The sequence below is a fragment of the Euzebyella saccharophila genome (assembly GCF_014855495.1).
Classification (GTDB): domain Bacteria; phylum Bacteroidota; class Bacteroidia; order Flavobacteriales; family Flavobacteriaceae; genus Euzebyella; species Euzebyella saccharophila.
Map to the genome: position 1 here is coordinate 346,029 of NZ_JACYFJ010000001.1, position 57,671 is coordinate 403,699.

A 57,671-nucleotide genomic window follows, 5' to 3' on the forward strand; every position below is an offset into this window, starting at 1 on the left:
TGATTGGGATCCTTTTGAATATCCAGGAAGAAGGAAAATCCTTTGGGACGGTGAAAACATGAAGGTTACCAACTGGGATTTGGCCAATGAATGGGTCAAAGGCAGCTACCGCAAGGGGTGGGAGCTTTCATAAAACAATATACTTCTAAAATTAACCAAGGCGGTACGAAAACAGATCAAGTTTTCTACCGCCTTTAGTTTTCACCAACACTAACTAACTTTTAAAATGAATAGCCCGCAGATATCTGTACCACATTATTGTTGCTACTTCCGGAAAAATCCTCTCCATTGATATTTGCTATTCCTTTGTTGTATCGTAAACTGAAGAAGATATTATTTGCCAGTTGATAGGAAGCTCCTATGCCAAAACCAATATCCAGACTTTTAAACTGATCATCATCGGCATTGGTAGACACCAAAAACCCTACTACTGGGCCTGCTTCTGCACTCAGGCCCTGTAAAATATGATACTTACCTAAAATAGGTAGGTTTACATAGTCCAGCTTTAGATTTTCGCCGTTACTTCCATAGTCCCAATTGCTCCCTTGGGATGAATACAACAATTCCGGTTGTACAGAAATTTTATCTGTGATGGGTACTTCTGCAACACCTCCCAAATGAAAAGCTACCCTAGAACCCAAACTTCCAAGCCCCACATAGTAGTCGCCTCCAAGATTAGAAATATTGACCCCGGCCTTGACCCCAAAACCAAAGTCCTGGGCGCTTAAATGAATAGATCCAAGGATTAAAAAGCAAACGAATAATAGATTTTTCATGTGTAAATTAAATTTGATTGTTTCCTATTGGTGCCAAAAGCAACAAAGAGGTTAACACCCACATGAAAAATATTCTTAAAACAATTTTAATTGTCCCTCTTTAAAGGTTTCGTGCATACTTGTGTTCAACTTGGGAAAGGCTTTCCCTTGAAAGTAGGTCTGTTTGGCCAATTTGACCAAATCATGGATTTGAGTAGCAATTTTTCCTTCCCCCCTACTTCGTATTCCAAATCTGCTATCATTAAGGGTACCACCATGGCATTCCTGAATTTGATGTAGTACTTTGTCCGCACGGTCTGGCAACGTTTTTCGTATCCAATCTTCAAAAATTTGCCCAATGGCACCATTCAATCTAACTACGGTAAAACCAAAAGACAGTGCGCCATTCTCGGCAAATGCTTTCGCCAGCGCCAAAATTTCGTGACTATTTATTCCCGGAATTATGGGGGCCAACATAGCGTTTACAGGAATTTGGTTCTTAGATAGAATATTGATGGTCTCTAACCGCTTTTTGATAGTTGCGGTCCTCGGTTCCAAAATTCTACGGGTATCTTCGGAAAGGGAAGTAACCGAAACATTTACACCAACCAAACGATGTTGGGCCAATTCTTTTAGAAGGTCAAGGTCTCTTACTACCAAAGCATTTTTGGTGATGATACCTACCGGATGCCGATACTTTAAAAAGACCTCTAAACATTTACGGGTGATTTCATATTTCTTTTCGGCAGGTTGGTAACAGTCCGTATTGCCCGAAAGTACAATGGTTTGGGCCTTCCATGATTTACTCTTCAACTTAGCTTCCAGCAGTTGGGGAGCGTCCTTTTTTACGAGAATAGTTCGTTCAAAATCCAATCCTGGCCCATACCCCCAAAATTCATGGGTATTACGGGCATAACAATAAATACAGCCATGTTCACAACCTTGATAGGGGTTCATGGAATATTCCATACCCACATCTGGGCTAGTAACTTTATTGATTATAGTTTTGGGAAAAATGGGAATAAATTGGGTTTTGGATTTTTGTGCTTCCTCGCCTTCAATTCTACAGAATTCCAAAAAATCATCCCTGGTTTCATAAATATTTTCCAAGAACCTATTGGGCACATTTTTTTGCGCACCACGCCCTTTGATCAAATGTTCATTTTTCAATTAAATGGATTTATTCCAAATTTATGGAATTTATCCGTTTAACAATGTAGCTTTTTACTAATTAACAGTTACCTGTATCATTTGTTTTTTAGTACCTCTCTTGGCATAGAACAACAAGGTGTCCTTATTTATTTGAATAAGTGGTCTTGATACCATGATGGGAAGCCGTACCTCTTTATCATCCACTAATTTTTTATAGCTCAAATCTCCCTCCCCGTCCACTTTAATCACAAACATGTTAGGGTTTCTGCTAAAACCTTGTTTAAAAAGAATTCTTTCCTTACTTATCTTTTGTGGGTTCTCCCCAGAATTAATAAAGAAATACATATGTTCTCCATGCCCGTAAGCCGTGTAGGAAGCATAAGACGCATCGCCTTGGGTTACCTCTGTTTTATTAATATTTCGGGCCCATTTCATATTTCCCGTGGCGTCCAGTTTTGCCAGCACTATATCATTGTAGTGATAACGATCTGTAATCTGTGTCGCGCCAGAGCTAATGTCTTCCCCCTTGGTCACAAAATATTCCTCAGCACTAAAAAGGATATTCTTTTCCGGAGTAATGTGAACACTTTTAAAAATTAAGTTTTTAATTTCAGTATCTACCTCCCGTCCAAATTTATCGATCATAAATTGCTCTGAAAACGGATTATACTTTTTGGACTGAAGTGCCAATGTTTCGCCATTCAGATTAAAATGGACCAACCCATTGTATCTATTATCCTTTCTATCTGCATAAAAACCAACTACTTTTAAATCTCCATCTACCAAAATGGGTTTTAAGGATTCCGGAAATCTTCCTGGATCGGCAAATTCTTGAATGGTGTGACCACCGGCACCTATACGAACCAATTCATATTGATATCTCCGCTCCTTTAAATCATTTCTTCTCTTTTTAAAGAAAGCCTTTCCCATTAAGTAAACTGAGCTTAAATCTTTGGACACTTCCACATTCTCAAAGGCGTAGTTCTTTTCTTCAATGGCCGCTGTAAAGTCATACTCCAGCCTTTTCTTTAAGTCCGTACCATAAAGTAGTACCTTATATTTTTCATCCCTTCCTTCACGGTAGTGCACGGTTATGGCAAAGGCATTTCTGGAATCGTTAAAATGGGTTGCTGTAGAAAATCCGTTTCCAAACTTTCTATTGTATTTGTTAACTGCCAAAGGGTTGGCAACTTCCTTTGAAGGAATGGAAAGCAGTGGACGTTCCGTAAAACGAAAATCATCTAACGGGGTTTGATGGACCACATAGCTATAGGCCTCGGCATCAAAATCATAGGCAAGTTCCAGTAGATAAAGTTGGCCATTTTTAACAAAGCCGTCTACCATATGTTCACCCGCATGCTTGTAATTGAAGTCTGAAACCAAATTGAGATCCACATCGTAAATTTCAATAAAATGGCCTTTTGGCCTCAACGGGAAACCCCCATAATAAGTGCGCACAAGTACGGTTTCTCCCTTTACGGAACTTTCGATTGAAAGAACGGTAGAGTATTTATACCTATCAGAATAATTTTCTCCCAATTGATAGTCCACCGGAATGTCTTGGGCAGACACCGTAGAAGAGGCCACCATTAAAGAAAAGGCAGCCAAACATATAATTCTTCGCATAAGTAGGTTGTTTGAAGATATACTACCTACCTGGGAAATCTGCTTTACGTTTTTCTAAAAATGCCGTAGTTCCCTCAGTAAAATCCTCAGTACCAAAACAGGCACCAAAACCTTTAATTTCGGCAGTATATCCGTTACTATTCTTAAAACCAGCATTTACCGCTTTTATTGCATGGCTAACAGCAACGGGCGAATTATTAGAAATTTTTCCTGCCAGCTTTTCACAATGTCCCAATAATTCCTCCTGGGAAACTACATCGTTCACAAGACCGTAGCTCAATGCTTTTTCTACATCTATCATTCCCGCTGTCATAATCATTTCCATAGCACGGCCTTTTCCAACAAGTTGGGGCAGCCTTTGGGTACCACCATAACCGGGAATTACGCCTAAAGAAACTTCGGGCAAACCCATTCTTGCATTATGGCTGGCAATTCTAAAATGGCATGCCATAGCCAGCTCAAGTCCGCCCCCAAGGGCAAAACCGTTGACAGCCGCTATGACCGGTTTGGATAGATTTTCAATAAAATCGAAGACCATTTCTTGACCTTGAGCGGCCAGGTCTTCGCCCTCTGATTCTGAAAAATTGGCAAATTCAGAGATATCGGCACCGGCTACAAAGGCCTTTGGACCACTTCCGGTTAGTATTATCACCTTCACCTCTTCATCTGCTTCCAAGGTTTTAAAAGCCTCATGAAGCTCTTGTAAGGTATCCCTGTTGAGGGCGTTTAATTTTTTTGGTCTGTTTATAGTAACCTTGGCAATTCCATTTTCTAAATCGACTAATAGATTATTAAAATTCATATAGTGTAATTAAGTGATGTTGTCCTGCTCCTTTTTTATTTTTTCTTTAGGTAGTTTTACGGTAAATACCGTGCCCTTACCCGGTTGTGATGTAAACGTGATATTGCCCTGATAGGTTTCCACAATGTTCTTTACCATTCCCAATCCAAGCCCCATACCACTGGACTTTGTGGTGAATTTGGGTTCAAAAATTTTCTCCTTGAACTCATCTTCAATACCAATACCGTTATCTGCCACACAAATTTTCACTTTGTTCTCCTCCTCTGCCACGGAAACCAGAATTCGGGGCGCCTCTACTTCGGGTACCGCTTGTATGGCATTTTTAACTAAGTTGGTAACCACCCTTATCAACTGGGTACGATCCATTTTTGCAATGATCTCCTCCCTATCGGATATAAAGTGAATATAATCTTCATTAAAGATATCCAGGGCCAGTTTAACAATTTTAACCACATTTAAGGTTTCGTTTTGTTGGGCAGGCATTTCGGCAAAATTGGAAAAAGCCGAAGCTATGCTGCTCATGGTATCTATCTGCTGAATAAGCGTCTTTGAAAATTCCTCTACCTTGTTTTCTATATCCGGATCTTCAGGGTCAAATTTTCGCTCAAAACTCTGAACTGTAAGCCTCATGGGCGTAAGCGGATTCTTAATTTCATGCGCTACTTGCTTGGCCATTTCCCTCCACGCCTGCTCCCTTTCACTACGAGCCAATTTTACGGCACTTTGCTCCAATTCATCGATCATAGCATTGTAGGAGGTTATGAGCTTCTTAATTTCAAGACTAGGGTTATCTATGAGAATTTTTTTGTTCCTACGGGTAAGATGTGTTCTTCCGAGCATGTCAGATACCGTCTGTAGCGACCGGGTGATATAGGTAGAAATAAAGTAGGATAGGGCAATGGCTATAAGCAACATGAGCAGGTAGACCCCGGCCAATCTGGTAAGAAACTCGCGCAACTCCATATTGTTAAAGGAATCATCCTCATAATAGGGCAAATTTAAAATACCAATTGGTTTAAGACTTTTATCGTTTATGTAGGTATAACTGGCCTTGTAGTTGTCGCCCGCCAAGGCTTTTTCCTCCACATATCGTTTGGTTGGACTATTCTCGAGATTTATGAGAATCTGGGTATCCAAGCAATTACTCACGGAGTCTATCACGAATTTTGGACGAGAACTTTTTAATAACTGTCCTTCTAGGTCATAAATGTTCAATCGCTGGTTTTGGGTATTGGCGATCCTATAGATTTCCATTTGGAAAATAAGGTGCAAATTTTCGGTAGTGACGGGATAGGTGGTTTCCCTAAGTACGTATTCTACACTTTGGCGTACTTGCTCCTCTTTTCTTTCCAATCGGCCTACGTGATAGTCCTTACTTTGTTCATTGTATTGAAATACGGTTACCCCGGCAATAAGTATAGACGCAATTACCACCAGAAGAATCATGGAGACAAATATGCGTGATCGAAGAGATAATTGTGTAAGCAAGGCCCTGCGTTTACCCTCAAAGGTAGCAAATATCGCACCAAATAAAGAAGTAGGGAGATACCTAAGCTTCTGGGTTTTTATCCCTTATTCTTTTATAAATCTTAATGCCAAGCATAAGCATGATTCCCAATAGTAGGATACCCACTACACCAAAAATCCAATTAATGGTGCTCTTAAGAATGACAAGAAAAACAATAGCAAAAAGTATAAGGGTGGCCCCTTCGTTCCAAATTCGCATAAAGTTGGAACTGTATTTAATTTGGTTGCGCTGCAACTGCTTAAAAAAAACATGGGTTCGTAAGTGATAGCAAATTAAAAGCACCACAAAAGCCAGTTTAATATGCATCCAACCTTGTTGTAAAAAACTAGGGTTGAGAACTAATAACCATGTGGCAAAAATAATCGCTAAAATGGCGGAGGGCCAAGTTATTATATACCATAGACGTTTGCTCATCAACTGTAACTGCTTGCTGAGAATTTCCCTTTCTGGAGATGGTTTTTGGGATGCTTCAATATGATAGATGAAAAGCCTTGGAATATAGAACAAGCCCGCAAACCAAGTGATTACGAAAATTAAATGCAGGGACTTTATGTAATTGTAATATTCCAATACCTACTAAAACTGGCCCAAAGGTAGCCAATAGCCTTGAATTATGGTCCTGTTCTTGTTGATGTCAAACCAAATTGACAAAAGAGATACCTATCTTAAGAGTCAAAAATATGACTATTGAAACTTTTAGGTAACAAATAGGCTTTCTATCTTACCCATAAATAAAACTTCCTATGACCGATATAGAAAAAATTAAAACCGAGGACCTAACCGCAGAGGACCGGATGACCCTTTTTCTTGCCAAACAAAATATGGAACAAATTGGTTGGGCAATGCAAGGACTAAATCAATTAGGCAATGTCATTGAAAAAAGGCTGGACTTGCTTCCTGCTAAACAACAGCAATGGTTGCAGAAAATATCTTATAAAGTGTTGTACAGTGTGGTTAAGTCCAATTTACTCTCCATGAAAAACAACAAGGAAAGGAAAGTGCCATTGAATACCTTATATAAAGCGATGGTCACCTCCTCTGGGGCTATTGGTGGAGCTTTTGGCGCTACGGCCTTTGCCGTAGACCTGGGCCTTACCACCAAATTAATGATGCGGTCCATTTTGGATATTGCGCGGAGTGAAGGCGAAAATATTGAGGAGTTGGATACCCAGTTAGCCTGTCTTCAAGTTTTTGCCTTGGGCGGAAAAACCAAGCATGACGATAATTTGGATACAGGGTATTTTGCTACGCGAATTGCCCTAAATGCAGCGGTAAAGGGGTCTTCATCAACATTGATAGAAGGATTTTTGGTGGGTGCCAGCAGCCCAATCTTAAAGCTAATTTCCATCATTGCTTCCCGGTTTAGCATTCAAGTTTCCGAAAAATTTGTGGCCCAGGCCATCCCAGTGGTGGGCGCTGTTGGAGGCGCAGGCATTAATTTGGCATTCATACAACACTTTCAGAATATGGCTCAAGCACATTTTAGTATTCGTAGGCTGGAAAGAAAGTATGGTGAAGCCTTGGTAAAGTTGCACTACGAAAGTCTGGTAGTAACCAAAAAGAACTAAACTCAAAATACTCCATCTGCAATCATCACTTTACATAATTCCGTACATTTGAGAACCAACTCAATGTAGTACTTATGAAAACTCTTTTCTTTTTGAAAGGCAAGTTTTGCCTTTTAACCATAATCATTTTATGCAATAGTTTTGAAAGCAATGCCCAAGAATTTCGCTACGGAGACCCTCTACCTGATGCTCCCGGGCTTGCGAAGCGGGGAAAATATGCCGTAGGGGTAAATACAATGGAGTTTACTCACAAAGACCAGGTAGACATTTTGAATTCCAAGAACGGGACAGACCCTTTGTACGACAGAAACCTCAAGGTGGAGGTATGGTATCCATCCCTACCAAAAGAGGAAAGTGAGACAGTGATTTACGAAGAAGTTATGGGAACTCGCGGTGATACCCTAAGACCATTGATTCCTTTTCAATTTAAAGGCCGGGCATATAGGGATGCTGCCCCGGTTAGTACTGGTAAGTTTCCGCTGGTAGTGGTTTCCCATGGCTATGTAGGCTCTAGATACTTGATGACGTATTTGACCGAGAACCTAACTTCCAAAGGATATGTGGTAGTCGCCATAGACCATACCGATTCCACCTTTAAAGACGCTAATGCCTTTTACAGTACGCTTTTGAATAGGGCCAAGGACATTCGTTTTATCATACAGTCCATGACCAACCTGAAAAACAATGAACTTTCAAACATTATTGATAGTGATAATATAGGAATCATAGGATATTCCATGGGGGGTTACGGTGTTCTCAATGTAGGCGGAGCGGGTTATTCCGACGGCCTTACGGCATTTTTTGGCCAAATGACCGGGGGAAGCAAAGCCATTGCCGATTTGACCGCTAGCAATACGGAATATCAAAAGATGAAAGACTCCCGAATTAAAGCGGTAGTGGCTTTTGCCCCGTGGGGAATGGAGCGTGGCGTTTGGGATTTGGAAGGATTAAAAGGGCTTACCGTACCTACCTTTTTTGTTGCTGGTGACCAAGATGATATCTCCGGTTATGAAAAGGGAATCAAAGCCATTTATGACGGAAGCATTAATACTGACCGGTATTTACTAACTTATAAAAATGCCCGTCATAACGTAGCTCCCAATCCGCCCCCAGCAGAAGCCTTACAAGCAGGCCACCACTTAGATGAGTATTATCGGTACGCAGAGCCCTCATGGGACCAGCGTAAGATCAATAATGTCAACCAACATTTTGTGACCGCATTCTTGGGCACCCATCTCAAAGGGGAAGATTTTTCTAAATACCTAGACATTCCGGATAATTCCAATGACCAAGACTGGCCTGGATTTGTACCTAGATCATCAACGGGAATGGAATTACAGCACAAAAAAAAGGCTTCTAACTAGATTGTGGTAATTGAAGGGTATTTTTAATCTCCTTACGCAAATACAAACCGGTGACGATAGTCGCCAATACATCAGCGGCAAAAAACGACAGCCACACTCCTAATTCATCCAAGAAAAAGGGAAGTGTCAATATTAGGGGAATAAAAAAGAAGCCCTGTCTTGTCAAGGTTAGCAAAAATGCAGGAACAGCTTTTCCAATAGCCTGAAAATAGGCCGCACCGATCAATTGAAGCGCAATGATGGGCGTGGCCCCAAAAACTAGTCTCATTGCTAAGGGAATATGGTCCAACACATAAGCGTTCACCGCTAAATTTTCTGCGTATTGGTCCGCACTGTCGCTTAGAAAGAGGGAGGCTATTTCCTGAGGAAAAACCATTAATCCTATAAATACCAAAGCGGCCAAAAGAGAGGCATACCGGATAGCGGTATTGATAGACTCACGTACCCTTTGGTATTTTTTGGCGCCGTAATTGAAGCCGGCAATGGGTAAAAAGCCTTGCGTGACCCCAAAAACGGGAAACAGGGCGAACATTTGCATCCTCCCTATAATTCCGTAAACGGCCACCAAAGATTCTCCTCCCAAACCGAAAAGAATATTGTTCATTATCAAATACACCACACTGGTAGTCGCCTGTCTCGCCAGCGTAACAACCCCTAAAGAACCTATTTCCCTTACGATTGGGATTTGCAGTGCCAAACTCTTCCAAGATAATTTCAATTCAGAATGTCCCGAAGCGAAAAAATAGCTGATGTACAAAAAGCAAAAAATATATCCTCCGGTGGTGGCCCATGCGGCACCTTTCATTCCCCAATCGAACCAATAGATAAAAACATAATCTAGCACCAGATTTGCAATGGACGGGATAATCATAGCAACCATGGCGAATTTTGGCTTTCCTTCCGCGCGAATAACCGTATTGCCCATCATACTAAAAGCCAAGAACGGTATTCCGTAAAGTACGATGATGTAGTACGCTTTGGCCGGTTCAAAGATGCCTCCTTTTCCACCAAAGGCAGGTATAAGCACATCCACATAATAAAGGCCCAACAGGGCCATGCTCACCGTAATAAAAAGAGTTAAGGTTATCTGGTTCCCGAAGACAAGGGTGGCTTTTTGGTAATTATTGGAACCCAAAGCCCGGGAAATAATGCTAGATCCGCCAATACCAATTGCCATACCCAAGGCACCAATAAAGAAGGAAACCGGAAGTACTACGTTAATGGCCGCAATGGCAATGGCACCAATCCAGTTTCCCACAAAAATGGAATCGACCAGCACATTTAACGACATTACCAAAATACCGATGGAAGCTGGCACGGCCTGTTTTACCAGAAGCTGACCTATGGGTTCCGAACCCAGTTGTTCCGCCGACACTTTCGCCATTTAAATGCTATTGAGAATATTAGAGGCTATCATTAATTAACATTATACCTTTTGGTATAAGCTGATTAGCCATTCAAGCTTCAAAATTATAACTTAAGAATGAGGCAGGGTGCCTGTTCGTTCCCAATTATTGACCCATTTGGCCATTAATTCTACCCACGAATCCCTATCGTTAAGACAAGGGATATGGATATAATCGGTTCCGCCTGCTTCCAGAAATTGCTCTTTTCCTTCCATGGCAATTTCCTCCAAGGTCTCAAGACAATCGGAAACAAAGGCCGGCGTAATGACCGCTAATTTCTTCTTTCCTTCCTTCGGAAACCTTTCAAATTCATAGTCCGTGTACGGCTTCAACCATGGGTCGCCAGCCAATCTGGACTGAAACGAAGAACTCACTTTTTCTTCTATTAATCCCAGTTCGGCTTTTACCAATTCCGTGGTATCGTACACCTGATGCCTATAACAGGTATGATGTGCTACAGAATTCGTAAAGCAGCAGCTACCGTCAATTTTACAATGGTATTTGGTAGGATCGGACTTCTTTATGTGCCTTTCAGGAATTCCGTGATAGGAAAATAAAATATGGTCATAATCAAAGCCTTCCAAGGCCTCCGAAATGGATTCGGAAAGTACTTTGATATAATCAGGATTCTTGTAAAACGCAGGGAGCGTGGTCAATTTCATATTCGGAAAGAACTCCTTCTGAACATCCATGGCCTTTACCACTACCGTTTCAAAGGAAGACATGGCATAATGGGGATAGAGGGGGACTATCATAACATCATCCACTCCTTTATCCTTAAGCTCCTGCATGGCATTTTTGATAGTCATGCTACCGTAGCGCATTCCTAAGGCCACTGGCATGGAGGTATGTTTTTTGAGCTTTTCAGTAAACCGCTCTGAAATAACAATCAAGGGAGAACCTTCTTCCCACCAAATTTTTGAGTATGCTTCCGCGGATTTTTTAGGCCGGGTTTGAAGAATAATTCCCCGTACCAGGATATTACGCAGAACTTTATTCACATCGATAACCCGCTCATCCATCAAAAATTCGTCAAGATATGGTTTTACGTCCTTGGGGGTGGGGCTATCAGGTGAACCCAGATTTAATAATAGAACTCCTTTCATGCAATTTTTCATTATCGGCCCAAGATAAAAGCTTGAATTCCTCACTTTATATCAGGCTTTACATTTACCGATGCAAAAATAAGGCTTGAATATAAGCATATTGTCACTTTGGGTAAATACTTTTTGATAATACTATAGTTTACATCAATTTTAAAAGCATATGGACACCTGAGCATTCTCATTTTTAGTATAATGGAAAACAAAAACCACTGCTATGCTAAACAAATACATAGATTTATCAAGCAATTCCTTTTACTATCTTTTGGGAGCTATGGCAGCCCTTTTCGCCGCGTACTTTATACTGCTCTTCTTAATTCGCAGACTTGGTAAGAATCCAAAATATGTGTTGCCCATAGAGGCGGTAAAAAAAGTAAGTGCCCCCATTGGTCTTATCTTGTTTTCCATTTTTCTTAGATTGGACTCCCTTCGCACCTTACTAAATCTCTCTGACTATTCTTATTACTTTAGAAAAGCGAGTACCCTGCTCTTTATCTTCGCCTTTACGTGGCTTATTCTCACGGCCATTAAAATTGCGAAGCACCACATCATTGGCAAATATGACTTGGAAGCCTCTGATAACTATAGGGCCCGAAAGGTGACCACCCAATTTAATATTTTAGAACGAATTGTCATTTTCATTATCATCATTCTAGCGATAGGTTTTGCCCTTATGAGTTTTGAAAGTATCAGGGAAGTAGGTGTCAGTGTTTTTGCTTCGGCGGGAGTGGCAGGTATCATCATTGGTTTTTCTGCCCAAAAATTAATAGGAACGATTTTGGCTGGTATACAAATTGCCATTGCCCAGCCTATAAAAATTGATGACGTAGTCATTGTGGAAGGGGAATGGGGCCGTATTGAAAAAATTATGCTCACCTACGTGGTGGTCAAAATTTGGGACAAGCGTAGGCTCATAGTACCCACCACCTATTTTATTGAAAAGCCTTTTCAAAATTGGACCAAATCTTCGGCCGATATTTTGGCCACCGTTTTTCTTTATACCGATTACAAAGTGCCTTTTGATGCCCTACGGGAAGAGCTCACCAGCATTCTTAATAATACGGATTTATGGGACGGCGAGGTCAATGTACTTCAGGTAACCGACACTAAAGCCAATTATGTGGAAACACGTGCACTCATGAGTGCCAAGGATTCTCCCACCGCGTGGGATTTACGCGTGCACGTACGAGAAAAACTGATTGTCTTTTTACAAGAAAACTATCCTGAAAGTTTGGCACGAACCCGTGTAAGTTTTGAAAGTTCATTGGCTGTTCAACAAGAAGAACAGATTGACACCTAAGTGAAATCAAATTATACTTGCATTGCAGAATTCCCTATTTTTGAGCAAACATCTTACCCATGAGGACAGTCTCCCTATTGATATTTTTCGTTATACATTTTGCGAGCGCCCAACAAATTACCTGCTCCCCAGCAGATCAAAAGGCGGTTAAAGATAAATTAACTGAGATTGATGGGCTTCAGGAAGATGATTTTGGAAAAACCTTAACCGCAATTGGGAAGACTTTTCTAAAAACCCCCTATGTTGCCAAAACCCTCGAAATAGGTGATACCGAAACTTTAGTCGTTAACTTACAGGGGTTGGACTGTACCACTTACGTAGAAAACGTATTAGCATTTGGAAAACTTATAAAACAGGGAAAATCGGATTTTGATGACTTTACAGATGCTCTTGAAACCATTCGGTATAAAGATGGAGCGTTGAACGGCTATGCTTCCCGACTTCATTACTTTTCAGAATGGATTGCCAACAACGAAAAAAAAGGCATCATCAAGGACATCACCTCTGAAATAGGAGGAACAGAAATTAAAAAGGATATCAACTTTATGAGTACCCATAGAGACTTATATCCATTTCTCACCGATGATACTAACTTCGAAAAAATAAAAGCCTCCGAAAATTATTTAAACAACCAAAGCATTTGCATCCTGCCCCAAGACCAAATTGCCGCTAATGAGCATCTTATCAAAAGTGGAGATATTATTGCGCTTACCACCTCCATTAATGGCCTGGATATTACCCATACCGGGTTCGCTACCAGAGAAAAGGATGGACGTATTCATTTGCTACATGCCTCCACTGGGTCCATGGAAGTAGAAGTATCTAAAAAACCGCTTGCAGAATACTTAAAAAGCATTAAAAAGAATACCGGTATCATGGTTGCCCGGCCACTTTGATAGCAGTTTTACAAACCATGCAGTCTTTAACTTGCCTAACAATGGCACAAACATTAATAGTTCTCGTTCCACGCCGAGTTCAAAAGGTAATTGGTCGGCGATTTTAATAGCAATCGCCCTTTTCTTAAACGAAAAAACTGACCCACGGGTCGGTTTCATAAAATCACTTTCTAGATCACCTTTCCAAACAATAAAACAATCCACCTAAGAGATGTTGCCTAAAATCAGGCTCATCATAGGCCGAGTTGGAGTGTCCGCCAGCGGTATAAAAAACTCGGCCGCCATCATATTCTTGATACCACGAAAAAGGGTGGTACGTTCCATTGGTTCCACCTTCATAAGTGCTTTCATCAAGCATTATTAAAGGATTGATTCCTGAGTAAATGTCTTTAAAATTATACCATTCTTCTGTGCGCGACCAATTGCCCATTAAGTGAGCAGTTGAAGAATGATTCCTGTTCACGACTTCTAAATTAGCTTCCTGAATTTTCGGGTGCCCATTAAAATAAGCACCTACCAATTGTCCGTACCAAGGCCAATCATACTCGGTATCCGTAGCGGCATGAACACCCATAAAACTTCCCCCAGATTGAATGTAATTTTCGAACGCGGCTTGCTGGGTATTGTTCAGTATATCTCCTGTAGTATTTAAAAACACCACGACTTTGTATTGTGAAAGGTTGGTGGTATTGAAATCCCCACTATTTTCCGTCCGTATAACTTCAAAGTCATTGGATTGAGCCAGCGCTTGAAAAGTAACAACCCCTTTTTCTATGGAACCGTGCCTAAAACCCGCTGTTTTGGTGAAAACCAAAACCTTATCGGTCTCCGGAAGTTCTTCTGGAAGGGTCATTACAGAAACTCCTAAACTTTGACCTGATTCGTTGCCCTCCGCATCATAAGCGGTTACTTTATACCGATAGGTGGTTGCCGGAACAAGGCTAGAAATATCAAAGGCAGTAGATTGTACCGAAGCTATATTCTGATTGTTCTGATATATGTGGTAACCCGTGACTGCCGTATCATCGGTTGAAGCTCCCCAACTTAAACTTATGCTGGTTTGAGTTGACTTAACAACAGTCAAATTTTGTGGAATACTAGGGGGAGTATTATCCACTATCACCTCCTCCAAGGTGGTAATTTGTATAATTTCGCTGGTGGTCGATATATTTTCAGCTGCGTCCTTAGCTTTTACTTCAAAGGAATACTCGGTACTACTAGATAAACCGGTTGCTTGAAAGGACGTTCCGGTAACATCGGCTATTTCCACCCCGTTTTGATAGATAACATAAGAGGATACCGCCACATTGTCGGTGGCTGCTTCCCAACTTAGCCCAATTGTTGTTTCGGTAACCTCATCAGCAGAGATATTTTTGGGCGATGTTGGAGGTTCTTCATCCCTTGGTGAAATTACCTCAGCCAGAGTAGTCGCCTCAACGACCACACTTAAGTCCGACTCCAGTTGGTTCTCACCAACTGCCCTCACCGAGAATTGGTAAACGGTTTCAGGCAACAAGTCCGTCACTGTCAAAGAACTGTTGGTAACGCTCAACTTAAATTCCCCATCTTGATACACCTTAAAAGAACTGACGGCTACACTATCTTCTACCACGCTCCAATTTAGTTCAACAGCATTTGAAGTCACATTGGAAACAGATATATCAACCGGTGCGGATGGTGCGGATTCTTCAATTGGTTGAGATGTTCTTTCCTCTGTTAATACGGATAGAGGTGCACTTGGCGAAGACTCTTTGCCTTCTTCAGTAACCAAGGAAACGGTAAACACATACGAGGTTATAGGTGATAGGGAACTGACACCATAAGAGGTATTGGTGGTATACCCAATAAATGCATCATCTTGGAAAACCCGAAATTCCTTCACTGACAAAGAATCCGACGGCAATTGCCATTGTAGGGAAAGGGATTCCGCTCCTATCTCATTTGCTTCTAAATTATTTGGAGGCAACGGCGCTTCTACTATTGTGTCCTTCGCTTCTTCCGGAAGCGTTGTGAGCTGTAGAACTTCGGAAAAAGAAGATTCTCTTTCTTTCGTATCCCAGGCGGTAACCGAAAAACCGTAAGTCCGCTGTGGCTGTAAATCTTTCACCTGATAAAGGTTGTCTTTTACAATACCCAACAAAATGGAATCTTGATATACCCCAAAAGCGGCAATTTCCAAACTGTCCGCCATAGCATCCCAAGTGAGATCTATGGAATTTGAGTCGATGTTAGTGCTTCGTAATCCTACAGGTGCGGGAGGCGGCAAGGTATCATTCATAATTTCCAATGGGAGCGTACTAACCTCCACCTTATTACTGGGCTTGGTTACCTTATCTCGCCCATCAACGGCCACAACGTAAAAGGAATAGGTGCTTTCGGGAATTAAATCATGAACGGTATAATTAGTCTCCTTTTGGGCGGTGACCATGGTGGAGTCTTGATACAACCTAAATTCGTTAACAGAAGAAAGATTGGAGTCCGTAGACCAGCTAAGTTGCGCTTTCGTAGCACTGATGGAATCCACCTTTAACTTTGGCGTCAACAAAAGTACGCTATAGGGGTTTAAACTATCCAAACTTACGGAATCACGCACAACGGAGTCCTGAGCTTTGGTCTTCACCAATAACTCCTCACTAAATTTTGATGTATTTCCCTCCTTATCGGTGGCCTGTACCAAAAACTGATAGGACGTTTCAGGTTCAAGACTCTTGGCCACATACCTTGTAATGGTATCTCGAAACACTTCAATACTATCTTGATAGACCACATAATTGGCAACTTGGGAATGATCGGTAGATTTCTCCCAGGTCACTATAGCTGATGAATCCGTAACCGTATCAACCGACAACCGTTTTGGAGGTTGCGGAAGCACAATATCTGGCAAAATAGTGTCCTCAGGAACTACTTCCTCATCTTTCTGACAAGCGACAATGATAATGGACAATAAAAGAACAACAAGGGAAAGCAGGCCATAAAGCGGTCTTTCTTTCATTTTCAAGGGAAGGATTTAGGGTAAATACCAAGCTATAGTTTCTCGGAATACGAAGTTCTGAATTTCATCGATAAAAACGAACTTTTTATCGAATATTTTGAAAAAAACTTAGAAATACCCCTAAAACACTGCCAAATCATCATTAAAAAACTGACTATCAACAAGAAACAGTTAACAACCCATTAGCTATTTGTGGAGGCCATTAGGTACTTTTTAGGAGTGGTCCCATATTTCTTTTTAAACGCAGATATAAAATGGCTGGCAGTGCTGTATCCCACTTTTAGACCAACCTCATTTACATTATGCTGACCAGTTTCCAACATTTTACGCGCATATTCCATCTTATAATCAAAAAGAAAACTAAAAACAGAATCTCCATAAATCTGCTTAAAACCTTCTTTCAATTTTTTCAGGGATAGGCCTATTTCATCGGATAATTCGTTTAACGTAGGAGGTTCGGCCATTCGTGAAATAATAATTTCTTTTGCCTTTCTAATACGCCGTACATTATCCTCATCCACCAAAAAGGGACATTGCTCAATATCCGCATCATCACTTTTGTTAAAGTAAAGTGCTATAAGCTCATAAACCTTCCCCTTAATGTATAGTTCCTTGATAGATGGGTGCAAATTATAATTCATGATTTGGCTCAGCACCACTGCTATCGCAGGATTGACCCCCTCCTGGGAATAATATTTCTTGTCCTTGTTGTCGGCACTTAAAAAAGGAATGTAATCTGCCTCCTTTGAAAAAAGAGAGTGAAACTTTCGAATGGTCATTACCACGGAGACCATCCAAGAATTTGGATTAAGCTCCAGATTCATTGGTAAATCCAGTTGCGTATTATAGAGTAAAAGGGAATTCTCCTCAGAAACCTCTAGGGCATATCTACCATCGTTAAATATAAATTTGGCATTACCTTTTAAACAGAAGTGAAATTGAATATAAGTACTATCAATATGCCTTACTACTTTTTGTTTTTCCAAACCATCATTCTGGATTTTCAAAACAAAAAAACCGTCTTCTATAAGCACCTCCTGAAATGAACCTTCAGCGACATTTTTACCAACCATACTTGCCGTATTTAATTTTCACTTTATTTAGAAAAGTTCTAAATAAAACCGTTTACAAGGCTTTATTTTAGGGTAAAAATACTGGTTTTCAAGGTATTTATACGCAACATCAACCAAAAAAACTTGAATCGACACTAATTGTTCTTCTAGCGTTATTTTTAACCGCAACTCCCTTTTATTTTTGTAGTCGCTTTGTAAGCATTTCATGAAAGGTTACCATATTTCCAAACATAGCTCGTTTTATACCATTGGGTTAAGCTACCTTAAAGCAGATGCAGAGGTAAGAGGAAAGTTTAGCTTAGACCCGGTTGCCATTGACCGCATTCTTATGCAGGCCAAAGCGCAAGGTATTGATGGTCTTTTGGTTACCTCTACTTGTAACCGTACAGAAATACACGGTTTTGCCCAGCACCCTTTTCAACTCATCAAGTTGCTCTGCGACAATACTACAGGTTCTGTAGAGGAGTTTCAGGAAGTGGCCTATGTTTACAAGAACAACGAGGCCATTAGCCATTTATTTAGAGTAGGCACTGGTTTGGACAGTCAGATTTTAGGTGATTTTGAAATTATAAGTCAAATCAAGCAAAGCTTTGGCAGGTCTAAAAAATTCGGAATTGCGAATCCGTTTATAGAACGCTTGTGTAATTCGGTGATTCAGGCCAGCAAGCGCATTAAGAACGAAACGGAAATATCTTCGGGAGCAACCTCCGTGGCCTTTGCTTCGGTTCGCTACATCATGGAAAACGTAGCGGACGTTTCAGAAAAAAACATTTTACTTTTTGGTACCGGTAAAATAGGCAGAAACACCTGTGAAAACCTCATCAAGCACACGAAGAACAACCATATAACCCTCATCAACAGGACTAAGGATAAGGCAGAGAAAATAGCCGGAAAATTCAACCTATTGGTCAAGGACTATGGCGACCTTCAAACAGAAATTAGAAATACCGATGTGTTGATCGTTGCTACGGGTGCACAATCACCCACAATTAGCAAAGAGCTCATTTACACCAAAAAGCCTCTCTTGATATTGGACCTTTCCATTCCCAAAAATGTTTCGGACAACGTAACCGAGTTGGAAAATGTAAGTTTGGTACATTTAGACCACCTTTCCCAAATTACAGATGAAAACCTGGAGAAGAGAAAGCGTTTTATCCCGGAAGCGGAGGAAATTATAGAGGAGGTAAAACATGATTTCATCCAATGGTTGGAAACCCGAAAATTTGCCCCTGTCATCAAAGCTTTAAAATTAAAGCTGAAGACTATGAAGGACGAAGAAATGGATTACCAATCTAAAAAGCTGAATGATTTTAACGAAGAGCATGCAGATGTCATTTCCAATAGAATCATTCAAAAAATTACCAAGCAGTTTGCCAATCATCTTAAAGATGAAGATGTTGATGCGGACAGTAGTCTTGAACTTATCCAAAAAGTTTTTCAACTAGAAATAGAAACTCCATGAGTAAAGTTATCCGAATCGGTACCCGCGATAGCGAATTGGCGTTATGGCAGGCAACTACCGTAAAGGAGCAGCTTGAGGCGCTGGGGCACGAAACCACCCTTGTTCCCGTAAAATCTACGGGAGACCTCGTGCTAGACAAACCCTTATATGAACTGGGCATTACCGGTATTTTCACCAAAACATTGGATGTGGCCATGCTTAAAGGCGAAATAGACATTGCCGTTCATAGCATGAAAGACGTTCCCACTGCCCTTCCTAAAGGAATTGTTCAAGCCGCAGTTTTAGAGCGTGGCAACCATTTTGATATTCTTGCTTTTAAGAACAACGAAGAGTTTTTGGCCCAAAAGGATGCTGTTATAGCAACAGGAAGTCTGCGAAGAAAAGCGCAATGGCTGAACCGCTACCCTACCCATACAGTGGTAGATTTGCGGGGCAATGTCAATAGCCGATTGGAGAAACTTAATACTAACGATTGGAACGGAGCCATTTTTGCTGCTGCGGGACTTCAACGTATTGGATTACAACCGGAACATACCATTGGACTCACTTGGATGGTTCCCGCCCCGGCACAGGGAGCGATTATGGTAGTTGCCAAGGAAGAGGATGAATTTGTTCGGGAAGCCTGTGCAGAACTCAACCACGGGGCAACGGCTATTTGCGTGCAGTTGGAAAGAGAGTTTTTAAGAATTTTAGAAGGTGGCTGTACCGCACCCATAGGTGCTCACGCTTTTATAGATAAAAACGACCAGGTAACTCTTAAGGGGGTTTTACTCTCCTATGACGGTAAGAGAAAACTAGAAGCTGAATATTCCGCTCCACTGGGGCTTCACAAAAACCTAGGAAGGGATTGTGCCAACAGTATTTTGGCTCGCGGAGGTAAACTCTTGGTCAACCAAACCCACGGTGGAACGCTTAAGACCCATATTTTCTCCACCAAAAACCTGTCTCAAAACCAACTACAGCTTTTTAAACAAGGGGTTACGGTCAAGAGCGAAGATTTTATAAAGATCAGTCCGAATAGATTACCCAAAACCCTGCTCACACAGGAGTTGGAGAATGTTATCATCACCAGCAAAAATGGGGTAGAGAGTTTGGCCACCCAAGCTCCGGATACATTAAAGTTTAAGAATATTTACTGCGTTGGCCGAAAGACCAAAAGGCTTATAGAAAAGCGAATAGGACCGGTAAAACATCAAGCCATAGATGCCAAAGAATTGGCGAAATATTTGGTGGAATATATGGAGGGATTGGAAGTCACATACTTCTGTAGCAACCTCAGTATGGATGATTTACCCAATATATTAGAGGAAAACAACATCACCGTACATAAGGTGGAAACCTACACGACGAAACACGCACCTTCCGAAGTTGATAAAGAAATAGAGGGGATTCTTTTCTTTAGCCCAAGTGGGGTAGAAAGTTATTTGCTCAAAAACCGACCGGACAAAACGGCTTACTGTATTGGAGAAACGACGGCCGAAGAAGCCCGTAAACATTTTAGAAACGTAAAAGTGGCGAAGATTCCGGTAGTGGAAAGCGTGATTGAATTGGTGAACGGGGATTATTAGAGTTAGGAGTTAGGAGTTAGGAGTTAGGAGTTAGGAGTTAGGAGTTAGGAGTTAGGAGTTAGGAGTTAGGAGTTAGGAGTTAGGAGTTAGGAGTTAGGAGTTAGGAGTTAGGAGTTAGGAGTTAGGAAAGTATAGAAAATGACTTAAGACGTAGGACATAAGACAAATTTCTTATCAATCAATTTTTAACCAATCAACGAGCAACGAACAACCTATAACTATCCATAAATGACATAAAACATAGGACATAGGACATAGGACATAGGACATAGGACATAGGACATAGGACATAGGACAAACTACTTGATTTTTGACGAATCACCATCTACCTTCAACTATTAACAAACAACCAGCAACGAGCAACGAATAACCATCAACTAAAAAGAACATATTGCAATGATAAAAAACGATTTATTTCTTAGAGCACTGAAGGGTGAAACGGTGGAAAGACCTCCGGTTTGGATGATGAGACAAGCAGGTAGGTATTTGCCGGAGTTTATGGAAATAAAAAAGAAATACGATTTCTTTACCCGTTGTCAAACACCGGAATTGGCCTCCGAAATTACGGTGCAGCCTATACGAAGGTATGGTATGGATGCCGCTATTTTGTTTTCGGATATTTTGGTGATTCCGCAGGCCATGAATATTGAGGTACAAATGAAACCTAACTTTGGTCCCTATTTGCCCAATCCTGTTCGTACAGCTAAAGATGTGGAAGAGGTTATTGTTCCCAATGTAGACGAAGCTTTGGATTATGTGATGCAAGCCATCAAGGCCACCAAGGAAAAATTGAACAATGAAATTCCATTGATCGGTTTTGCAGGTTCTCCATGGACCATCCTATGTTACTGCGTGCAAGGGCAAGGCAGCAAAAATTTTGACAAGGCAAAAGAATTTTGTTTCACCCAACCGGTTGCCGCCCATACCATGCTCCAAAAAATAACGGATACCACCATTGCCTATTTAAAGGCAAAAGTGAAGGCAGGTGTAAATGCCGTTCAGGTTTTTGATTCATGGGGAGGAATGCTATCTCCTGTTGATTACCAAGAATTTTCTTGGAAGTACATTCAACAAATTATAGATGCCCTAAAGGATGAAGCCCCGGTCATCGTCTTTGGCAAGGGTTGTTGGTTCGCCTTGGGAGAAATGGCAAAATCAGGTGCTTCGGCACTAGGTGTTGACTGGACATGTTCTGCCAGAAATGCCCGTTATCTAACAGGTGGCAATATCACCTTGCAAGGAAATTTTGACCCGGCGCGTTTACTTTCATCGCCATCGGACATTAAAAAAATGGTTGCCCAAATGATCAACGAATTTGGGAAGGATAAATACATTGTTAATCTAGGTCATGGTATTTTGCCAAATATCCCCGTAGAAAATGCGAGGGCCTTTGTTGAAGCGGTCAAGGAATACCAACCTTAAGCCTTGCAAATGAGCCTTTTCAAGGTTGTTTCTGGAAAATACCTCCGGTTCAAACTGGGACTTACACCTCAGCAAAACCTTTTTTATGGTTTTCTTACCTATGTTTCCATGGGTACGCTTTTACTTTGCATTCCCTGGTTTCACAAGAGTTCTGTAGCTTTTATTGATAATTTCTTTATAGCTACCTCAGCAGTCTCAACTACCGGTTTGGCAACGGTTTCTGTCCTTGACTCCTATAATTTTTTTGGGCAGTTCATCATTTTGGTATTGATTCAATTGGGCGGTATCGGCTATCTTACCTTTACAACCTTTATGATTCTTTCAACGACAAGGAAGATGACCCGGTGGCACAAGAACATCTTAAAAACCGAATTCACACTTCCTAAAACCATTGAAATAAAGGACTTTTTAAAATCGGTTATTTTCTTCACACTGGCAATGGAAATAATTGGAACCATTCTCTATTTCATAGCTTTTAAAAAACTGGAGCTCAACTTTTTTGATACTCTCTGGAATGCACTATTTCATAGCGTAAGTGCATTTTGTACCGCCGGTTTTAGCCTTTTTAGTAATGGCTTTGAATCTTTTTCGGATGATTTTTTAGTTAATACCACTACCTCCCTATTGGCCATTGCTGGCTCCCTTGGTTTTATTGTAGTTACAGATTTTGTCCTTTCGATAAAAAAGAAAGATCATCATTTGAGTTTTACTACCAAAATCATACTTGTAGGGTCGGCGGTCCTACTTCTTTTTGGCTTTATGTTCTTTTTCTTTTTTGAACCCGTAATTAAAAACCTAACGGGAGCTAAGCGTATGTGGGCGGCATTTTTCCAGAGCATGTCTGCTATGACCACCGTTGGCTTTAATACGGTTGATTTTGGAGCCTTTGTTATGCCCATGCTTTTAGTGACCATTTTTCTAATGTATATTGGAGCTTCACCTTCCGGAACTGCCGGAGGAATGAAAATTACCACACTAACAGCCGTAATCGCCATTATGAAAAGCAGGTTAAGAAATACCCAACGTATCACCTTTTTTGGTCGGATTATTCCTTACGAAAGGTTATTTGTGGCTACTTCTTCCTTTATATTTTATACGAGCCTTATTGCCTTGGGTACCTTTTTACTGTCCTTTTTGGAAGATTTTCATCTAGAGGACTTACTGTTTGAAGTATCCTCCGCGTTGGGAACTGTGGGCTTAAGTACTGGTATTACTGGCGATTTAGGAACATGGGGCAAATTGGTCATAATTGCATTAATGTTTATTGGCCGACTAGGTGTCCTGACTTTTGGATTGGCAATTTGGGCCAAACATCACAATAATCCTAAAAATCACCCTATCAGGGATGACATAGCGGTTTAGTCTATGGAAGGAAACCAAGCTTTTACTTTAACGCAGCTTAATGCTGATGACGCCAAAAGCCTTTCCACTTTAATGGTTTCAAACCAAGATCGGTTCCAGCGATTTTTCCCTATGACTTTGGCACAAAATCTAACCGAAGCCGCCTCACAAGCATTTATCCTTCTAAAAAATGTAGAGTTTGATCTTGGAACGGAATTAACATTCGCCATAAGGGAACGAACTTCGGATCAAGTGGCAGGCTTGGTAATTTTAAAAAATATTGATAGAACAATTCGGCAAGCGGAGATTGCCTATTGCATTGGCGCTAAATATGAAGGAAAGGGTTGGACCTCCAATGCAGTAGCACAAATCGCCCAACGTGCTTTTAAAACCGAAAAATTGAAGTCCCTTCAAATTCTCGTACATGTATCCAACCTAGCAAGTATTCAAGTGGCCAAAAATTGTGGTTTTCAATTCATAAAAATAATTCCGGAAGCACATACGTCACCGAATGAAAATCCGTTGGATATGTTATTATACGAACGACATACCCACCACTAATGCAAATTATAGAGAAATACGACCGCCAATTTGAATATGCTAGTATTCTTATGAACGTGGTCATTGCTTTTCAGTTTTTCTCTCTTTGGTACCGGCCCAGTTTTGACGATATTGGTCAATTGGGTACCTTAACTATTCTTATGGCTTTTGAATTCGGCATGATTCACTCCGGTGTGTTTATGGCCATAATGCCAAAAAAAATATCCCTTTTTGTTTTAGTTCCTTTCTATGGGACCTTCGCATGGGGCTTTAATTCATATCTCGAAGACAATACCATATTATATATCTACATGACGGTAGTCTTTAATCGGATGCGATTTGCGTTTTCGGATGTCCCGTTAGAAATGAAGGCTAGATCGATCATAAAATCTGTTTTGGCCGCAGTAATGTACTTTTTTATGCTTCTATTTTTTGTATTAGGAGCAGACATTATCCCGAAATTAGGCCTAACGGCAGAGTTCGTAAACATGAGCGGTTACAGGGAAAGTATGAATACTTCTGGTGCATTTATTGATTTACCGCACGCTGTCATGGCATTTGGTCTAACATACTATTGTGGTTTGGCCCTTATGGAGGCTTTACTTTTAAAGCGTACTTTTGCGGTTAATCTTTCGCCAAAGACCACATAATAATGAAGGAACCATTTTTTGCATACATCCAACAATTACAGGATACAATTACCTGCAAACTCACAGAAATTGACGGTCAGGCGCAATTTCTAGAAGATCAATGGGTACGGGAAGAAGGTGGCGGAGGTCGCACCAGGGTCATTGAAAATGGTGCGGTTTTTGAAAAGGGAGGTGTCAACATCTCCAAAGTCTTTGGAAAACTTCCAGAAAGCATGCAAAAGTATTTTGGAGTACAGGATGCGGATTTTTTTGCCTGCGGTTTAAGTTTGGTACTTCATCCAAAGAATCCAATGGTGCCAACTGTTCATGCCAATTGGCGGTATTTTGAGATGTATGACAAAAAGGGTGAGATTGTAGACCAGTGGTTCGGTGGTGGGCAAGACCTAACCCCCTACTATCTTTTTGAGGAAGACGCCCAGCATTTTCATCAAGTATGCAAACACGTCTGTGATGCCCATCATCCTGAATTTTATTCCACCTACAAAAGGAAATGTGATGAATATTTCTGGAATGCCCATAGAAACGAAGCGCGTGGCGTGGGCGGACTCTTTTTCGACTACTGCAAAGCAAAGGAGGATTTTACTATGGAGGACTGGTACAATTTTGTTACCAGCGTTGGTAACAGCTTTCTAGATTCTTATATACCGATTGTTACTAAACGCAAAGACTTCGCCTATTCGCAAGAGCAAAGGAATTGGCAAGAAATAAGAAGAGGGCGCTATGTAGAATTCAATTTGGTACATGATAAGGGCACCTTATTCGGATTGCGGACCAATGGCCGTATTGAAAGTATTTTGATGAGCCTGCCTCCGCATGTGCAATGGGTATATGACCACCATCCGAAAGAAGATAGCGAAGAAGCAAAATTATTAGAGGTACTTAAAAATCCCGTAGATTGGGTGTAAAATGCCTACATACCATAATTTTATTCTGTTTTACTCTATTTCTTGGAAGTTGTAAGGAGAAAAGACAAAAAAGCGATTTAGAAATTACCTTTTCCCAAGATACTTTACATCTGGGCTATACCTATTGGTGGGATGAAAGCGGACCTTTTATTGGTTATTGTGGCACTCCCCACACGCTTATAGCCATGGGGTCTATTGTGCAAATGGACGCGCCAAATGATGACGCCGGGCCATTATATACTTCTCAAAAAGGCAGTATTCAATTGGAAAAGGTGTTCCTTATCAATAACCCCAAAAAGAACGCTTACCATCAGCACGGCTATTTAAATACCGATTGTTTTTATAAATCTGGATTAAAAATTGGGGATAAAGTATTGGTCTTCTGCTATGAGTATGATGACGAATTGATTATACCAGGGCAGGAATCGATTATTCCCATTGGAGATTGGAATCACCCCTTAGTCAACTCTACCAAAACTTTTATTGATAAGGATGAAAATCCCCTAAAAATAGAAAAAGACACAACACTTTGGGAAGCTTATGGGCATGGTACTTCTTTAAAACGAATCATCGAATGTAGAGAAACTACTTCCAAGTAACCGCCTTAGTGGCGTTATCTGAAACATGTTGCATAATATGGGCCATTCTTGCTTTTAGCAGCTCTTTTCTACCCGCTAAAGTTCTAGTATATATCAGTTTTGAGCGCCCAACATACTTTATCCAACTACGGTGGTATAGTATGGCATCCGATTTTCTTTTGCCAAAATCCCCTGGTACCACGTAATAATTTCTAATACCCAACTTTCTTTTAAACCAGTTGGTACTTTTCACCAAATACCTAGGGTTTTCTACGGGATTAATAATTTCTTGTAAGTAATTGACAAACAGACTGCTTTCATGGTTGTTTGCTCCACTTAGATAACAGGCGAACGAACCATTCTCAAAGCGCTCCACCTTAACGTCCTCTCTCCTAATTTTTGGATTTACCAACTTATATTCTTTTAAAACCTCCAACAAGCATCGTCCTATTTTATAGGTCTTCTTAAAAGTGTTTCCAAAAAGCATATACAATTTTAGAGCCTTCCATGTCTTTGGCGCAAAACCCAAAAAAATCCCTGCTAGTAGCAAATAAATAAAGTACAGAGCACCTTTATTCAACAATGTGCCTATGTTCTTGAGTACAAATTCTGGCAAGAAAAAAGCGATTCCAGTAAGGACCTCAATGAGCAAAAACTTGGTAACGTTAACAGTAAGCAGCCTTTTAGCTTTGCTGTAAGGCATGTGGTCTTTGTACGCGACCTTAACTTCCTGAACCAATACCCTACCAGAAGAAATTGCCTCTGTCCATTTCCCAGCCAATTTATTCCTTTCCTTGGCCCGTAGTAATGCTTTATCATTGTGAGCATCAATCTCTGTAAAGCCTACAGAACTTTGTATTAGATGTAAGCGTTCAATGCCATTCTCAATGTAGGTGCTATCAGAATATGAAATACCACAAAAAGCATCAAATCTTCTGTTCAAATTAAGAATATCATCTCCTCCATCTTCCCTCGAAGGATCCACACAACCTAAATGCCATATATTACCCGTTTTATTTTCGTTGGCCGGATTTATTCTAATAGCCCTACCCCGCATTTGATTGGAAGACACAAACGAGCCAACATATGAAGCTAGAACCAGGGTATTGATGGAAGGCGCATCCCAACCTTCTCCCAGCAAGGCCTTGGTACCAATTAGCATTTTAATTAAACCCTGTTCAAAAAGTTCCGTAATGATTGCAACTATTCTATTCTTATAACTTCCTTGAATGTCTATTTTTAAAAAATCGGGATCAGTTTCAAGTTCGCTTTTAACGATTGAACCCTGCTCTAAAAGGCCTTCCAATACCTTTAAAAGCTTTTTATGAAGAATAATCAAAGAACCCGTCAAAACCGCCATATCAGCTTTATTGACATTTCCCTTTATCCTGAGAAATTGAAAAACGGGCACAACCCCTAATTGATTGATCAGGTCCGTGTCTTCATCCGAAAAACTTAAAAATTCCTTCCTAATAAAATCGGTTAAAACCACTGCCCGCAAGCCTGAGGTAAGCGAAGCACTTTCCTGTTTTAGGATTTCATTAATGCTATTTAATTTACTAGGGCTGGTGGTCAGCGATTTATACAATTCTTGGTTACCTACAAAATCGACTTTATTTTTCTGAAATACACCAATTTTCCTTAAGGTAGACTCCAACTTGCCTAATAATTCCTCATCATTTACGAACCGTTCACGGTCTACAACCAAAATATCCTGCAGCAAGGTTTCTAACCATTGGTAATTCAATTTGGGGAAGATGACTTTCTTTTCCTGAACACCCAACACTTCTAGTTTATCCTTTTCAATGACTATACCTACTTCATTCAAAAAAATAAGAATGGACGCAAATACTGAAGGTCGCTCATAAATTTCCTCCAAATACTTTTGTGTACTGGTATAAAAGGGATGTGCCAAGAGAAAATCTATGAAGCTTTGGTTCGCTACCAGAGAGTTAAAAAATACAAGGCACTTCTGCCTATATTCCAAAATAAATTGAATCTGCTTTTCAGAGGGGCGGGAAAGGTACACATAGTCTTGATGGGGGCAGAGGTTTTTATTTTTCACTAACTCAGGGACCGCAATTTCTTCATCAATGGGTCCACATAAATCAAAATATTTGTTCAACTCTACACTAGAACTATCATAAGGTGGGGTAGCGGTTAATGCAATAACCGTTATTCCAGGAATAGCCTTTAGGGAAATCAAGCAATTATACCATTCGTTTTTAAGGTGGTGTGCCTCATCCAGAACGAGTGTCTCAATTTTGTTATTTTTAAAAAAGGCAAACAAAGACTCACCAGAATCATTTAAGCGTTTATCAAGTGCGTGTAGTGATTGATAGGTACTAAATGTAAGTGCTGAGGGACTGTATATTTCAGTGGAAAAAGCTTTAAAGGAACTATCCTCGATAAAAAATTCTTCCAACCGATTCTTCCATTGGTTTCTAACAGTTAAAGTAGGAGCAAGAATCAGGGTTTTTTTATCTACCCTACGAACCATTTCAAGTCCTAACACTGTTTTTCCAGAGCCCGGTGGCGCCACCACATGCAAATGGTCATCTTCCTTATGGGATTCAAAATTTTCAAGAAACTTTTCTTGGTAACTACGCCATGAAAATTTAAATGATAGCTTTTTTTGAAGATGTAGCAAGACTTCCTTAGTTTTCCTGTTAGTACGGCGATTATAAGTAACTTTGAAAATTCAAAATTAGGCAAACTATGTACCCCTTACGCAGAAACCGCAGATTAAGAGCAAACGAATCCATCAGAAATTTAGTGCGCGAAACCGTATTGACTCCCAACGACTTTCTAGTACCCCTTTTTGTAGTGGAGGGAAAAAATATCAAGGAAGAAATTCCTTCCATGCCCAATTACTATCGGTTAAGTTTGGACAATTTGGCTTTGGAAGCAAAAGAACTCTGGAAAATGGGTTTAAAATCAGTACTTCTCTTTGTAAAGGTCGATGATGATTTAAAAGACAATAAAGGTACCGAAGCGTTGAATCCTGATGGTTTAATGCAAAGAGCCATTAGAACGGTGAAATATGCTTGTCCTGATATGTTGGTAATGACCGATGTGGCCCTGGACCCGTTTTCTAGCTACGGTCATGACGGAATTATCGAAAACGGACAAGTATTGAACGATGAAACTTCCGAGGTTTTGGCAGAGATGAGTGTTTCCCATGCCGAAGCAGGAGCAGATGTTGTAGCCCCAAGTGACATGATGGACGGGCGTATTTTAACCATCCGTGAAGCTTTGGAAGATGAAGGCTATTACAATACTGCCATCATGAGCTATAGCGCTAAATATGCCAGCGCATTCTATGGTCCGTTTAGGGATGCCCTTGATTCCGCTCCCGTGGACGTAAAGGACATTCCAAAGGACAAGAAAACCTATCAAATGGATTATGCCAACAGGTATGAAGCCATTAAGGAAACCGAAATGGATATCGATGAAGGGGCTGATATCGTCATGGTGAAACCGGGACTTTGCTATTTGGATATTGTCAGGGAAATTAGAAACGACGTGGACATTCCAGTGGCCGTTTACCAAGTCTCCGGGGAATATGCCATGTTAAAGGCTGCTGCCGAGAAAGGATGGTTAGACCACGATGCCGTAATGCTTGAGCAGTTATACGCCATTAAACGGGCGGGCGCCAATATCATCGCCACCTATTTTGCCAAAGATGCTGTAAAGCTCTTGGGTTAAATAGAAGTTTACCCACCAAACCACCAACCATGAAAAATATAATACTAAAAGGTATTTTACTGTTTTTTGGCTTTACCAGCCAGTTGTTTGCCCAAAATAACGATGTACTTACCTATGCTTCCCCAGAAGAAGTGGGGCTAGATTCCAAAATGATTCACCAGCGTGTAGATTCTATCATCTCCAACGGTATTCGAGAAGAAGCCTTTCCTGGAGCTCAGGTGTTGGTCGCCAAAAACGGAAAAATAATCTTTCACGAAGCTTACGGCTTTCACACCTATGACAGTATTCAGCGCGTAGCTACCAATGATATTTACGATTTGGCATCGGTTACTAAAGTGACGGCAGCCCTTCCTGCTATTATGAAATTAGTGGATGAGGGCAAAATAGACTTGGACCGACCCTTTAGCGATTACTGGACCCGCTGGAAAAAAGTAGAGAGTAAAAAGGATTTGACCCTTCGGGAGATACTGGCCCACCAAGCAGGTTTGGTTCCTTATATCATCTTTCTTAACGAAGTTTTGGACGGTAATGGCACACCAAAAACAAAATACATCAGGAACGCACCCTCAAGAAAATTTTCCAATCAGGTATACGACCATCTGTATATTAAAAACAACTTTTTCAAAAGGATGTACCGATTGATTGACAAATCAGCTGTTTCGGATGAGAAAAAGTATAAGTATTCAGGACTTACCTTTTTGATTTATCCTGAGTTGGTGAAACAACTCACCGGGAGTTCTTATGATTACTATCTGGAGAAGAATTTTTACTTGCCTTTGGGCGCGCCTACCATGGGTTTTACTCCCTCTAAAAAAGGCTTTTCCAATGCAATTGTTCCCACGGAAGTGGACACCTTATTCCGCCACAGTCTGACCAAAGGATGGGTACATGACGAAAATGCCTCCCTTTTGGGTGGGATTTCCGGTAATGCCGGGCTATTCGCCAAAGCAACCGACTTGGCCAAATTGATGCAGATGTATATGCAATATGGTGTTTATGATGGTAAGAGATATTTCTCCGAAGCAACCGTGAAAGAATTTATTAAGGTGCAATATCCAGAAAACGACAATCGCAGGGGATTAGGTTTTGATAAGCCCTTACTGAACAACTCAGAATTAAATCTAGAAGATGCATATCCCGCTCCAGAAGCAGGTAAAAGCAGCTTTGGGCATTCCGGCTTTACGGGCACTTTTGTATGGGCGGACCCCAAAAACCAGTTGGTATATATTTTTCTGAGCAATAGGGTCAATCCCTCACGTGACCATAGAAAACTGTACAGTTTAAATATCAGGTCTGCCGTTCAGCAAGTTTTTTATCAGTCCACATTAGCTAGCGAATAAGATCAAAAGGTTGTTCAAATATTGGTATATTCGTGCGTAAACAACCAATATATGGGTCTGCTCATTTTTTACGCCGTTATATCCATTTTTTTCTCCTTTCTGTGCTCTGTTCTAGAAGCAGTTCTTTTAAGTATTACACCCACCTTTATCAATGTTAAAAAGAAGGAAGGCAAGGCCTATGCGGTCTTGTTGGAGGAACTAAAGCAAGATGTGGACAAACCATTGATTGCTATTCTTACCCTTAACACCATAGCCCATACCGTGGGGGCCATTTTGGTTGGGGTACAGGCCAAAGTTGCTTACACCCAACTCTACGGGAGTACGGAAAGAACGATTCTTGGCGTCTCCTTTACAGAAGATTTGATGGTTGGCATCGTTTCTACAGTTATGACCATTCTTATTTTAGTGGCTTCGGAAATCATACCTAAAACCATAGGAGCCACCTATTGGAAAGGCTTGGCCAACTTTACGGCAAAAACACTTCGTATTATGGTTTTGGCCTTAAAATATACTGGGCTGCTTTGGTTGCTTCAACTCTTTACCAGATTGGTAGGCGGAAAAGGTCACGAAGGAAGTGTGCTGAGCCGGGAAGATTTCACGGCCATGACAGAAATTGCCCATGAAGAAGGTGTTTTTGAAAAATCGGAATCTACGATTATTAAAAACTTACTACGTTTTGATGAAGTTTTGGTGAAGGATATCATGACCCCAAGGGCGGTGATGAAAATTGCCCCCGAAAAGAAATCCATACGCGAATTTTTTGAAGACAACCCTAAAATGCGCTTTTCCAGAATTCCCGTTCACGGGGATAAAATGGACCATATTGATGGCTTTGTTCTTAAGGACAATATTTTGGAGGAAATGGTCAACGAAAATGGCGATATGCCCCTTTCCGAAATCAAACGGGAGATTTTAGTTACCGAACGAAAAACCCCTATTCCGAAATTATTCGAGACCCTTATCGCAAAAAGGGAACATGTAGCTTTGGTTGTGGATGAATATGGGTCCGTAAGCGGATTGGTTACCATGGAAGACGTTATCGAGACCCTTTTAGGCCTCGAAATTATGGATGAAAGTGACAACGTTGCCGATTTGCAGGATCTAGCGCGCAAGAACTGGGAAAACCGTGCACAACGTGCCGGCATTTTAGAAAAACGCATCGACCCTAAAAAATAATGGAAACGGCTTACATTTCAACTCCTTTGGGCACCGCTAAATTGGAAGGTAATTTGGACGGTATTACTGCCATCACCCTTTCAGACAAAACACCAACTGAAGTTGAAAAGGTTCCTGATAGTTTGAAACCCGCCGCTGCGCAGCTTAAAGAGTACTTTTTAGGTAGGCGAACGGAATTCGATTTAAAGTTGAATCCCCAAGGTACGGACTTCCAAAAAAAAGTTTGGGAAGCACTGCTAGACATTCCTTTTGGAAAAACCGTCTCATACCTTGACCTTTCCAAAACCTTGGGCGATGTAAAGGCCATTAGGGCGGTAGCCTCCGCCAACGGAAAAAATCCCTTATGGATCGTGGTCCCCTGCCATCGGGTAATTGGCAGTGATGGTTCTTTAACCGGCTATGCGGGCGGTCTGCACCGTAAAAAATGGCTTTTGGAACATGAAAACCCGGTAAAACAACAAAGTTTGTTCTGATATTTACCAACTACCCGGTTGGTAGAGACAATATTCCCCCTAAATAAAAGTTTCTTTTTTGCATCTTACAGAACAAAAATGCAGGTCGTAGAAGAAAACGTAATGGCAGAAAAACTGTAAACCGACCAAGAGGTCTTTTTGCTTACCTTACTTCTGATTAACACGTTTTTGCCTAAAATCCCTTTTTACAGGGATAAATGACCAGTTTTGGTGCTATAATTTTGTGAGTAAATCTTCATGTTATGCAGTTACCATCGATTAAAGAAATTACGAGTAAGGCCCAAATTGCCTTTAACCGATTCCCAGTCACCCTAGTATGGGCCATTCTAGGAAGCTTCTACATCATGCACCTTATCGGACTAAGCTCTGGGACCGATATTGAAGATAAATTCAATATCATTCTCACTTTGATTCTTGGAATCAGTTGGCTTATCGGGACTCAATTTTTCATAGAACAACAAAGGCCTTCCAATAAGTGGATTATCATGAAATTGATAGTTCTGGTTCTTTTGTTTCTTTTTTATTGGCACTTACCAAACGGCAAAGACCTAGATGACAATCCTGTTTATATTGTACGATTCTTTCTTTACCTGATCGCCGGGCATTTGTTCCTATTATTTGCACCCTTCGTAAAATATTGGAATAAAAGTGCCTATTGGAACTACCTTAAATCTGTAGGTATTGCCATTACCCGCAGCGCACTCTTTTCAGGTGTTCTTTACTTGGGCCTAGTTTTGGCACTATTAACAATTGATGCCTTATTTGAAACCCATATCAAAGGGGAACGTTACGGTCAGCTTTTTATATTCTGTTTGGGTACGGTAAACACATGGATTTATCTATCCGATTTTCCGAAAAAAGTTAGAAACCAAACCGAAATACATTTTGAGAAGGCACTGGAAGTGTTTGTGAAATTCATCTTGATTCCTTTGGTCATCCTCTATATACTCATTCTATATGCCTACGGAGCCAAAATTCTTATAGAGTGGCAACTTCCTAAAGGTTGGGTTTCTTATTTAGTGACCGCCTTGGCCCTTATTGGTTATTTGGTGCAAATAATCATCAATCCCATTCAAAAAAACGCCTCGGCATGGACTATAAGAAGGTTTTATCCTTGGTTCTATTATGCCCTGTTACCACTAATAGTATTACTCTTTGTGGCCATTTTTAGAAGAATTAGCGATTATGGAATTACAGAGAACCGCTACTTCGTAGTTCTGATTGCCATTTGGATATTTGCCATGGCACTCTATCTTTTACTTGCTAAAAAACGACGGCTGATTATACTTCCTCTTTCGTTGTTTACTTTGGCTATTTTGTCCTCTTTCGGTTTTTGGGGTGTTTTTTCGGTATCCAACAGAAGTCAGGCCAACGAATTTGAAAAAGTGTATAAAAAAGTAATGGTAAACAAAGGCCTTGCCTCCTATAATGAATTCAATCAGTTAACCTCCATTATTGAATATTTAGAAGACCGAAGCGAAATTTCCAGACTGGATGCGGTAACCGGAATCAATATGAATTATGCCATGAACGATACTGTTTCGAGCAAATGGAGGAGCTATAATTGGGTAGATACCAACACTGTACTTGATTCTTTGGGCATAAGTATAGACCCTAAAGACAACCTAAACATCGCCCAAAATTATGGCACACACTATTCTTTCTATGAAAATGATGGCAACAATCAATTGATGGATGTATCCGGTTATTCCCATTTTTTGCCTGTTCACATTTACAATCGATCATATCAGAATTCTAAAAGCGATGGATACATTTTAGAATATTATCCAATGGACCTTTGTTTGAAGGTAGTTAACAAGGAATGGGATGAAAAGCCTTTGCAAATAGAGTTGCATTCCTTCTTACATGAACTTTCAACAAGAGGGCCTAACCTAAACGATATTTCAGTTGACGAAAGAAGTGTATTTTTAGAAAACGGAACCATAAGAGCAAAACTTGTTTTTTACAACCTAAGCTTTACGGTACATTCCAAAGACTCGCTCGACCTACACAATGGATCGGCTTATATGTTTATCAAAAATAAGAACGATGCTGAATAAGATTAATTTAGAGAACATTTTGTTTTTAGACATTGAAACTGTACCGGAAGAGGAGCATTTTCAAGGCTTATCCGAAGAAAAAAAAGAACTATGGGAACAAAAATCCCAATACCAGCGTAAAGATGAATACACCGCCGAAGAATTTTATGAAAGAGCGGGTATTTGGGCAGAGTTCGGAAAAATCATCTGTATTTCCGTCGGGTATTTTCATTTGAAAGGTGACATACGCTCATTTAGGACCACCAGTTTTCACGGGGATGAAATCCAACTTTTAAAAGAATTTAAAAATTTACTAAACGGCCATTTCAGCGCGCCCAAAAAACTATTATGTGGTCATAATGCCAAAGAGTTTGACTTCCCTTATATTGCCAGAAGGATGATCATTCACGGTATAGAACTACCTTACAAACTCAACTTATTTGGTAAAAAGCCTTGGGAAGTTCCGCATCTAGACACCATGGAACTCTGGAAGTTTGGCGATTACAAGCACTTTACCTCCCTTAAGCTATTGGCCAATATTTTAGGAATTCCGTCTCCCAAACAAGATATAGACGGCAGTATGGTTCGTGAAGTATTTTACAAGGAAAAAGACCTCGACCGTATTATTACTTATTGTGAATTGGATGTGATAACAACCGCCCAAGTATTTCTGAGACTACGTGGCGATGAATTGTTGAACGACAATGAAATCAAAAAAGTATAGCAGTAATCATCAGATTCCCTAAATTTACGTTTTAAACATTATTATGAAATATTTACTTCTCCCCCTATTTTTTCTTTCCTTGGTTTCTTGTCTTGACGATAACGGGAATAACGAACAACCAGAACCCATTGATTATACGGCACAGAATGATGAGGATATCCAGATTTACTTGGAACAAAATGAGCTAACCGCAGTAAAAACAGATACTGGACTTTACTATATCATTAACGAACAAGGCGATGGTGCCCAACCTACTTCCTCATCCGATGTGACCGTTGCTTACAAAGGCTATTTTTTAAACGGCTCCGTTTTTGACCAGAGTAGCGAATCTGGAATCACTTTCAATTTACAGCAAGTAATTCCTGGGTGGACCGAAGGCATCACTTATTTTAACGAAGGCGGCAGCGGTATGCTTTTAATTCCCTCTCATCTAGGCTATGGTAGTTTTGACTACAATGGTATACCTGGCGGCTCAGTGCTTATTTTTGATATAAACCTCATAAGCGTCAACTAATTATCCAATCGGTATATCTAGGTGTTATATTTTAAATGAATGTACACCGGAAAATGGTCGCTTAACCCTCCTAAATATTTACGCCCCGCGTAGGTTCTAAAAGGGGAGCCTTTATACTTGCCCTTAAATTCAGTAAGAAAATAATCATCAAAAATATTGGCATGGGAAAAGCTGTGGGTGCCTTTTTCATAATTGAGAAAGCTGTGCGAGATTAAAATCTGGTCAAAAAGCATCCAACGGCCTTTGTAAGTGGCACTCCCCCGGTTGGGCGTCAGTAGTTTTTCCATGGGATTGTATAGCCCGTTTTCCTGTTTTAAATGGCGCAAGCTATTTGATTTGGGCCCATCATTAAAATCCCCCATAACAATGCAGTTCATTTGCGGTTCCTTTTCCTGTAAACGGGCAATAAATTCGCTGAGGGTTTGGGCGGCTTTCATTCGTTTGGGGCTTGTAACCGTACCCCCATCCCTTCTGGATGGCCAATGATTTACGAATATGTGCAGGGTTTCATTTTTCATTGTTCCCTTTACATATAAGATATCCCTAGTACGGTCTATGCTTCCATCCGTTTGATGAACTTTTAAATGAATGGGCTCTGAACTGATCAATTTAAAGTACTCTTTATTATATATCAAAGCGCAATCAATGCCCCGCTCATCAGGGGAATCATAATGCACAATTCCGTAAGCTTCATTTTTGAGGGGTTCCGTAGCAATTAAATCCTCTACTACTTGCCTATTCTCCACTTCACATATGCCTACCACAATGGGTGCCATATAACCATCGTTAAGTCCTACCCTGGAAATAGTATTCGCCAATTTTCTTAATTTCTTTTCGTATCGCTTCGGTGTCCATTGTTTTATTCCGTTAGGCGTAAAATCATCATCAAGAGTCAGATGATCATCGTTCGTATCGAACAAATTTTCAAGATTATAAAAGGCAATAGTATGTAATTGTCTTTTTCCGTGTTTCTTCCAAAAAGAAAAATTCATATGATATTGTAATTGGTCTATTAAAATAACGTATATAGGTAGCCCAGTATTTTTTAAATTTGCAATTTACGCTCTCTATGATAGAAAAGAATACCATTGAACATGAAAAGGCAGTATTGATCGGTGTGATCAATAGGGAACAAAATGAGGAAAAAGTTACCGAGTACTTGGATGAGCTCGAATTTTTGACCTATACCGCCGGTGGGGAAGTTATCAAGCGTTTTGTACAGCGTGTTGATGTACCTAACCCCAAGACCCTTATTGGGAGCGGAAAAATGCTGGAAGTAGAAGAATTCGTGAAAGAAAATAAGGTAGGCTCCGTCATCTTTGATGACGAACTTACACCTGCCCAACAGCGCAACATTGAAAAACAGCTACGTTGTAAGATTGTAGACCGTACCAGTCTTATCCTCGATATTTTTGCCCAAAGAGCCCAAACAAGTTATGCCAGAACACAGGTAGAACTGGCCCAATACGAATATTTACTCCCGCGTTTAACCGGTCTTTGGACACACTTAGAAAGGCAACGAGGGGGAATTGGAATGCGCGGACCTGGGGAAACGGAAATTGAAACCGATAGGCGTATTGTTCGTGACCGTATCACCTTATTAAAAAAGAAACTCGAAAAAATAGACCGCCAAATGGAAACACAGCGCGGTAATAGGGGCGCCTTGGTTCGTGTCGCTTTGGTAGGTTATACCAACGTTGGTAAATCTACCCTAATGAACGTAATTAGTAAAAGTGAGGTTTTTGCGGAGAATAAATTGTTCGCAACTTTGGATACCACGGTACGTAAGGTAGTTTTGGGCAACCTGCCATTTCTTCTAAGTGACACCGTAGGTTTTATTAGAAAATTACCTACTCAACTCGTAGAGAGCTTTAAAAGTACGCTTGATGAGGTTCGTGAGGCCGATTTGCTATTGCACGTGGTGGATATTTCCCATCCGCAATTTGAAGAACATATTGAATCTGTCAATCAAATTTTAGATGAAATCCATAGTGCCGATAAAAACACCATTATGGTCTTCAATAAAATTGACAAGTACAAACATGCCGAAATTGATGAAGATGATTTAGTTACGGAAAGAACAGAAAGGCATTTTACAATTGAAGAATGGAAACGCACCTGGATGCAACGCGTAGGCGATAAAGCTTTGTTCATTTCGGCCCTAAATAAAGAGAATCTTGATGAGTTCAGAAAAAGGGTGTACAATGAAGTAAGGGATATTCATGTGACGAGATTCCCATACAATAACTTTTTATACCCTGAGAATTTAGATGAATATCAAAGTCAGTAGTACCGTTCATCGAAGATTTCAAACTACTTGTACTATTCACAACAAATGGGAGGCACTTCACAACAATAATTTAGCCAGTACCAAAGTCTGGCGTAGATTTACATTGTAATTAAGTGATAGAGCAAATCCCAAATCGCCCTGTGAACTTAACCTAAATTAGAAAAGTTTCGAATCCCAAATCCGATATTTAAAGAACTTAACCTCGAACCTACTTATTAAAAAAATCACCCTCTCCCCAAGAGGGTTTTTTTATGCCAAAATGCGAAGCCAACTAGCTTGAAAAAAAGAGCATATTGCATCCGTTCATCGAAAAAATTGACGTTTTAACGTATTTCACAACAACAAATGACCTCTTCACAACAAAATTTTCAGCTTCTACCAGTGTAAACTTAAATTCGAAATGTATTTGAAATTTAGTGTTAGTCCCAAAGACAAAAGAACTTGACCTAGGTTTGATTTTTATTGACTGTACCAAATTACCGACCCTACTTAACAAAAAAATGCCCCAACGATTGTTGGGGCATTTCTTTTATTTACTTATTTCTTATTCTTAGAAAGAGTAGTTCAAACCTAGCAAGTAGTAACTTTGTAGATCGTTATCAATGTTATCAAAAGTCGGTGTGGGTCTAATTGCAGGCTCAACAGCTAAAGCGTTTGCCAAAGTCTCTTGCTTATTACCTCTCAATCCAAATTCAAAACCTACACCAATATTCTTCCATAGGGTATAACCGAAGGAGTTGATCCACGTCCAGTTAGATAAGTCACCATCTTTATAACTCTGGAAAGTAGAGAAATTGGTCTTAAAACTTACTGCACCTAATTGTTTGGTATAATCAACCACAATCTTGGCACCCGCAGATGATTCGTAAGCCGTGTCATTGTCAGCAAATACAAAGTTGTAGTTTAATGGATGGATAACTACTACCATATCCTTAATTGGTGTCCAGGTGGCACCTACTCCAAGGTCTAAATAACCAGGGTCATTAAAGTTGTTAATGATTGAAGTACGGTACTCACCCAAAGCTGAAATAGCAAATTTAGAGTTCAATTTATACCCGTACAGCGATGTAATCGTGAAAACATCGGTAGTACCGGTAAACCCTTCCTCATCGGTAGGATCGTCCTTGTCATCAATTTTCACCCATTGAAGGTTGACAATGCCAGAGTTTCTCCAAAAGAACTTCTCTCTGTCCAAATTGGCAAAACCATTAACGGTAACGCCAATATTACCTGATGAGTTGTTGGGTACACCCTGGGAATACCAGTTGTTGAACTTGGAAAGATTGGCACCTATGGTACCGAACGCTCCGGTCTTCCATCCGGGAAAGGCATCAATTTTACCTTGAAGGGCATCGACTCTACCCTGAATAGCTTTGATGGAGTCTTTCTTAACCGCTTGCTCAGCTTTTAACTCCTCGATTGTTTGCGCAAATCCCGCTGAAAATGCGAGCATGGCAATACAAGAAATTACTAATTTCTTCATAATGTTAATGTTAGTGAATAAGTGTTTATTAACTGCAAAGTTAACGACGTCAACATTTAATAAACAAGTTTATCAACGATTATTTTCTTTTAAAGAGGGGAACGGAAGAGCAGGCCTCACCGTACATGAGCGATTTTACGATAGGTTGTAACTGTTGGGTTATCAACAAATAAGCACTTAAAGGCACCGGTTTATTACTACACCCTTTTACAATAACCATTTTATCCTGAAATTCGGAAATATCCAAATTTTCTAAAACCGATTGGTATAAAGATGTCTCTAAAACTTCTAAGCTACCTTGAATCACTTTTTTGGCAAAGGCGGATAATTTCACCGTCAATAACATATATGCCCAGCCGGGTACAATGGCATCTGTTTTGCAGGTTAAGGCAACGTAGGTGCCTGTATATTGCGACCAATCATGCCCCTCAACAGCTTCCCTGAATTCCTTTTCCCTTAAAATTAGGCCTTCATACAGCCACTCTGAAATATCAAAAAGAATTCTTTTACCCGTAGGATAATAATCTTCCAAGTTAAAAGTAACTAACTTGCTTTGTGCAACCCGGTTAATAATTACATCTTCTTCCTTAGACATAGTAGGGCAATTAAAGTAAACCTAGCTCTAACTTGGCTTCCTCGCTCATTAATTCTTGGGTCCAAGGGGGATCGAACGTAATTTCCACTTCAGCATCCTTTACCAAGTCCAAAGACTTCACTTTTTCCTCCACTTCCGCTGGCAAAGACTCGGCCACGGGGCAATTGGGTGATGTAAGTGTCATTAGAATACAAACCTCATTATCTTCATTAACGAGCACGTCGTAAATTAATCCTAGTTCATAAATATCTACCGGTATTTCTGGGTCATAGATAGTCTTAAGGACCTTTACTATTTTTTCGCCCAATTCACCGGTTTCAACTGTTTCAATATCGTCGTTCATGTAGTTCTTTTTTAATTTAGAAACCCGAGTTTCTTTTAGTTAAGTTGCGTCTGGTACGCTATGGCATATAACTTCAGCTGCTTGATCATGCTTACCAAACCATTCGCTCGTGTTGGAGAAAGATGTTCCTTAAGTCCAATTTCATCGATAAAAGCAGTATCCGCATCAATAATATCCTGCGGTTTTTGATTGCTGAAAGCTCTGATTAAAATAGCAATAATACCTTTTGTTATAATGGCATCGCTATCTGCGGTAAATACCAATTTTTCATTATCCAACTCCGCATGTACCCACACTTTGCTTTGGCATCCCTTAATAATGTTATCCTCTGTTTTGTACTGCTCATCTATTAACGGAAGGGACTTGCCTAGCTCAATCATGTATTCATAACGCTGCATCCAATCATCGAACATGGAAAACTCGTCTACTATCTCCTCCTGTATTTCCTTAATAGCCATACTTCTTTATTTTCAGCAAAAATACAATAAGAATCCCTGCTTATCAATTCTTTAAGCCAAAGTTGGGAAGCCTTGTTACAGCAACATATTTCGCGCACGTTTCACCCCTTCCACCAGTACATCTACCTCTTCTTTGGTATTATAAAAGCAGAAACTAGCTCTAACCGTACCGGGAATTTTATAGAAATCCATAATAGGCTGGGCACAGTGGTGACCCGTACGAACGGCAATACCCAATTTATCCAAAATGGTACCGATATCATACGGATGTACTCCTTCAATATTAAATGAGATTACCGAAGTCTTTTCTTGGGCCGTACCATATATTCTAAGGCCTTCAATACTTAACAATTGCTCGGTTGCGTACTTAAGTAATTCATGCTCGTAGGCTGCAATTTTTTGGAAACCAATGGAATTCATATAATCCAAAGCAGCTCCAAAGGCAATTCCGCCGCAAATATTGGGCGTACCTGCCTCAAACTTATGTGGTAGGTCTGCGTATGTAGTTTTTTCAAAAGTTACCTCAGCTATCATCTCCCCGCCACCTTGATAGGGAGGCAACTTGTTCAACCATTCCTCTTTTCCATAGAGCACGCCAACACCTGTGGGTCCACACATTTTATGGGCGGAAACGGTGTAAAAATCGACATCAAGCGCTTGCACGTCCGCTTGAATATGCGGTGCGGCCTGTGCCCCATCAATTAATACTGCTGCACCCACATTATGAGCGCTATCAATTATTTCCTTAATAGGGTTTATGGTGCCCAATGCATTGGAAATATGGTTACAAAAAACCAATTTGGTTTTAGCACCTAGCAAGTCGTGAAAAACATCCATTATAAGCTCTCCCTCCTCATTCATGGGAATCACCTTAAGAACGGCACCGGTACGTTCGGCTAACATCTGCCATGGAACGATATTACTATGATGTTCCATAGCCGAGACCAATATCTCGTCGTCCTTTTGTAAGAGGGAAGAAAAACCGTTCGCTACCAAATTAATACCATGGGTAGTACCCGAAGTAAAAATGATTTCATGGCTTTTTTCGGCATTAAAATGCTTTTGTATTTTCTGTCTTGCCTGTTCGTATTTATCGGTAGCTTCTTGTGATAGAAAATGTACCCCCCGATGAATGTTGGCATTGTAATTTTGGTAATAATCCACGATAACATCAATGACCTGTTGAGGGGTTTGAGAGGTAGCGGCATTATCTAAGTAAACCAAGGGTTTACTGTTCACTTCACGATTTAATATGGGGAAATCCTTACGGATTTTTTGCACATCTAGCATAGTGTTCTGATTGAACTACAAAGATACCTATATGAACGATAAACAAAATGAATGATTCAGGGATTTTATAAAGGCTCATAACAATTAAATTTTATATTTACCCTATTAAAAAATTACATATCCCGCGGATAATTGCAACGATCTATGATAGTTTTTATATGATGAAGAGAATCGACCATCAATAAGATTGTTAAGGCCGTAATAATAATCTAATTGTAAAAATATTCGACTAATTACCTTACAACCTAAACTTAGTAGGCCTCCATATTCAAATTTGAAATCTCCGGAGGAAGTAATTTTTTTTGCACCTGGATTAAAGGTTTCTTCAAACTTCCCCACTCTATTTAATAAAAATGATACTTGAGGCCCTATACCAAATGACAAACTACTCAATTGATGTGAAAAACTTAAAGGTATGGAAAGGTAGTTATACCTATCAACATACTCTACCTTTTCTTCGAATTCATGAGGGGACATAATGTTGAAATCGGTAACATCATATTTATTAAGATTACCAACAGAATTGTATAACAAACCGGTATTGAAGTAAAATCTATCTGACAAACCAATCTTAGCAAAACCACCAAGCTGGTAACCTATTCTAGTACTGTGAATCTCAGAAAAATCTCCGGAAACATTGGAAGCATTTAAGCCTCCCTGTAAACCGAAAAGAGAATTCTGAGCCTGAGTAATATTTATAAAGAGAATAAATATAAATACTGAACAAAATATTCTCATGATCATAATAGGAAATTTTATTTATTGAAACAACTACAACGATTTCACGAATTACATATTGCGATTTCGCCTATAATTTTTATACAAAAAACATCACAGTATCCTTTGCCATAGTTAAAACCGAAAACCAACCCCAGCCTTAAAAACATTCATGGTATTCCACTTTGTTTCGTACCGATAACTGTTTGGGCCATCAGCGTTGATCAACCACCTTTGACGATGATTTAAATAGTCGTACTGTATTTTTACAAAAAATCTATTGGTAAGGTCGTAAGACAGTCCTAAATTGGCATTAAAGGCTCCCCAGCTATCGGTTTCATTATAACCAACTTCTGCCTGCTTGTGGTCAATATCGTCATAAAGATAAGAGTAGCCAACCCCCGCGCTGGGTTTTAACTTTGCCAAACCGGGAATACTAAATTCCGCAAAAACGGTTGGCTGAACAAGTATCCGTTTCCATTTATAGTCAAGTTCTATATTGGAATCGTAAATATAGTTTTCACGATCACTAAATAGAGCGGTGCCAAGACCAGCACCCAATTGCACAATACCTAAATCTACAAAGCGATATTTAACCCCAACGTCAAGAACACCGTTCAACTGATCTTCATCTGTAATAGGATAATTTGCCTCAATGCTCCATTTCTTATCTTGGGCGAAAAGGCTAAACGTAACTAAGAACAAGGCGCAAAAAAGTAGTTTTGAATTCATCTAAAATGTTTTAAGGTTGAAATTGTTTTCGACCAAATTAGACGAATTACCGTGTAGGAAAACACAACAACTTGTTAATAGTTCGTCAAGAACTTGCTAAATTTTTAAGGACTATCTTAAAGGCTTTTTTACAGGTCAAAACCCAAACTAACCCCTAACTTTTTGGCAATCAACTTGTTGATTCTCGCTTTTACTTCGGGTATACGCACACTTTCCAACACGTTATTGGCAAAGGCATACATTAACAAAGCTCGAGCTTCTTTTTGAGGTATTCCCCTGGACTGAAGATAGAATAGTGCATCCTCATCCAATTGACCAATGGTACAACCATGGGAACATTTTACATCGTCCGCAAAAATCTCCAACTGAGGCTTTGTATTGATTGTTGCTTTATCACTTACCAAAATGTTGTTGTTCTGCTGAAAGGCATTGGTTTTTTGGGCAATCTTATCCACTATAATCTTACCATTGAAAACTCCGGTTGCATTCTCTCCGTAGATTCCCTTGTAATCTTGGTGGCTTTCACAGTTAGGTTCAATGTGATGAACTAGGGTGTGGTGATCTACATGCTGTTTGTTACCAAGAATAGTAACTCCCTTCATGGTAGATTCTATATGCTCCCCATTCTGATAGAAGTTTAGGTTGTTCCTAATCAATTTACCTCCAAAAGAGAACGTATGTACGCTTACATTACTTTTTCCTTTTTGGTCAATATAGGTGTTATCTATCAAAGAAGCATTCTCAGAATCGTTCTGAATTTTATAATAATCGACAATAGCACTATCCGCAGCAAAAATTTCCGTTACGCTATTTGTCAGTACTTCATTGGAAGTAAGGCTTTGATGACGCTCAATTACCTGCAGCTCTGAATTTTCTTCGGCAATAATCAGATTTCTAGGTTGCAACATCAAAGATGCCTCATTTCCGGTAGCAAAATGAATGATTTCTACCGGTTTTTTAGGCATTTTATTTTTGGGTATATAAATATAGGCACCTTCCCTACTAAACGCGGTGTTCAAGGTAGTAAGCGACTCATCTTTGGATGCCACTTTGTTAAAATATACGTCAACCACCGGTTTGTACATGGGCTTGGTAAGAGCGGAGCTCATCAAACAAATATCAACGCCATCATGTGTGGTTTCAGACAGATAGGAACTGTAAATACCGTCTATAAATACAATTTTATAGGTATCTACCTCATGTAAAAAGTACTTTTTTACCTGCTTGTATTCCAAGGCGTTCTCTTCCTTTGGAAAGATGCTAAAATCGACTTTTTGAAGGTTCTTAAGGCTGGTATACTTCCAAGCTTCCTCCTTTTTGGAAGGAAACCCCTTCATTTCAAAATTCTTCATCGCCTCTGTACGAACATCGTGCACCGGGTGCTCGATATCCACATTACTCTCAAAAGCCATGAAAGACGATATCAACTTATCCTTTAAATCCATACTGTTCTTTTTGCAATAAACGATTGACGTATTCGTAATATTTCCTCAATGGGATTATACTACCGCTTCGTTTTTAATCCAATCGTACCCTTTTTCCTCCAATTCCAGTGCTAATTCCTTTCCTCCGGATTTTACAATTTTACCGTTGTGCAATACATGTACAAAATCTGGCACGATATATTCCAACAATCGCTGATAGTGTGTAATAACAATTACCGCGTTGTCCTTACTTTTAAGCTTGTTTACACCGTTGGCGACAATTCGCAAAGCATCGATATCCAAACCGGAATCGGTCTCATCCAAAATAGCCAATTTTGGTTCCAACATGGCCATTTGAAAGATTTCATTACGCTTCTTTTCACCTCCCGAAAATCCCTCGTTCAAAGAACGGGAAAGGAATTTACGGTCTATATCCAATAACTCACTTTTCTCACGAATCATTTTCAACATCTCGTTGGCCGGCATTTCCTCAAGACCACGAGCTTTTCTTGATTCGTTGATGGCCGTTTTGATAAAGTTGGTTACGGATACTCCGGGGATTTCAACCGGGTATTGAAAAGAAAGAAACACCCCTTTATGAGCGCGTTCCTCCGGGGCAACTTCGTCCAGATCATCACCGTCCAACTCCACCGAACCTTGCGTAACTTCAAACTCTTCCTTACCGGCAATAACAGCGGACAATGTACTTTTACCGGATCCATTAGGTCCCATAATGGCGTGTACCTCACCTGCTTTTACCTCAAGGTTGATTCCCTTTAATATTTCTTTATCGTCTATACTTGCGTGTAAGTCTTTTATCTTAAGCATATCTTTATCTTAACTTCTTCATGCGGACTTCTTGATTACCGCACCCATTTAATTTTTATCCTACGGAACCTTCTAGGCTTATTTCCAATAATTTTTGTGCTTCTACGGCAAATTCCATCGGTAATTTGTTCAATACCTCCTTACTAAAACCATTTACGATAAGTGCTATGGCCTTTTCTGTATCAATACCCCTTTGGTTGCAATAGAAAATTTGGTCCTCCCCAATCTTACTTGTGGTGGCCTCGTGTTCTATTTGAGCCGATTTATTCTTTGCCTCTATGTAAGGGAAGGTATGTGCGCCACATTCGTTCCCCATTAAAAGGGAGTCGCATTGTGAAAAGTTACGCGCGTTTTCAGCACGGCTGTTTACCTGTACCAACCCACGATAACTATTTTGCGATTTACCTGCGGAAATACCTTTCGAGATTATGGTACTACGGGTGTTTTTTCCCAAATGGACCATTTTAGTACCCGTATCTGCCTGTTGAAAATTATTGGTTACGGCAATGGAATAGAACTCCCCAATAGAATTATCTCCTTTAAGCACACAGGAAGGATATTTCCATGTAACGGCGGAACCTGTTTCTACCTGGGTCCAAGAAATCTTGGCGTTTTTCTCGCACAGCCCTCTTTTGGTCACAAAATTGAAAACCCCACCTTTACCCTCTTTATCTCCAGGGAACCAGTTCTGTACCGTTGAGTATTTTATTTCAGCATCATCAAGGGCAATCAGCTCCACCACTGCTGCGTGCAATTGGTTTTCATCCCTAGAAGGTGCGGTACAACCTTCTAAATAACTCACGTAGCTTCCCTCATCCGCAATGACAAGTGTACGCTCAAACTGACCTGTACCGGCTTGATTGATCCTAAAATAAGTTGAAAGTTCCATAGGACACCTTACACCTTTTGGTATATAACAGAATGACCCATCTGAAAACACCGCTGAATTCAGCGCTGCGTAAAAGTTGTCGCGCTGAGGTACCACGGTACCGATATATTTTTTCACCAATTCCGGATGTTCTTTAATCGCTTCAGAAATAGAACAAAAGATGATTCCTTTTTCGGCCAATGTCTTTTTGAAAGTAGTAGCTACGGATACGGAATCCATCACGATATCAACTGCCACACCGGCCAATTTCTTTTGCTCATCCACCGAGATACCCAGTTTCTTAAAGGTTTCCAATAATTCAGGGTCTACCTCATCCAAACTGTTGTACTTGGGTTTCTTATTTGGCGCCGAATAATATGAAATTGCTTGGAAATCCGGTTTTTTGTAGTGAACATTCGCCCAATCGGGCTCCTCCATTTCCTTCCAATGTTTGAAGGCTTCCAAACGCCAAGCGGTCATCCAATCCGGTTCTTCCTTCTTTTTGGAAATCGCTATGATAATTTCCTCGTTAAGACCAACGGGAAGGGTATCAGATTCTATATCAGTATAAAATCCGTATTCATACTCCTTGGTCTCGAGTTCTTTTTTTAACTCTTCCTCAGTATATGCCATAGTGTTGTTTTACAATGAAAAACTTTCCCCGCAGCCGCAGGTACGTTGTGCGTTGGGATTATTAAAAACGAATCCCTTTCCATTTAGCCCACCGGAATATTCCAAAGTGGTACCCACTAAATAGAGAAAGCTCTTTTTATCTACAATGATGCGCACATCGTTATCTTCAAAAACTTTATCGGTCTCATTTACCTGCTTATCAAAATCAAGCTCGTATGAAAGTCCGCTACAGCCACCGCTTTTTACACCCACGCGCACGTAGTCCGTGGTGGCGTCAAATCCTCCTTCAGACATAAGGTCTTTCACCTTTTTTCTAGCCGACTCAGATACCTGTATCATTGCATGTTTCTTTTAACTAAATAGTCCACAAATATACGTCATTAGTAGGGTTTAACCATAAGAACTAACATTATTATAACGAATCTATGTATAGTTGATTTCTATTGCTCTCTTACCCCTCTAAACTGTGCATTCCCCTATCGTTTTAATCCTTACCTTTGATAAGGATTCTTATTCTTTTTCAATTTTTAATAGCCAAACTCGATTCTTTTATTTTTATGGGCCTAGAGGATATCAATGCTTTTTATTACGCCAAAAATTTTGGAAGGAATGCACTCCCGAAATCCTATTTTAGAATGTATTTCAAAAAATTGATGGAGTATAAAAAAACGGTTGACCCAGATCTTCTCCAAAAAAGGGTAGATTACTATCTAAAAGGAAATAAGAATTTTCAGATTCCAGAAGCGGCCGTGGCGGTAAAGGACTTTAAAAAAACCAAGGGAACCGGGTATTACCTAGATTTAAAGGAGTTTTTACATTACTTTAATCCTCAGGTGAAATTTGCCTACCATTTTGGCGATGAGTTGCATATAAATCCTTATCCCACCCTATTTAAAGCACGCATGCTTGAGGTGGACAATGCAAATTCCGTTCTTTTTAAACTGAACAAGCGAAGACATTTTAAGTGGGTAGAAGATGCTACCCCATTTGGCAAAAAGAACAAAAAGGTGGTGTGGCGCGGCAGGGCCCACCAAAAGCAACGAAGGGATTTTGTGGAGAAATTTTGGGAGCACCCTCTTTTTGATGTAGGATTGATTACTCCAAAACAAAATGACCTTCCATTACATAAAGGTTTTATGGACATTCCGTCCCAGTTGGGTCATCAGTTTATTGCTTGCATTGAAGGCTTTGATGTGGCTACCAATCTTAAGTGGGCCATGAGCTCCAATTCTCTCTGCATTATGCCAAAACCTACTTGTGAAACTTGGTTTATGGAAGGCACTTTAAAAGCTGGAATTCACTATGTAGAGGTAAAAGACGATTTTTCGGATATGGAAGAAAAAGTAACGTACTTTTCTGAACATGCGGAAGACTCCAAAGAGATTATAAAGAACGCTCACCAACATGTTGCCCAGTTCAAGAACAAAAAACTTGAAGACCTACTATGCTTTTTAGTACTTGAAAAATACGCCCAACTTTCGGGCCAGGAAGACTATCTGCGTTTTAAATCCTGATTCTATGGTTTAAAATCAGGGCTGGCAATAAATTGATGATCAGAAAGGGTCAGTAAAAATGCGATTAAATCCTGCTTATCCTTTTCTGTCAGCAGGACACCTCCTTGAGCTATTTTTTTCATCAATGGGTCAATTGTCTCCGAAGGTTGAAGTCCTTCGCTATAAAAATCTATTACCTCCCGCAATGTTTCAAATCTTCCATCATGCATATAGGGCGCTGTAAAGGCCAAGTTTCTGAGTGAAGGTGTTTTAAATTTTCCATTATCCGCAGGATCACCGGAAACTTTACCTAGTCCTAAATCTACAAAGACACTATCCAAACCATTGTTGTGAAAAATATTATCTGTCCATAAAGGGTTGTTTGGATTGCCGTGGCAATGAAAGCAGTCTCCCCTAGTTTCATCTAAAAAAACGGCCAGTCCGTTTTCCTCCTCTTGGGTCAATTCTATTTCTCCCCTTAGACTTTGATCAAACTTGGAATTGGAAGAAATCAAGGTACGCTCAAATTGTGCAATGGCACGAGAAACCTTTGTACTGTCTATTCCTTCTTCACCAAACGCTTTCTGAAACAAAACCGGATATTCTTTAGACCCCGCCAAATCGTTTACTACTCTTTGCCAAGTGTTGCCCATCTCCTTAATGTCCGTAACCGGATGAAAGACTTGACGCTCCAAACCAAAGGCCGAACCATCCCAAAAAAAACGCTCGTCATAGTTCCAAGCAAGATTGAACAACGGCATGGAATTACGCGTTCCCTTTGCCCCTGCTACTCCCTCACTAAAAGTTTCTTTATCCGTAAAGGCGTTTATGGGCATATGACAATCTGCACAGGATATAGATTGGTCAACCGAAAGCAAGGGGTCAAAGAACAGCTTTTTTCCTAAAGCTATTCCCTCTTTTGTAAGTGGATTGTTTGGGGGGATAACCGGGTCTACTATGGCGCTGCTAAAAAACTCTGGAATATCCAAGGATACTGGGATTGGCTCATATACCACATATTCCTCTTCAGGCTCACCTTGATCCCTAGAGCAAGCCATCACAACCAAAACTCCTATGTAGCAAATTACCCTTTTCAAAAAAATAATATTATACCGTTCAATCCCCTTTTAAAGCGAATACATTCTGGCCGTTATGAAACATCATCACCTGGGCATCAAAATTTGGCATCATCATGGAATGCAACTCGTTTAAATCCCATTGAACAGGATTATTAAACCATTCCGAAACATCCATGGATACTTGCAATTCTTCTTCCCCCTCGATAGTAACAGACCCAAGATCAACTGTAAAAAACGTATCCTGAAATACCGGTTCATCCCCAGAAATATCCACCGCTTTGATAGCGTGGTATTGGTATCCTATTTCCTCCTGACTTTCATCTAAAAACTTACCTTCCAATTGCATAAAGTGATACCCACCACCTAACATTTCTGGCACATTCCATAGAGCAGCATTCAAATCTGGATAAACACCCGAAAGATTGTCTTCATTGTCAAACCCAAATGTGAAAGAAATATTCTTATAGGTATCAGGAGGAATACTATCGGATATTTCAAAAACCATAGTTTCCTCCTTGGATACATCAATCAGATAATAATCCTCCAAGGCTATAAAAGTTCCATCTTCCTTTTCGAGAGTGACATCACTTATCAAATACCGAAGCCGTTCTACACTCATTTTTTCACCATTGGCATTTTCATACTTAATGGTATTTAAATCTGATAAAGTAATTGACTCCCCGTCCCAACTATGTTGCATCCTAAGAAAAAGTGATACATAGCTCTCTTTATCTATTAAATCTTCATCATTACTGCAACCAAACATCAACAAACAACCCAATGTGCAGTATAAAATAAATTTTCTCATCCCTGAAGTATTAATCTATAACATTCTCCTTTATAGTAATTAACAAGGCATCTGTAAAACCCTTATTAACGCCTACATCGCCATCATTGCTAGCGGACTCTCCCACAACTACTACATTTCCATTCTGTAAGTGAGCCACATCATAAGCAACATCTATTTGCGAACCTCCAATACTTTTTTGCCATACCACATCCCCAACCTCATCAATTTGAATTATCCATGCATCATTTTGGCCTTTGTTTTCTTGTAAATCCCCATCTGCACTTCTGGAACTTCCGGTAATTAGAAATCCTACTTCATTAGTCTTTGAAATACTCCTGGCCGCATCAAAACCACTGCCACCATAGGTGCGTTCCCATATCAAATCTCCTTCCAAATTAATTTTTATGGCCCATACATCTGCGGCCCCTTTATTGCTAGTCACCTGTTGATCGTTGCTGCGGGTATCGCCTACGATTAGATAGTTACCGTCATTTGCAGCCACGATCGCATGCGGCTCATCTATTTCACTACCTCCGTAATTCTTCTCCCAAATTAATTCGCCGATTTCAGATATATGAACCACCCAAAAATCATAGGCACCCCTATTAGTTGAAATATCCACATCAAAACTATCGGATGAGCCGGCAATTAAAAAACCGCCCTCTTCTAATTCTAAAACAGCATTGGCGGTATCTGTAAATGTTCCGCCATAAAAATGACTCCATTGTAATTCTCCGAGCGCATCCAATTTTACCGCCCAATAATCACCTCCCGCATGATTTTTTGCAGAACGTATTCCCTGACCTTCAGAGGCGGTAACATCCAATACTCCCACCAACATAAAGCCACCGTCCTTAGTTTCTATGATAGAAATACCTTCATCCCTACCTTTAAAGCCATAAGATTTCTGCCACTGCAAGTTGCCATCAGCATCAGTCTTTACCAGCCAATAATCTAAAGAACCAGCATTTGAGGTAGCGTCCCCATCCGAACTTTCACTAAATCCCAATAATAAGAACCCCCCGTCTTTTGATTGTATTATTTCGTTTCCCCGATCATTTAGACTACCTCCAAAGGATTTTTGCCATTGTAACTCACTATCTGTATTGAACTTTAGCAACCAGTAATCAAAATCCGTCGTTTCTTTGTTAACTACATCGCCATCATTACTTTGCACATAGCCAAATACCGCAAAACCACCATCTACGGTGGCTACAATTGATTTTAAATTTTCATTTAGACTTCCTCCGTACGTATTCACATTCACCGTACGCTGAGCGACGGGTTCCGGTTCGGGCCCTGAATTCACCCCAGTAGTATCACCTTCATCAGACGAACAGGAAACCGAGAGAATAAGGATAACATATATGAATCCAATCACACCGAACATCCATTGGTTAAATCTTGAAGGAAGGTTTTTATATGGAAAAAGAACGTCCTTAGGCATCAATCACTTTTAGCAACTACAAACAAACCCGAATTTATATCACTGATCAAAATTTTGTTGCTTTCAAAATAAGGGTAGGTACTCCAAACCCCATTGAAGCTCGCAGAATTATTATTTGGATAGGTATCAAAGAAACCAGTTTCTACCATGGATTCTTCTCCAATTCTCGATATGTCCAAAACCCGTAATCCCGCAGTATAATTTGCAAGAAAAAAGCTTTCTCCCTTCACATAACCGTTATGGTCAATAGCGTCTGTGGGACCGGTATAACTAGTGTGCAACACGGGATTATCTAAATCTAACAAATCAAAAACCAAGGTTCTGGTAGGAAATCCAAAAGCTTGCTCGTCCAGCTCATCGCCAAGTATGAAATAACGCTGATCTTCAGTAAACCAACCTTGATGGGTATACCTGGTATTGGAATATTGAATGGTGCTAATTTCAAAAGGAGCATTTTTATCGGTAAAATCTGCAATAACCACTTCATTCTCATTTGCTCCTATGAAAATTTCCCTACCCATATAATCCGAATCGGGACCTTGATAGGTGACCACTTGTGCATCATGACAATATCCACTTTCACTGTAACCACCAGAACCTATGGGATTTTTAGGATCGGATACATCAATAAAATGGGCGCCGCCCATATAGACATCATTACGGGCCGTACCCACAGGATAGGCAAAACCACTGTCTTCATTAATCACAATATTGTGTGCATTTCCAAAACCGGTGTACCGGGCATCGGATTCAAATTCTACAGGAGGGTTGTTGACCTCCCTCAATTTAGTAAGGTCAAATACCTGCATTCCATGGGCGGTTGCTTCCGAAACTATAAACGCATGATTTGAATACACTTTTATATCCCTCCATGTGCTAGATTCCGTAGCCGTGGGCAACTTCCCCAAATAAAGGAGATTATCCGTATCCGAAACATCAACAAAGGCCGTTCCGTCATCCAGCCCCATTATGGCGTATTCCTTACCAGTTTCAGAATCGGTCCATCCCCATACATCATTACCAAAAGAGGCATCAAATTCCTCCATGGAAATGGTACCCAATAAATCATATCCGTTACAGGGGTATATACCGGCCATACCGTTATCACAAGGGGTAAAGCCTTCCACTTGCTGATCTGGAGTAGGAGTTTCCCCCTCCATCATTTCATCGGGAAATACCCCATCTACATTATCATTACTGGAACAACCTATTTGGAAAACCAGAGAAAAGACCAAAATAAAAAGTGTAAATATTCTTTTCATGGCAACTTTATTTTTTATAAAGATATTACTTAGCCTTAAGCAATCTATAAAATTCTAACCAATTGTAGTCCAATGGATACCCACAATAACTATTCCTAAAACTACAATTGGTTTCTACAATATAAATTAACTGTACTTTTGTGCCATGTTAGAAGATAAAGAACAAAAGAGAACTTCTCTGGATAATCTTGGGGAGTTTAGACTTATAGAACACTTGACGGAAAATTTTAATCTAAACCATTCTTCTTCCAAAGTAGGGATTGGCGATGATGCCGCAGTTTTGGACTATACGGATAAAAAAACCGTCCTAACTACCGACATGTTAGTGGAGGGTGTTCATTTTGATTTGAGTTACATGCCTTTAAAGCATTTGGGATATAAGGCCGTAATGGTAAATCTTTCCGATGTTTATGCCATGAACGCTGTGGCCACCCAAATAACCATTTCTATAGCCGTGAGCAACCGTTTTCCTTTGGAAGCCTTGGAAGAACTGTATTCTGGTATCGCCTTGGCCTGCAAACTTTACAATGTGGACTTAGTAGGAGGAGATACCACTTCCTCAACAAAAGGCATGCTCATAAGCGTTACCGCTCTAGGTCAGGCCCAAGACCACAAAATTGCCTACCGATCGGGTGCAAAGCCCAATGACCTTTTGGTAGTAAGTGGTGATTTGGGCGGAGCCTATCTTGGGCTTCAAGTTTTAGAGCGGGAAAAGGAAGTTTTTAAAGTAAACCCCAATAATCAGCCAGACCTTTCCCCTTATACCTACATCGTAGAAAGACAATTAAAGCCTGAGGCTAGAAAAGATGTGGTAGAGTTACTGGAAAAGCTTGAGGTGCAACCTACTTCCATGATCGATATAAGCGATGGACTCTCTTCAGAGATTTTACACTTGAGCAAAAGCAGCAAGGTTGGTTGCAATCTTTTTGAGGATAAAATTCCCTTGGATCCAACGGTAATTTCTGCCTGTGAGGAATTTAAAATGGACAGTACCATGGTAGCACTTAGCGGAGGTGAAGACTATGAACTGCTATTCACAATTGACCAAAATGACTTTGAAAAGATTAAGGGCAACCCCCATTTCACGGTTATTGGTCATATGACCGAAGAAAAAGAAGGCAATCATTTAATTACGAGGGCAAACACTAAAATTCCTATTAGCGCTCAGGGATGGAACTCTTTTAAGGGAGAATAAACCAAAAGGTACAAAACAAAAAAATTCCCGAAAAGGCAAACCTAACATACTGTTGTGGGGCGAACGACAGTGGAGAACGAGGTTGCTACTATTTTTCGGGAATAAGTGTAAAATCCTGAAACCCTAGAGCTCAGGATTTGGGTGCCAAAGCATAGTTAACGCTGAATCAAGTTCAGGTTAGGCTGCATGTTTTGCTGCCCTATGTCTCTTCTGGAATATATTTTCCAATGTTTTATTAATATCTTGAAGCTCCGGTGTTAGATTGGACAAATTGCCGCTTACATCTGTTGTTACCTCTTTTCCACAATGAATGCATTTATACTCCTTAATGTGCAATGTCACTTCTTTTGAAACCGCGTAGTGGTGGCCAAATAGGCTGCAAAAAATTTTTTTCATGGTTGTAGGTTTAAAAATGCATCAGTGGCCTTTGGGGTAACCGCTTGGTGCTTTTGGTCAAAAATTTGGTCGATAAACAAAGTGGTTTTAAACACTTTCTATCAACAACGCCCTCTCTTCTTTTTTTATTGGATATATTATTTAAGTTTCATCACATTTTCGATGAACTACACAAATAATAGGGGTTCGGAAAGATTTTTCCGACAAAATGTATGCTTCGACCTTGAAATTAAACTCAGGTGTTTATCATCAACATTCTAAAGTATATTTGCTTCTTTATACTATACGATGGAATTAAAAATATCAACCAAGGAAACGCTTGTAACTGCCTTTGCCTTGTTTTCCTTATTTTTTGGAGCGGGTAACCTCATTCTACCCCCTCTTCTTGGTTTTAATTCGGGAGGTGTATGGTGGTTGGTTACGATAGGATTCTGTGTGTCGGCCGTATGGGTACCCATGCTAGGTATTTTGGCTCATGCCAAATTACAAGGCACCATTTTCGACTTTGGTAAGAAGGTATCGCCAACATTTAGTTTGGTCTACTCATTTTTGATTTACGCCATTTCCGTTAGTCTACCCTCACCAAGAACAGCATCGGTAACGCATGAAATGGCAATTGCTCCTATTTTCAACACTCCATCTTGGGTAACAAGTGTGATTTATTTTTCACTGGTCTTTGTGTTTGTCATCAATCGGTCTAAACTACTGAATATTTTGGGCAAGGCGCTCACCCCTGCTATCATCATTATCCTACTAGCAATCATTGGAATTGCTTCCTTTGGTCTGGAGTTTAATTTTGGTAATGTAGTTTTGGAAAGTCCGTTTTCGGAGGGTATTTTGGAAGGTTATCAAACTTTTGATGCCATTGGAGCGGTAGTAGTGGGTGCAGTTGTAATTATCTCGATAAAACTTCAGAAAAGAGATGCTCCCTATGAAGAAAAGAAAATCCTCATTAGAAGGGCAGGTTTTCTGGCAGGCTTGGGACTTTTCCTATTGTATGCGGGACTCATTTTTACCGGTGCAATTATGCATGGTTCTTTTGAATCTACCGTTACGCGTACAGCCCTGTTAAATGGCATAAGTTTAAAGACCTTGGGAAGCATTGGTCAATTGTCTCTAAGTATTTTAGTGAGTTTGGCTTGTTTTACTACCGCAGTTGGAATTGTTACGGGTACTTCAGATTTTCTTCAATCGAGGTTTACGGGTTCCACCTATGTTTATAAAATAACGGCGTTTACTGGATGTGTTTTAGGAGTTTTAATGGGACAGTTTAATGTGGCCTATATTATTGCCGTGGCCTTTCCAGCGCTTATGTTCATTTACCCCATTACCATTGTTCTAATATTACTGAATGTAGTGCCGGACAGGTATGCGTCTGCCACGGTATTTAGGGCCGTTGTAATTACCACTATACTTTTAAGTATACCGGATTTCCTTGCAAGCTTGGGCTTAAAAGAATCCTTAATCAGTTTACAGGGCTACATTCCATTAAGTACCTATAGTTTGGGATGGGTGTTACCCTCAGTAGTTGTTTTCCTATTGAGTAATTTATTGAGCAGTCCACCTAAAAGTTAATTAAGGCTGTCTACCTTTCCTTTTCTTAGAATAATAATAGAATAGATAGGCAACTGCCACCAAAACCACAAAAGGTAAGAAGGTTCCAATAACCACCCCAATTTCATAGGAGCTATCTGGCGCTTCTTCCATCTTTTTCTGTATTTCCGAAACATCTTGAAGAGCCAACATATAGAGGAAATTAAATATCTATTTCGAGGCTAATTGGGCAATGATCGCTTCCCATGACCTGATCATGGATTTCAGCCGATTTCACCTTGGACCAAAGATTTTCACTCACCAAGAAATAATCGATTCGCCAGCCTACGTTTCGTGAACGGGCCCCACCACGCATACTCCAAAAAGTATATTTATCAAACGTATCTGGATGAAGGGTTCTAAAGCTATCCACAAGATTTAAGGTTTTCAGCATATGCTCAAATCCGTCAATTTCCACTTGGGTAAATCCGGAAGTTTTATTGTAATTACTTTTAGGATTAGCCAAGTCATTTGCGGTATGGGCCACATTAAAATCGCCGGTTACTATAATGGGTTTCTTTTTCTGAAGCGCTAAAAGATACTGGGTAAAATCATTGTCCCATATAGCTCTGTAATCCAATCTTTTAAGTCCATTACCACTATTAGGCACATATACGTTGACCAAATAAAAAGAGTCATATTCCGCATAGGAAATCCTACCCTCCATATCATGGTCCTCAATGCCCATATCGCTACCAAAAGAAATGGGTTTCTGCTTTGATAAAATTCCTGTTCCGGAATACCCTTTTT

Annotated in this window: 54 protein-coding genes (2 of these 54 cut by a window edge); 24 read left to right on the forward strand and 30 right to left on the reverse strand. The window is 40.1% G+C overall.

The annotated features are described in order from the left end of the window. Positions 1 to 133, forward strand: partial view of a Gfo/Idh/MocA family protein gene (locus IL355_RS01385; protein ID WP_192460420.1) — the final stretch only. The gene continues 1,292 nt to the left of window position 1, outside the view; the window shows 133 of its 1,425 coding nt (coding positions 1,293-1,425); its start codon lies off the left edge, out of view; the stop codon is at positions 131 to 133. Positions 134 to 221: 88 nt separating this feature from the next. On the opposite strand, the gene IL355_RS01390 is transcribed toward IL355_RS01385, so the two are convergent. The 6 genes from IL355_RS01390 to IL355_RS01415 form a co-directional block, all read right to left on the reverse strand. Beyond that, positions 222 to 776, reverse strand: coding sequence for a porin family protein (locus tag IL355_RS01390; protein ID WP_192460421.1), 555 nt, complete (start codon positions 774 to 776; stop codon positions 222 to 224). Positions 777 to 851: 75 nt separating this feature from the next. Continuing rightward, on the reverse strand, positions 852 to 1,925 hold the full coding sequence (locus IL355_RS01395; protein ID WP_192460422.1) for a PA0069 family radical SAM protein: 1,074 nt from the start codon (positions 1,923 to 1,925) through the stop codon (positions 852 to 854). A gap of 57 nt (positions 1,926 to 1,982) precedes the next feature. After that, positions 1,983 to 3,533, reverse strand: coding sequence for a hypothetical protein (locus IL355_RS01400; RefSeq protein ID WP_225621080.1), 1,551 nt, complete (start codon positions 3,531 to 3,533; stop codon positions 1,983 to 1,985). Between the two features lie 22 nt (positions 3,534 to 3,555). Then, positions 3,556 to 4,335: an enoyl-CoA hydratase/isomerase family protein gene (locus IL355_RS01405; RefSeq protein ID WP_192460423.1), complete on the reverse strand. Its 780-nt coding sequence runs from the start codon at positions 4,333 to 4,335 to the stop codon at positions 3,556 to 3,558. Positions 4,336 to 4,344: 9 nt separating this feature from the next. Next, positions 4,345 to 5,781, reverse strand: a complete 1,437-nt coding sequence (locus tag IL355_RS01410) for an ATP-binding protein (RefSeq protein ID WP_192460424.1) — start codon at positions 5,779 to 5,781, stop codon at positions 4,345 to 4,347. A 103-nt stretch (positions 5,782 to 5,884) separates the two neighbouring features. Beyond that, positions 5,885 to 6,433 (reverse strand): CopD family protein, encoded by a 549-nt coding sequence (locus IL355_RS01415; protein ID WP_192460425.1) that lies wholly within the window; start codon positions 6,431 to 6,433, stop codon positions 5,885 to 5,887. Between the two features lie 173 nt (positions 6,434 to 6,606). Between IL355_RS01415 and IL355_RS01420 the strand changes: the two genes are divergently transcribed. Next, complete coding sequence (locus IL355_RS01420) at positions 6,607 to 7,431, forward strand: EcsC family protein (RefSeq protein WP_192460426.1); 825 nt, start codon at positions 6,607 to 6,609, stop codon at positions 7,429 to 7,431. Positions 7,432 to 7,523: 92 nt separating this feature from the next. After that, complete coding sequence (locus tag IL355_RS01425; protein WP_225621081.1) at positions 7,524 to 8,795, forward strand: alpha/beta hydrolase family protein; 1,272 nt, start codon at positions 7,524 to 7,526, stop codon at positions 8,793 to 8,795. Here IL355_RS01425 and IL355_RS01430 read toward each other — a convergent pair. Both IL355_RS01430 and hemH read right to left on the reverse strand, forming a co-directional pair. Continuing rightward, a complete protein-coding gene (locus IL355_RS01430; RefSeq protein WP_192460428.1) occupies positions 8,788 to 10,179 on the reverse strand; it encodes an MATE family efflux transporter in 1,392 nt (463 codons plus the stop codon). The genes IL355_RS01425 and IL355_RS01430 overlap by 8 nt on opposite strands. Before the next feature lie 93 nt (positions 10,180 to 10,272). Beyond that, positions 10,273 to 11,307: a ferrochelatase gene (gene hemH, locus IL355_RS01435; RefSeq protein ID WP_192460429.1), complete on the reverse strand. Its 1,035-nt coding sequence runs from the start codon at positions 11,305 to 11,307 to the stop codon at positions 10,273 to 10,275. Positions 11,308 to 11,521: 214 nt separating this feature from the next. On the opposite strand from hemH, the gene IL355_RS01440 reads away from it, so the two are divergent. Then, entirely contained in the window at positions 11,522 to 12,604 is a 1,083-nt protein-coding gene (locus IL355_RS01440) for a mechanosensitive ion channel family protein (RefSeq protein WP_192460430.1), read from the forward strand. 59 nt (positions 12,605 to 12,663) lie between these two features. Then, positions 12,664 to 13,500, forward strand: coding sequence for an N-acetylmuramoyl-L-alanine amidase-like domain-containing protein (locus tag IL355_RS01445; RefSeq protein WP_192460431.1), 837 nt, complete (start codon positions 12,664 to 12,666; stop codon positions 13,498 to 13,500). A gap of 175 nt (positions 13,501 to 13,675) precedes the next feature. On the opposite strand, the gene IL355_RS01450 is transcribed toward IL355_RS01445, so the two are convergent. After that, on the reverse strand, positions 13,676 to 16,492 hold the full coding sequence (locus tag IL355_RS01450) for a ThuA domain-containing protein (RefSeq protein WP_192460432.1): 2,817 nt from the start codon (positions 16,490 to 16,492) through the stop codon (positions 13,676 to 13,678). Between the two features lie 182 nt (positions 16,493 to 16,674). Further along, positions 16,675 to 17,565 carry a helix-turn-helix transcriptional regulator gene (locus IL355_RS01455; RefSeq protein ID WP_192460433.1) on the reverse strand — a complete coding sequence of 297 codons (891 nt, stop codon included), beginning with the start codon at positions 17,563 to 17,565 and terminating at the stop codon, positions 16,675 to 16,677. A gap of 205 nt (positions 17,566 to 17,770) precedes the next feature. Between IL355_RS01455 and hemA the strand changes: the two genes are divergently transcribed. From hemA to IL355_RS01495, 8 genes are all read left to right on the forward strand, one after another. Next, positions 17,771 to 19,027, forward strand: a complete 1,257-nt coding sequence (gene hemA, locus IL355_RS01460; protein ID WP_192460434.1) for a glutamyl-tRNA reductase — start codon at positions 17,771 to 17,773, stop codon at positions 19,025 to 19,027. Further along, a complete protein-coding gene (gene hemC / locus IL355_RS01465; RefSeq protein WP_192460435.1) occupies positions 19,024 to 20,595 on the forward strand; it encodes a hydroxymethylbilane synthase in 1,572 nt (523 codons plus the stop codon). Before hemA ends, hemC begins: the two co-directional genes overlap by 4 nt. A gap of 396 nt (positions 20,596 to 20,991) precedes the next feature. Continuing rightward, the gene (hemE, locus tag IL355_RS01470) at positions 20,992 to 22,017 is read left to right on the forward strand and encodes a uroporphyrinogen decarboxylase (RefSeq protein ID WP_192460436.1); all 1,026 of its coding nucleotides are present in this window, start codon (positions 20,992 to 20,994) and stop codon (positions 22,015 to 22,017) included. 9 nt (positions 22,018 to 22,026) lie between these two features. Beyond that, a complete protein-coding gene (locus IL355_RS01475; protein WP_192460437.1) occupies positions 22,027 to 23,379 on the forward strand; it encodes a TrkH family potassium uptake protein in 1,353 nt (450 codons plus the stop codon). 3 nt (positions 23,380 to 23,382) lie between these two features. Beyond that, complete coding sequence (locus tag IL355_RS01480; protein WP_192460438.1) at positions 23,383 to 23,919, forward strand: GNAT family N-acetyltransferase; 537 nt, start codon at positions 23,383 to 23,385, stop codon at positions 23,917 to 23,919. Continuing rightward, positions 23,919 to 24,548, forward strand: coding sequence for a hypothetical protein (locus IL355_RS01485; protein WP_187456377.1), 630 nt, complete (start codon positions 23,919 to 23,921; stop codon positions 24,546 to 24,548). The genes IL355_RS01480 and IL355_RS01485 overlap by 1 nt, the downstream gene beginning before the upstream one ends. Positions 24,549 to 24,550: 2 nt before the next feature. Then, entirely contained in the window at positions 24,551 to 25,453 is a 903-nt protein-coding gene (gene hemF / locus IL355_RS01490) for an oxygen-dependent coproporphyrinogen oxidase (RefSeq protein WP_192460439.1), read from the forward strand. Next, complete coding sequence (locus IL355_RS01495) at positions 25,444 to 26,052, forward strand: hypothetical protein (protein ID WP_192460440.1); 609 nt, start codon at positions 25,444 to 25,446, stop codon at positions 26,050 to 26,052. The genes hemF and IL355_RS01495 overlap by 10 nt, the downstream gene beginning before the upstream one ends. On the opposite strand, the gene IL355_RS01500 is transcribed toward IL355_RS01495, so the two are convergent. After that, positions 26,039 to 28,681, reverse strand: a complete 2,643-nt coding sequence (locus IL355_RS01500) for a DEAD/DEAH box helicase family protein (protein ID WP_192460441.1) — start codon at positions 28,679 to 28,681, stop codon at positions 26,039 to 26,041. The two genes, IL355_RS01495 and IL355_RS01500, sit on opposite strands and share 14 nt — an antisense overlap. Positions 28,682 to 28,749: 68 nt before the next feature. Between IL355_RS01500 and hemB the strand changes: the two genes are divergently transcribed. The 7 genes from hemB to IL355_RS01535 all read left to right on the forward strand — a co-directional run bounded on the left by hemB (position 28,750) and on the right by IL355_RS01535 (position 36,005). After that, positions 28,750 to 29,739, forward strand: coding sequence for a porphobilinogen synthase (gene hemB, locus IL355_RS01505; RefSeq protein WP_192460442.1), 990 nt, complete (start codon positions 28,750 to 28,752; stop codon positions 29,737 to 29,739). A 29-nt stretch (positions 29,740 to 29,768) separates the two neighbouring features. Next, positions 29,769 to 31,079, forward strand: coding sequence for a serine hydrolase domain-containing protein (locus tag IL355_RS01510; RefSeq protein WP_192460443.1), 1,311 nt, complete (start codon positions 29,769 to 29,771; stop codon positions 31,077 to 31,079). Positions 31,080 to 31,130: 51 nt separating this feature from the next. After that, positions 31,131 to 32,255: a CNNM domain-containing protein gene (locus IL355_RS01515; protein ID WP_192460444.1), complete on the forward strand. Its 1,125-nt coding sequence runs from the start codon at positions 31,131 to 31,133 to the stop codon at positions 32,253 to 32,255. Continuing rightward, positions 32,255 to 32,728, forward strand: a complete 474-nt coding sequence (locus IL355_RS01520) for a methylated-DNA--[protein]-cysteine S-methyltransferase (RefSeq protein ID WP_192460445.1) — start codon at positions 32,255 to 32,257, stop codon at positions 32,726 to 32,728. Before IL355_RS01515 ends, IL355_RS01520 begins: the two co-directional genes overlap by 1 nt. A gap of 242 nt (positions 32,729 to 32,970) precedes the next feature. Next, positions 32,971 to 34,788, forward strand: coding sequence for a DUF4153 domain-containing protein (locus IL355_RS01525; protein WP_192460446.1), 1,818 nt, complete (start codon positions 32,971 to 32,973; stop codon positions 34,786 to 34,788). Then, on the forward strand, positions 34,778 to 35,491 hold the full coding sequence (locus IL355_RS01530; protein ID WP_192460447.1) for a 3'-5' exonuclease: 714 nt from the start codon (positions 34,778 to 34,780) through the stop codon (positions 35,489 to 35,491). Before IL355_RS01525 ends, IL355_RS01530 begins: the two co-directional genes overlap by 11 nt. A 43-nt stretch (positions 35,492 to 35,534) precedes the next feature. Next, complete coding sequence (locus IL355_RS01535) at positions 35,535 to 36,005, forward strand: FKBP-type peptidyl-prolyl cis-trans isomerase (RefSeq protein WP_192460448.1); 471 nt, start codon at positions 35,535 to 35,537, stop codon at positions 36,003 to 36,005. 17 nt (positions 36,006 to 36,022) lie between these two features. Here IL355_RS01535 and IL355_RS01540 read toward each other — a convergent pair whose 3' ends face one another. After that, positions 36,023 to 36,997, reverse strand: coding sequence for an endonuclease/exonuclease/phosphatase family protein (locus tag IL355_RS01540; RefSeq protein ID WP_192460449.1), 975 nt, complete (start codon positions 36,995 to 36,997; stop codon positions 36,023 to 36,025). A 77-nt stretch (positions 36,998 to 37,074) separates the two neighbouring features. Here IL355_RS01540 and hflX point away from each other — a divergent pair, with 77 nt between their 5' ends. Further along, positions 37,075 to 38,295 carry a GTPase HflX gene (hflX, locus tag IL355_RS01545; protein WP_192460450.1) on the forward strand — a complete coding sequence of 407 codons (1,221 nt, stop codon included), beginning with the start codon at positions 37,075 to 37,077 and terminating at the stop codon, positions 38,293 to 38,295. A gap of 550 nt (positions 38,296 to 38,845) precedes the next feature. Here hflX and IL355_RS01550 read toward each other — a convergent pair. The 11 genes from IL355_RS01550 to IL355_RS01600 form a co-directional block, all read right to left on the reverse strand. Then, a complete protein-coding gene (locus IL355_RS01550) occupies positions 38,846 to 39,778 on the reverse strand; it encodes a DUF3078 domain-containing protein (protein WP_192460451.1) in 933 nt (310 codons plus the stop codon). A 79-nt stretch (positions 39,779 to 39,857) separates the two neighbouring features. Beyond that, positions 39,858 to 40,373 carry a DUF2480 family protein gene (locus tag IL355_RS01555; RefSeq protein WP_192460452.1) on the reverse strand — a complete coding sequence of 172 codons (516 nt, stop codon included), beginning with the start codon at positions 40,371 to 40,373 and terminating at the stop codon, positions 39,858 to 39,860. A 10-nt stretch (positions 40,374 to 40,383) separates the two neighbouring features. Continuing rightward, a complete protein-coding gene (locus IL355_RS01560; RefSeq protein ID WP_192460453.1) occupies positions 40,384 to 40,716 on the reverse strand; it encodes an SUF system Fe-S cluster assembly protein in 333 nt (110 codons plus the stop codon). A 35-nt stretch (positions 40,717 to 40,751) separates the two neighbouring features. Further along, positions 40,752 to 41,174, reverse strand: coding sequence for a SufE family protein (locus IL355_RS01565; protein WP_192460454.1), 423 nt, complete (start codon positions 41,172 to 41,174; stop codon positions 40,752 to 40,754). A 75-nt stretch (positions 41,175 to 41,249) separates the two neighbouring features. Further along, positions 41,250 to 42,464 (reverse strand): aminotransferase class V-fold PLP-dependent enzyme, encoded by a 1,215-nt coding sequence (locus IL355_RS01570; RefSeq protein ID WP_192460455.1) that lies wholly within the window; start codon positions 42,462 to 42,464, stop codon positions 41,250 to 41,252. Between the two features lie 105 nt (positions 42,465 to 42,569). Continuing rightward, positions 42,570 to 43,208 (reverse strand): porin family protein, encoded by a 639-nt coding sequence (locus tag IL355_RS01575; RefSeq protein ID WP_192460456.1) that lies wholly within the window; start codon positions 43,206 to 43,208, stop codon positions 42,570 to 42,572. Positions 43,209 to 43,316: 108 nt separating this feature from the next. After that, the gene (locus IL355_RS01580) at positions 43,317 to 43,913 is read right to left on the reverse strand and encodes an outer membrane protein (protein ID WP_192460457.1); all 597 of its coding nucleotides are present in this window, start codon (positions 43,911 to 43,913) and stop codon (positions 43,317 to 43,319) included. Positions 43,914 to 44,041: 128 nt separating this feature from the next. Beyond that, positions 44,042 to 45,358: a Fe-S cluster assembly protein SufD gene (gene sufD, locus IL355_RS01585; RefSeq protein ID WP_192460458.1), complete on the reverse strand. Its 1,317-nt coding sequence runs from the start codon at positions 45,356 to 45,358 to the stop codon at positions 44,042 to 44,044. Between the two features lie 54 nt (positions 45,359 to 45,412). Further along, positions 45,413 to 46,165: a Fe-S cluster assembly ATPase SufC gene (sufC, locus tag IL355_RS01590; RefSeq protein ID WP_192460459.1), complete on the reverse strand. Its 753-nt coding sequence runs from the start codon at positions 46,163 to 46,165 to the stop codon at positions 45,413 to 45,415. A 55-nt stretch (positions 46,166 to 46,220) separates the two neighbouring features. Next, complete coding sequence (gene sufB / locus IL355_RS01595) at positions 46,221 to 47,666, reverse strand: Fe-S cluster assembly protein SufB (RefSeq protein ID WP_192460460.1); 1,446 nt, start codon at positions 47,664 to 47,666, stop codon at positions 46,221 to 46,223. Between the two features lie 9 nt (positions 47,667 to 47,675). Next, positions 47,676 to 48,005 carry a HesB/IscA family protein gene (locus tag IL355_RS01600; protein ID WP_187456399.1) on the reverse strand — a complete coding sequence of 110 codons (330 nt, stop codon included), beginning with the start codon at positions 48,003 to 48,005 and terminating at the stop codon, positions 47,676 to 47,678. A gap of 158 nt (positions 48,006 to 48,163) precedes the next feature. On the opposite strand from IL355_RS01600, the gene IL355_RS01605 reads away from it, so the two are divergent. Beyond that, positions 48,164 to 49,180: a glycosyl transferase family 90 gene (locus IL355_RS01605; protein ID WP_225621082.1), complete on the forward strand. Its 1,017-nt coding sequence runs from the start codon at positions 48,164 to 48,166 to the stop codon at positions 49,178 to 49,180. A gap of 2 nt (positions 49,181 to 49,182) precedes the next feature. Here the strand turns inward: IL355_RS01605 and IL355_RS01610 are convergent, their stop codons facing one another. Genes IL355_RS01610 through IL355_RS01625 form a run of 4 tightly spaced genes read right to left on the reverse strand, consistent with a single transcriptional unit; the run spans position 49,183 to position 53,737 of the window. Further along, positions 49,183 to 50,256 carry a cytochrome-c peroxidase gene (locus IL355_RS01610; protein WP_317175463.1) on the reverse strand — a complete coding sequence of 358 codons (1,074 nt, stop codon included), beginning with the start codon at positions 50,254 to 50,256 and terminating at the stop codon, positions 49,183 to 49,185. A 19-nt stretch (positions 50,257 to 50,275) separates the two neighbouring features. After that, a complete protein-coding gene (locus IL355_RS01615; RefSeq protein WP_192460461.1) occupies positions 50,276 to 51,046 on the reverse strand; it encodes an MbnP family protein in 771 nt (256 codons plus the stop codon). A 10-nt stretch (positions 51,047 to 51,056) separates the two neighbouring features. Beyond that, complete coding sequence (locus IL355_RS01620; protein WP_225621083.1) at positions 51,057 to 52,475, reverse strand: hypothetical protein; 1,419 nt, start codon at positions 52,473 to 52,475, stop codon at positions 51,057 to 51,059. Continuing rightward, positions 52,475 to 53,737 (reverse strand): choice-of-anchor B family protein, encoded by a 1,263-nt coding sequence (locus IL355_RS01625; protein ID WP_192460462.1) that lies wholly within the window; start codon positions 53,735 to 53,737, stop codon positions 52,475 to 52,477. The genes IL355_RS01620 and IL355_RS01625 overlap by 1 nt, the downstream gene beginning before the upstream one ends. Before the next feature lie 145 nt (positions 53,738 to 53,882). Here IL355_RS01625 and thiL point away from each other — a divergent pair, with 145 nt between their 5' ends. Continuing rightward, positions 53,883 to 54,932 (forward strand): thiamine-phosphate kinase, encoded by a 1,050-nt coding sequence (gene thiL, locus IL355_RS01630; RefSeq protein ID WP_192460463.1) that lies wholly within the window; start codon positions 53,883 to 53,885, stop codon positions 54,930 to 54,932. Positions 54,933 to 55,109: 177 nt separating this feature from the next. Here thiL and IL355_RS01635 read toward each other — a convergent pair whose 3' ends face one another. Next, a complete protein-coding gene (locus tag IL355_RS01635) occupies positions 55,110 to 55,328 on the reverse strand; it encodes a hypothetical protein (RefSeq protein WP_187456403.1) in 219 nt (72 codons plus the stop codon). A 288-nt stretch (positions 55,329 to 55,616) separates the two neighbouring features. Between IL355_RS01635 and IL355_RS01640 the strand changes: the two genes are divergently transcribed. Then, positions 55,617 to 56,903, forward strand: coding sequence for a branched-chain amino acid transport system II carrier protein (locus IL355_RS01640; RefSeq protein WP_192460464.1), 1,287 nt, complete (start codon positions 55,617 to 55,619; stop codon positions 56,901 to 56,903). On the opposite strand, the gene IL355_RS01645 is transcribed toward IL355_RS01640, so the two are convergent. After that, positions 56,904 to 57,074 (reverse strand): hypothetical protein, encoded by a 171-nt coding sequence (locus tag IL355_RS01645; RefSeq protein ID WP_192460465.1) that lies wholly within the window; start codon positions 57,072 to 57,074, stop codon positions 56,904 to 56,906. Positions 57,075 to 57,084: 10 nt separating this feature from the next. After that, a protein-coding gene (locus IL355_RS01650; RefSeq protein ID WP_192460466.1) for an exodeoxyribonuclease III crosses the window boundary here: on the reverse strand, positions 57,085 to 57,671 show its 3' portion. Its footprint extends 184 nt past the window's final position; 587 of the gene's 771 nt are visible here — the last part of the coding sequence; its start codon lies beyond the right edge, outside the window — the gene reads right to left on this strand; its stop codon occupies positions 57,085 to 57,087.

Coding starts and splice junctions, on each gene's coding strand:
- IL355_RS01475 (WP_192460437.1), top strand. CDS start 22,027: ATGAGCCTTTTCAAGGTTGTTTCTGGAAAATACCTCCGGTTCAAACTG.
- IL355_RS01430 (WP_192460428.1), bottom strand. CDS start 10,179: ATGGCGAAAGTGTCGGCGGAACAACTGGGTTCGGAACCCATAGGTCAG.
- IL355_RS01405 (WP_192460423.1), bottom strand. CDS start 4,335: ATGAATTTTAATAATCTATTAGTCGATTTAGAAAATGGAATTGCCAAG.
- sufC (WP_192460459.1), bottom strand. CDS start 46,165: ATGCTTAAGATAAAAGACTTACACGCAAGTATAGACGATAAAGAAATA.
- hemF (WP_192460439.1), top strand. CDS start 24,551: ATGAAGGAACCATTTTTTGCATACATCCAACAATTACAGGATACAATT.
- IL355_RS01530 (WP_192460447.1), top strand. CDS start 34,778: ATGCTGAATAAGATTAATTTAGAGAACATTTTGTTTTTAGACATTGAA.
- IL355_RS01515 (WP_192460444.1), top strand. CDS start 31,131: ATGGGTCTGCTCATTTTTTACGCCGTTATATCCATTTTTTTCTCCTTT.
- IL355_RS01580 (WP_192460457.1), bottom strand. CDS start 43,913: ATGAATTCAAAACTACTTTTTTGCGCCTTGTTCTTAGTTACGTTTAGC.
- IL355_RS01510 (WP_192460443.1), top strand. CDS start 29,769: ATGAAAAATATAATACTAAAAGGTATTTTACTGTTTTTTGGCTTTACC.
- IL355_RS01635 (WP_187456403.1), bottom strand. CDS start 55,328: ATGAAAAAAATTTTTTGCAGCCTATTTGGCCACCACTACGCGGTTTCA.
- sufD (WP_192460458.1), bottom strand. CDS start 45,358: ATGGATTTAAAGGATAAGTTGATATCGTCTTTCATGGCTTTTGAGAGT.
- IL355_RS01450 (WP_192460432.1), bottom strand. CDS start 16,492: ATGAAAGAAAGACCGCTTTATGGCCTGCTTTCCCTTGTTGTTCTTTTA.
- IL355_RS01525 (WP_192460446.1), top strand. CDS start 32,971: ATGCAGTTACCATCGATTAAAGAAATTACGAGTAAGGCCCAAATTGCC.
- IL355_RS01620 (WP_225621083.1), bottom strand. CDS start 52,475: ATGCCTAAGGACGTTCTTTTTCCATATAAAAACCTTCCTTCAAGATTT.
- thiL (WP_192460463.1), top strand. CDS start 53,883: ATGTTAGAAGATAAAGAACAAAAGAGAACTTCTCTGGATAATCTTGGG.
- IL355_RS01485 (WP_187456377.1), top strand. CDS start 23,919: ATGCAAATTATAGAGAAATACGACCGCCAATTTGAATATGCTAGTATT.
- IL355_RS01540 (WP_192460449.1), bottom strand. CDS start 36,997: ATGAATTTTTCTTTTTGGAAGAAACACGGAAAAAGACAATTACATACT.
- hflX (WP_192460450.1), top strand. CDS start 37,075: ATGATAGAAAAGAATACCATTGAACATGAAAAGGCAGTATTGATCGGT.
- IL355_RS01645 (WP_192460465.1), bottom strand. CDS start 57,074: ATGTTGGCTCTTCAAGATGTTTCGGAAATACAGAAAAAGATGGAAGAA.
- IL355_RS01400 (WP_225621080.1), bottom strand. CDS start 3,533: ATGCGAAGAATTATATGTTTGGCTGCCTTTTCTTTAATGGTGGCCTCT.
- IL355_RS01455 (WP_192460433.1), bottom strand. CDS start 17,565: ATGGTTGGTAAAAATGTCGCTGAAGGTTCATTTCAGGAGGTGCTTATA.
- IL355_RS01615 (WP_192460461.1), bottom strand. CDS start 51,046: ATGAGAAAATTTATTTTATACTGCACATTGGGTTGTTTGTTGATGTTT.
- IL355_RS01570 (WP_192460455.1), bottom strand. CDS start 42,464: ATGCTAGATGTGCAAAAAATCCGTAAGGATTTCCCCATATTAAATCGT.
- IL355_RS01555 (WP_192460452.1), bottom strand. CDS start 40,373: ATGTCTAAGGAAGAAGATGTAATTATTAACCGGGTTGCACAAAGCAAG.
- sufB (WP_192460460.1), bottom strand. CDS start 47,666: ATGGCATATACTGAGGAAGAGTTAAAAAAAGAACTCGAGACCAAGGAG.
- hemA (WP_192460434.1), top strand. CDS start 17,771: ATGAAAGGTTACCATATTTCCAAACATAGCTCGTTTTATACCATTGGG.
- IL355_RS01565 (WP_192460454.1), bottom strand. CDS start 41,174: ATGGCTATTAAGGAAATACAGGAGGAGATAGTAGACGAGTTTTCCATG.
- hemE (WP_192460436.1), top strand. CDS start 20,992: ATGATAAAAAACGATTTATTTCTTAGAGCACTGAAGGGTGAAACGGTG.
- IL355_RS01600 (WP_187456399.1), bottom strand. CDS start 48,005: ATGATACAGGTATCTGAGTCGGCTAGAAAAAAGGTGAAAGACCTTATG.
- IL355_RS01550 (WP_192460451.1), bottom strand. CDS start 39,778: ATGAAGAAATTAGTAATTTCTTGTATTGCCATGCTCGCATTTTCAGCG.
- IL355_RS01440 (WP_192460430.1), top strand. CDS start 11,522: ATGCTAAACAAATACATAGATTTATCAAGCAATTCCTTTTACTATCTT.
- IL355_RS01625 (WP_192460462.1), bottom strand. CDS start 53,737: ATGAAAAGAATATTTACACTTTTTATTTTGGTCTTTTCTCTGGTTTTC.
- IL355_RS01445 (WP_192460431.1), top strand. CDS start 12,664: ATGAGGACAGTCTCCCTATTGATATTTTTCGTTATACATTTTGCGAGC.
- IL355_RS01575 (WP_192460456.1), bottom strand. CDS start 43,208: ATGATCATGAGAATATTTTGTTCAGTATTTATATTTATTCTCTTTATA.
- IL355_RS01410 (WP_192460424.1), bottom strand. CDS start 5,781: ATGATTCTTCTGGTGGTAATTGCGTCTATACTTATTGCCGGGGTAACC.
- IL355_RS01535 (WP_192460448.1), top strand. CDS start 35,535: ATGAAATATTTACTTCTCCCCCTATTTTTTCTTTCCTTGGTTTCTTGT.
- IL355_RS01640 (WP_192460464.1), top strand. CDS start 55,617: ATGGAATTAAAAATATCAACCAAGGAAACGCTTGTAACTGCCTTTGCC.
- IL355_RS01480 (WP_192460438.1), top strand. CDS start 23,383: ATGGAAGGAAACCAAGCTTTTACTTTAACGCAGCTTAATGCTGATGAC.
- IL355_RS01390 (WP_192460421.1), bottom strand. CDS start 776: ATGAAAAATCTATTATTCGTTTGCTTTTTAATCCTTGGATCTATTCAT.
- IL355_RS01420 (WP_192460426.1), top strand. CDS start 6,607: ATGACCGATATAGAAAAAATTAAAACCGAGGACCTAACCGCAGAGGAC.
- hemB (WP_192460442.1), top strand. CDS start 28,750: ATGTACCCCTTACGCAGAAACCGCAGATTAAGAGCAAACGAATCCATC.
- hemH (WP_192460429.1), bottom strand. CDS start 11,307: ATGAAAGGAGTTCTATTATTAAATCTGGGTTCACCTGATAGCCCCACC.
- hemC (WP_192460435.1), top strand. CDS start 19,024: ATGAGTAAAGTTATCCGAATCGGTACCCGCGATAGCGAATTGGCGTTA.
- IL355_RS01520 (WP_192460445.1), top strand. CDS start 32,255: ATGGAAACGGCTTACATTTCAACTCCTTTGGGCACCGCTAAATTGGAA.
- IL355_RS01560 (WP_192460453.1), bottom strand. CDS start 40,716: ATGAACGACGATATTGAAACAGTTGAAACCGGTGAATTGGGCGAAAAA.